At 71.7% G+C, this 55138-nt stretch carries 58 protein-coding genes and 1 riboswitch (2 of these 59 only partly in view); of the genes, 26 read left to right on the top strand and 32 right to left on the bottom strand.

The features are described from left to right. The 7 genes from galT to ELY19_RS13130 all read right to left on the bottom strand — a co-directional run. On the bottom strand, window positions 1-34 hold the 5' portion of the coding sequence (gene galT / locus ELY19_RS13160) for a galactose-1-phosphate uridylyltransferase (RefSeq protein ID WP_126196600.1). Its footprint begins 1067 nt before the window's first position; 34 of the gene's 1101 nt are visible here — the first part of the coding sequence; it begins with the start codon at window positions 32-34; its stop codon lies off the left edge, out of view. Next, window positions 31-831 carry a DeoR/GlpR family DNA-binding transcription regulator gene (locus ELY19_RS13155; protein ID WP_126196599.1) on the bottom strand — a complete coding sequence of 267 codons (801 nt, stop codon included), beginning with the start codon at window positions 829-831 and terminating at the stop codon, window positions 31-33. The genes galT and ELY19_RS13155 overlap by 4 nt, the downstream gene beginning before the upstream one ends. Next, window positions 818-1117 carry a hypothetical protein gene (locus ELY19_RS13150; protein ID WP_126196598.1) on the bottom strand — a complete coding sequence of 100 codons (300 nt, stop codon included), beginning with the start codon at window positions 1115-1117 and terminating at the stop codon, window positions 818-820. The genes ELY19_RS13155 and ELY19_RS13150 overlap by 14 nt, the downstream gene beginning before the upstream one ends. 12 nt (window positions 1118-1129) lie before the next feature. Continuing rightward, the gene (locus ELY19_RS13145) at window positions 1130-2830 is read right to left on the bottom strand and encodes a sodium:solute symporter family protein (RefSeq protein ID WP_126196597.1); all 1701 of its coding nucleotides are present in this window, start codon (window positions 2828-2830) and stop codon (window positions 1130-1132) included. A 118-nt stretch (window positions 2831-2948) separates the two neighbouring features. Continuing rightward, window positions 2949-3680 (bottom strand): SDR family oxidoreductase, encoded by a 732-nt coding sequence (locus tag ELY19_RS13140; RefSeq protein ID WP_126196596.1) that lies wholly within the window; start codon window positions 3678-3680, stop codon window positions 2949-2951. Window positions 3681-3756: 76 nt separating this feature from the next. Then, entirely contained in the window at window positions 3757-4611 is an 855-nt protein-coding gene (sigJ, locus tag ELY19_RS13135) for an RNA polymerase sigma factor SigJ (RefSeq protein ID WP_126196595.1), read from the bottom strand. A 12-nt stretch (window positions 4612-4623) separates the two neighbouring features. Further along, window positions 4624-6027 carry an NAD(P)H-quinone dehydrogenase gene (locus tag ELY19_RS13130; RefSeq protein ID WP_126196594.1) on the bottom strand — a complete coding sequence of 468 codons (1404 nt, stop codon included), beginning with the start codon at window positions 6025-6027 and terminating at the stop codon, window positions 4624-4626. Between the two features lie 88 nt (window positions 6028-6115). Here ELY19_RS13130 and ELY19_RS13125 point away from each other — a divergent pair, with 88 nt between their 5' ends. Further along, the gene (locus ELY19_RS13125; protein ID WP_126196593.1) at window positions 6116-6610 is read left to right on the top strand and encodes a gamma-glutamylcyclotransferase family protein; all 495 of its coding nucleotides are present in this window, start codon (window positions 6116-6118) and stop codon (window positions 6608-6610) included. A 79-nt stretch (window positions 6611-6689) separates the two neighbouring features. Here the strand turns inward: ELY19_RS13125 and ELY19_RS13120 are convergent, their stop codons facing one another. Continuing rightward, window positions 6690-6926, bottom strand: coding sequence for a hypothetical protein (locus ELY19_RS13120; RefSeq protein ID WP_126196592.1), 237 nt, complete (start codon window positions 6924-6926; stop codon window positions 6690-6692). A 55-nt stretch (window positions 6927-6981) separates the two neighbouring features. On the opposite strand from ELY19_RS13120, the gene ELY19_RS13115 reads away from it, so the two are divergent. After that, window positions 6982-7992 (top strand): ArsR family transcriptional regulator, encoded by a 1011-nt coding sequence (locus ELY19_RS13115; RefSeq protein WP_126196591.1) that lies wholly within the window; start codon window positions 6982-6984, stop codon window positions 7990-7992. Beyond that, a complete protein-coding gene (locus tag ELY19_RS13110; protein WP_126196590.1) occupies window positions 7982-8761 on the top strand; it encodes an SDR family oxidoreductase in 780 nt (259 codons plus the stop codon). The genes ELY19_RS13115 and ELY19_RS13110 overlap by 11 nt, the downstream gene beginning before the upstream one ends. Window positions 8762-8968: 207 nt before the next feature. Here ELY19_RS13110 and ELY19_RS13105 read toward each other — a convergent pair whose 3' ends face one another. The 3 genes from ELY19_RS13105 to ELY19_RS13095 are packed head-to-tail and all read right to left on the bottom strand — an operon-like array spanning window position 8969 to window position 12086. Next, window positions 8969-10174: an amidohydrolase gene (locus ELY19_RS13105; protein ID WP_126196589.1), complete on the bottom strand. Its 1206-nt coding sequence runs from the start codon at window positions 10172-10174 to the stop codon at window positions 8969-8971. Further along, window positions 10171-11379 (bottom strand): amidohydrolase, encoded by a 1209-nt coding sequence (locus tag ELY19_RS13100; RefSeq protein ID WP_197716056.1) that lies wholly within the window; start codon window positions 11377-11379, stop codon window positions 10171-10173. The genes ELY19_RS13105 and ELY19_RS13100 overlap by 4 nt, the downstream gene beginning before the upstream one ends. Continuing rightward, window positions 11376-12086 carry an enoyl-CoA hydratase/isomerase family protein gene (locus tag ELY19_RS13095; protein WP_126196588.1) on the bottom strand — a complete coding sequence of 237 codons (711 nt, stop codon included), beginning with the start codon at window positions 12084-12086 and terminating at the stop codon, window positions 11376-11378. Before ELY19_RS13095 ends, ELY19_RS13100 begins: the two co-directional genes overlap by 4 nt. A gap of 32 nt (window positions 12087-12118) precedes the next feature. Here ELY19_RS13095 and ELY19_RS13090 point away from each other — a divergent pair, with 32 nt between their 5' ends. The 3 genes from ELY19_RS13090 to ELY19_RS13080 are packed head-to-tail and all read left to right on the top strand — an operon-like array spanning window position 12119 to window position 15126. Then, entirely contained in the window at window positions 12119-12949 is an 831-nt protein-coding gene (locus ELY19_RS13090; RefSeq protein WP_197715897.1) for a purine-nucleoside phosphorylase, read from the top strand. Next, window positions 12950-14584 (top strand): phospho-sugar mutase, encoded by a 1635-nt coding sequence (locus ELY19_RS13085; RefSeq protein ID WP_126196587.1) that lies wholly within the window; start codon window positions 12950-12952, stop codon window positions 14582-14584. Between the two features lie 47 nt (window positions 14585-14631). Next, window positions 14632-15126 (top strand): hypothetical protein, encoded by a 495-nt coding sequence (locus ELY19_RS13080; protein ID WP_126196586.1) that lies wholly within the window; start codon window positions 14632-14634, stop codon window positions 15124-15126. Window positions 15127-15144: 18 nt separating this feature from the next. Here the strand turns inward: ELY19_RS13080 and upp are convergent, their stop codons facing one another. Next, window positions 15145-15774 carry a uracil phosphoribosyltransferase gene (gene upp / locus ELY19_RS13075; RefSeq protein ID WP_126196585.1) on the bottom strand — a complete coding sequence of 210 codons (630 nt, stop codon included), beginning with the start codon at window positions 15772-15774 and terminating at the stop codon, window positions 15145-15147. A 63-nt stretch (window positions 15775-15837) separates the two neighbouring features. On the opposite strand from upp, the gene ELY19_RS13070 reads away from it, so the two are divergent. From ELY19_RS13070 to ELY19_RS13060, 3 genes are all read left to right on the top strand, one after another. Further along, window positions 15838-16152, top strand: a complete 315-nt coding sequence (locus ELY19_RS13070; RefSeq protein WP_126196584.1) for a hypothetical protein — start codon at window positions 15838-15840, stop codon at window positions 16150-16152. Continuing rightward, entirely contained in the window at window positions 16149-17330 is a 1182-nt protein-coding gene (locus tag ELY19_RS23995; protein ID WP_126196583.1) for a C40 family peptidase, read from the top strand. The genes ELY19_RS13070 and ELY19_RS23995 overlap by 4 nt, the downstream gene beginning before the upstream one ends. Before the next feature lie 62 nt (window positions 17331-17392). After that, window positions 17393-18703: a SatS C-terminal domain-containing protein gene (locus tag ELY19_RS13060; protein WP_126196582.1), complete on the top strand. Its 1311-nt coding sequence runs from the start codon at window positions 17393-17395 to the stop codon at window positions 18701-18703. 36 nt (window positions 18704-18739) lie between these two features. Here the strand turns inward: ELY19_RS13060 and ELY19_RS13055 are convergent, their stop codons facing one another. The 3 genes from ELY19_RS13055 to ELY19_RS13045 are packed head-to-tail and all read right to left on the bottom strand — an operon-like array spanning window position 18740 to window position 21784. Then, window positions 18740-19858 carry an adenosine deaminase gene (locus ELY19_RS13055; protein ID WP_126196581.1) on the bottom strand — a complete coding sequence of 373 codons (1119 nt, stop codon included), beginning with the start codon at window positions 19856-19858 and terminating at the stop codon, window positions 18740-18742. Window positions 19859-19901: 43 nt separating this feature from the next. Continuing rightward, window positions 19902-20528: a response regulator gene (locus ELY19_RS13050; protein ID WP_126196580.1), complete on the bottom strand. Its 627-nt coding sequence runs from the start codon at window positions 20526-20528 to the stop codon at window positions 19902-19904. Further along, entirely contained in the window at window positions 20528-21784 is a 1257-nt protein-coding gene (locus ELY19_RS13045) for a sensor histidine kinase (RefSeq protein WP_126196579.1), read from the bottom strand. Before ELY19_RS13045 ends, ELY19_RS13050 begins: the two co-directional genes overlap by 1 nt. 98 nt (window positions 21785-21882) lie before the next feature. Between ELY19_RS13045 and ELY19_RS13040 the strand changes: the two genes are divergently transcribed. Continuing rightward, a complete protein-coding gene (locus ELY19_RS13040) occupies window positions 21883-22809 on the top strand; it encodes a D-2-hydroxyacid dehydrogenase family protein (RefSeq protein ID WP_126196578.1) in 927 nt (308 codons plus the stop codon). Here ELY19_RS13040 and ELY19_RS13035 read toward each other — a convergent pair. Together ELY19_RS13035 and ELY19_RS13030 are read right to left on the bottom strand one after the other, a co-directional pair. Beyond that, a complete protein-coding gene (locus ELY19_RS13035) occupies window positions 22806-24104 on the bottom strand; it encodes a thymidine phosphorylase (RefSeq protein WP_126196577.1) in 1299 nt (432 codons plus the stop codon). The two genes, ELY19_RS13040 and ELY19_RS13035, sit on opposite strands and share 4 nt — an antisense overlap. Further along, window positions 24101-24502, bottom strand: a complete 402-nt coding sequence (locus ELY19_RS13030) for a cytidine deaminase (protein WP_126196576.1) — start codon at window positions 24500-24502, stop codon at window positions 24101-24103. The genes ELY19_RS13035 and ELY19_RS13030 overlap by 4 nt, the downstream gene beginning before the upstream one ends. 241 nt (window positions 24503-24743) lie before the next feature. Here ELY19_RS13030 and sdhC point away from each other — a divergent pair, with 241 nt between their 5' ends. The 8 genes from sdhC to ELY19_RS12990 all read left to right on the top strand — a co-directional run bounded on the left by sdhC (window position 24744) and on the right by ELY19_RS12990 (window position 31397). Next, window positions 24744-25154: a succinate dehydrogenase, cytochrome b556 subunit gene (gene sdhC / locus ELY19_RS13025; RefSeq protein ID WP_126196575.1), complete on the top strand. Its 411-nt coding sequence runs from the start codon at window positions 24744-24746 to the stop codon at window positions 25152-25154. Between the two features lie 14 nt (window positions 25155-25168). Then, on the top strand, window positions 25169-25636 hold the full coding sequence (locus ELY19_RS13020) for a succinate dehydrogenase hydrophobic membrane anchor subunit (RefSeq protein WP_126196574.1): 468 nt from the start codon (window positions 25169-25171) through the stop codon (window positions 25634-25636). A gap of 25 nt (window positions 25637-25661) precedes the next feature. Continuing rightward, window positions 25662-27413 carry a succinate dehydrogenase flavoprotein subunit gene (gene sdhA, locus ELY19_RS13015; protein WP_126196573.1) on the top strand — a complete coding sequence of 584 codons (1752 nt, stop codon included), beginning with the start codon at window positions 25662-25664 and terminating at the stop codon, window positions 27411-27413. Further along, the gene (locus ELY19_RS13010) at window positions 27413-28180 is read left to right on the top strand and encodes a succinate dehydrogenase iron-sulfur subunit (protein ID WP_068528814.1); all 768 of its coding nucleotides are present in this window, start codon (window positions 27413-27415) and stop codon (window positions 28178-28180) included. The genes sdhA and ELY19_RS13010 overlap by 1 nt, the downstream gene beginning before the upstream one ends. Window positions 28181-28358: 178 nt before the next feature. Next, complete coding sequence (locus ELY19_RS13005; protein ID WP_126196572.1) at window positions 28359-28871, top strand: toxin-antitoxin system HicB family antitoxin; 513 nt, start codon at window positions 28359-28361, stop codon at window positions 28869-28871. Window positions 28872-28956: 85 nt separating this feature from the next. After that, the gene (locus ELY19_RS13000; protein WP_126196571.1) at window positions 28957-29811 is read left to right on the top strand and encodes a DUF4097 family beta strand repeat-containing protein; all 855 of its coding nucleotides are present in this window, start codon (window positions 28957-28959) and stop codon (window positions 29809-29811) included. A 27-nt stretch (window positions 29812-29838) separates the two neighbouring features. Next, a complete protein-coding gene (locus tag ELY19_RS12995) occupies window positions 29839-30630 on the top strand; it encodes an ABC transporter ATP-binding protein (protein ID WP_126196570.1) in 792 nt (263 codons plus the stop codon). Beyond that, complete coding sequence (locus ELY19_RS12990) at window positions 30627-31397, top strand: ABC transporter permease (protein WP_126196569.1); 771 nt, start codon at window positions 30627-30629, stop codon at window positions 31395-31397. The genes ELY19_RS12995 and ELY19_RS12990 overlap by 4 nt, the downstream gene beginning before the upstream one ends. 52 nt (window positions 31398-31449) lie before the next feature. On the opposite strand, the gene ELY19_RS12985 is transcribed toward ELY19_RS12990, so the two are convergent. The 4 genes from ELY19_RS12985 to ELY19_RS12970 all read right to left on the bottom strand — a co-directional run bounded on the left by ELY19_RS12985 (window position 31450) and on the right by ELY19_RS12970 (window position 35017). Then, complete coding sequence (locus ELY19_RS12985) at window positions 31450-32967, bottom strand: DHA2 family efflux MFS transporter permease subunit (protein ID WP_126196568.1); 1518 nt, start codon at window positions 32965-32967, stop codon at window positions 31450-31452. Beyond that, window positions 32957-33538, bottom strand: a complete 582-nt coding sequence (locus ELY19_RS12980; protein ID WP_126196567.1) for a PadR family transcriptional regulator — start codon at window positions 33536-33538, stop codon at window positions 32957-32959. Before ELY19_RS12980 ends, ELY19_RS12985 begins: the two co-directional genes overlap by 11 nt. Window positions 33539-33656: 118 nt before the next feature. After that, window positions 33657-34130: a nitroreductase/quinone reductase family protein gene (locus ELY19_RS12975; protein ID WP_126196566.1), complete on the bottom strand. Its 474-nt coding sequence runs from the start codon at window positions 34128-34130 to the stop codon at window positions 33657-33659. A gap of 26 nt (window positions 34131-34156) precedes the next feature. Then, window positions 34157-35017, bottom strand: a complete 861-nt coding sequence (locus ELY19_RS12970; protein ID WP_126196565.1) for a ferredoxin family protein — start codon at window positions 35015-35017, stop codon at window positions 34157-34159. Window positions 35018-35048: 31 nt separating this feature from the next. On the opposite strand from ELY19_RS12970, the gene ELY19_RS12965 reads away from it, so the two are divergent. Then, a complete protein-coding gene (locus ELY19_RS12965) occupies window positions 35049-36359 on the top strand; it encodes a D-alanyl-D-alanine carboxypeptidase family protein (RefSeq protein WP_126196564.1) in 1311 nt (436 codons plus the stop codon). After that, window positions 36360-37856 carry an APC family permease gene (locus ELY19_RS12960; protein ID WP_126196563.1) on the top strand — a complete coding sequence of 499 codons (1497 nt, stop codon included), beginning with the start codon at window positions 36360-36362 and terminating at the stop codon, window positions 37854-37856. Between the two features lie 9 nt (window positions 37857-37865). Here the strand turns inward: ELY19_RS12960 and yhjD are convergent, their stop codons facing one another. The 6 genes from yhjD to ELY19_RS12930 form a co-directional block, all read right to left on the bottom strand. Further along, entirely contained in the window at window positions 37866-38864 is a 999-nt protein-coding gene (gene yhjD, locus ELY19_RS12955; RefSeq protein ID WP_126196562.1) for an inner membrane protein YhjD, read from the bottom strand. Between the two features lie 32 nt (window positions 38865-38896). Then, window positions 38897-39922, bottom strand: coding sequence for a tryptophan--tRNA ligase (gene trpS / locus ELY19_RS12950; protein WP_126196561.1), 1026 nt, complete (start codon window positions 39920-39922; stop codon window positions 38897-38899). An 82-nt stretch (window positions 39923-40004) separates the two neighbouring features. Next, window positions 40005-40811 (bottom strand): exodeoxyribonuclease III, encoded by an 807-nt coding sequence (locus ELY19_RS12945; protein WP_126196560.1) that lies wholly within the window; start codon window positions 40809-40811, stop codon window positions 40005-40007. Next, window positions 40808-41239, bottom strand: coding sequence for a barstar family protein (locus ELY19_RS12940; RefSeq protein WP_197715896.1), 432 nt, complete (start codon window positions 41237-41239; stop codon window positions 40808-40810). Before ELY19_RS12940 ends, ELY19_RS12945 begins: the two co-directional genes overlap by 4 nt. Further along, complete coding sequence (locus tag ELY19_RS12935) at window positions 41236-41682, bottom strand: guanyl-specific ribonuclease (protein WP_126196559.1); 447 nt, start codon at window positions 41680-41682, stop codon at window positions 41236-41238. The genes ELY19_RS12940 and ELY19_RS12935 overlap by 4 nt, the downstream gene beginning before the upstream one ends. A gap of 11 nt (window positions 41683-41693) precedes the next feature. Next, entirely contained in the window at window positions 41694-42839 is a 1146-nt protein-coding gene (locus tag ELY19_RS12930) for an MFS transporter (protein WP_126198829.1), read from the bottom strand. A 131-nt stretch (window positions 42840-42970) separates the two neighbouring features. Then, window positions 42971-43088: riboswitch (SAM riboswitch) on the top strand. Window positions 43089-43102: 14 nt separating this feature from the next. On the opposite strand from ELY19_RS12930, the gene metX reads away from it, so the two are divergent. Beyond that, complete coding sequence (metX, locus tag ELY19_RS12925; RefSeq protein ID WP_126198828.1) at window positions 43103-44245, top strand: homoserine O-acetyltransferase MetX; 1143 nt, start codon at window positions 43103-43105, stop codon at window positions 44243-44245. A gap of 21 nt (window positions 44246-44266) precedes the next feature. Here metX and ELY19_RS12920 read toward each other — a convergent pair whose 3' ends face one another. The 3 genes from ELY19_RS12920 to ELY19_RS12910 all read right to left on the bottom strand — a co-directional run bounded on the left by ELY19_RS12920 (window position 44267) and on the right by ELY19_RS12910 (window position 46959). Then, on the bottom strand, window positions 44267-45673 hold the full coding sequence (locus ELY19_RS12920) for a hypothetical protein (RefSeq protein ID WP_126196558.1): 1407 nt from the start codon (window positions 45671-45673) through the stop codon (window positions 44267-44269). Window positions 45674-45778: 105 nt separating this feature from the next. After that, the gene (locus tag ELY19_RS12915) at window positions 45779-46093 is read right to left on the bottom strand and encodes a DUF3017 domain-containing protein (protein WP_227966802.1); all 315 of its coding nucleotides are present in this window, start codon (window positions 46091-46093) and stop codon (window positions 45779-45781) included. Next, the gene (locus tag ELY19_RS12910; protein ID WP_197715895.1) at window positions 46093-46959 is read right to left on the bottom strand and encodes a bifunctional methylenetetrahydrofolate dehydrogenase/methenyltetrahydrofolate cyclohydrolase; all 867 of its coding nucleotides are present in this window, start codon (window positions 46957-46959) and stop codon (window positions 46093-46095) included. Before ELY19_RS12910 ends, ELY19_RS12915 begins: the two co-directional genes overlap by 1 nt. An 87-nt stretch (window positions 46960-47046) precedes the next feature. On the opposite strand from ELY19_RS12910, the gene ELY19_RS12905 reads away from it, so the two are divergent. Beyond that, on the top strand, window positions 47047-47658 hold the full coding sequence (locus tag ELY19_RS12905) for an HdeD family acid-resistance protein (RefSeq protein ID WP_126196556.1): 612 nt from the start codon (window positions 47047-47049) through the stop codon (window positions 47656-47658). Between the two features lie 49 nt (window positions 47659-47707). Further along, a complete protein-coding gene (locus ELY19_RS12900; RefSeq protein WP_126196555.1) occupies window positions 47708-48172 on the top strand; it encodes a tRNA (cytidine(34)-2'-O)-methyltransferase in 465 nt (154 codons plus the stop codon). A gap of 40 nt (window positions 48173-48212) precedes the next feature. Here ELY19_RS12900 and ELY19_RS12895 read toward each other — a convergent pair whose 3' ends face one another. Next, window positions 48213-49895 carry an alpha/beta hydrolase gene (locus ELY19_RS12895; protein WP_227967323.1) on the bottom strand — a complete coding sequence of 561 codons (1683 nt, stop codon included), beginning with the start codon at window positions 49893-49895 and terminating at the stop codon, window positions 48213-48215. Between the two features lie 253 nt (window positions 49896-50148). Here ELY19_RS12895 and ELY19_RS12890 point away from each other — a divergent pair, with 253 nt between their 5' ends. After that, a complete protein-coding gene (locus tag ELY19_RS12890) occupies window positions 50149-53535 on the top strand; it encodes a pyruvate carboxylase (protein WP_126196553.1) in 3387 nt (1128 codons plus the stop codon). Window positions 53536-53558: 23 nt separating this feature from the next. Here ELY19_RS12890 and ELY19_RS12885 read toward each other — a convergent pair whose 3' ends face one another. Next, complete coding sequence (locus ELY19_RS12885) at window positions 53559-53792, bottom strand: DUF167 domain-containing protein (RefSeq protein ID WP_126196552.1); 234 nt, start codon at window positions 53790-53792, stop codon at window positions 53559-53561. A gap of 41 nt (window positions 53793-53833) precedes the next feature. On the opposite strand from ELY19_RS12885, the gene ELY19_RS12880 reads away from it, so the two are divergent. Beyond that, window positions 53834-54436 (top strand): CHAP domain-containing protein, encoded by a 603-nt coding sequence (locus ELY19_RS12880; RefSeq protein ID WP_126196551.1) that lies wholly within the window; start codon window positions 53834-53836, stop codon window positions 54434-54436. Beyond that, window positions 54433-55138: the 5' portion of a patatin-like phospholipase family protein gene (locus ELY19_RS12875; protein ID WP_126196550.1), read on the top strand. The gene runs 170 nt beyond the window's last position; 706 of the gene's 876 nt are visible here — the first part of the coding sequence; it begins with the start codon at window positions 54433-54435; its stop codon lies beyond the right edge, outside the window. Before ELY19_RS12880 ends, ELY19_RS12875 begins: the two co-directional genes overlap by 4 nt.

The raw sequence follows: 55138 nt of genomic DNA, 5'->3' as shown, positions 1-55138 counted from the left end.
GCGATGCGGTGGGGGCGGCGATGTCTCGTGTCACCGCGCGACTCCCTCCGCGATCGTCAGCGGAACCGCCGAGGCCAGCGAATCCCGGGCGGTGCGGCCCAGCCCGTCGTCCACGATCAGGGCGTCCACATCGGCGAAGCGGGCGAACAGGTGCGCGCCGATCTCGCCGTACTTGGTGTGATCCGCGAGCAGCACGGTCGAGCGGGCGCTGCCGATGAGCCTGCGGTTCGTCTCGGCCTCACCGATGTTGGGCGAGGTGAAGCCGGCGCCCGGGTCGATGCCGTGGCAGCCCAGGAGGGCGACGTCGCAGCGCACGCGCTCGAGCATCGCGTTCGCCACGGGCCCCACGAGGGCGTCCGACGGGGTCCGCTGTCCGCCCGTGAGTTGGACGGCGGACGCGCTCGTCGGATCAGCGGCGGCCTCGTCGGGGTCCGTGAGGACGTGGAAGATCGAGATGGAGTTCGTCACGACCGAGACGCGCCGTCCGCGCAGCAGGCGGGCGAGTTCGAGCGTGGTGGTGCCGGCGCCGACCGCCACCGTCATCCCCTCGTCGACCAGTCCCGCGGCGACGGCGGCGATGGCACGCTTCTCCGCCGTGTCGCGGACGGCCTTCTGCGCGGACAGGGGCTCCACACCCCGACCGGCCCCGCTGTTGGAGAGGACCGCCCCGCCGTGGACCTTGGCGAGCTCCCCAGCATCGGCGAGCCGGTCCAGGTCACGGCGAATGGTCATCTCGGAGACGCCGAGATCGGCCGCCAGGTCGATCACCCGGACGGAGCCGCGGGCCGTCACCTCCTCGAGGATGATCCGACGTCGGTCAGCTGCCAGCACGCTTGACCCCCACCACGGCCCACGCCTCGAAGGCGATGGCCACGAGGACGAGCGCGCCGCCCACCCAGAGGTTCCCGGCACTGCCCGCGGCCAGCTCGACGCGGTCCGGGGTGTGCTCGAACTCGCGGGCGCCGAACTCCGCGAACGACGGCACGAGCCCCGCGATCAGGAGCAGGACGCCGTAGATGCCGAGGAGGGCCGCGATGACGGTGCGGATGTCCGACAGGAGCGCCAGTGTCACGGACTTCGGTGCCGGGGCGGACGCGGTGACGTTGTCGTTGGTCATGGTTCAGACTCCTCAGTGGAAGATCACGCCGAGTACGACGGTCGTGGTGAGTACCGCGGCGCCGAGGGGCACCGGGCGCGAGTACCAGGGTGCGGCGCTGTCGTCCTCGCCGCGCAGAGTGGCCTTGTCGGTGAGCGAGTAGACGTACCCCGCCAACTCGGACTCGGGCTTGGGTTCGGTCACCGCGGAGACGAGGACCGACACCAGGATGTCGACCACGAAGGCCGCGGAGGCGGCCACGAACGCCATGCCCTGACCGGGCAGGTCGATGACACCGGTCTGCTGCATCACGAAGACGACGATCGCGGCGAGTGTGCCGGACACCAGGCCCGCCCAACCGGCGGTGGGCGTCATCCGCTTCCAGAACATGCCGAGCAGGAAGGTGGCGAACAGCGGCGCGTTGAAGAAGCCGAACAGCGTCTGGAGGTAGTCCATCAGGTTGGAGTAGCCGGCGGCGATCGTCGCGGTGCCGATCGCGAGGATCACGGCGGCGACGGTCGCGATCTGGCCCACGCGGATGTAGTACGAGTCCTCGCGGTCCTTGACCACGTACTGCTGCCAGAGGTCGTAGCTGAAGACCGTGTTGAAGGCCGAGACGTTGGCCGCCATCCCCGCCATGAACGAGGCGATGAGGCCCGCGACGGCCACGCCCAGCAGACCGTTCGGCAGGATGTCGCGCATCATGAGCAGCAGGGCGTCGTTGTACGTGATCCCCTCCGGCGCACCGTTGTTCTTGAGATTGATCATGTCGCCGACCGCCGCCGCGCAGATCATGCCGGGCACGACCACGACGAAGGGGATGAACATCTTCGGAATCGCACCGATGATCGGGGCGCGCCGCGCCGCGGACATCGAATCGGAGGCCATGGCCCGCTGCACCTCGACGAAGTTCGTGGTCCAGTAGCCGAAGGACAGGACGAAGCCGAGCCCGAAGACGATGCCCACGACCGACCAGACCGGCGACTCGAAGCCGCTCAGCGCCTGTCCGGGCCAGGTGTGCAGTTGGTCCGCGACGGTGGCGGTGACGCCCTTGTCGGAGCGGGTCTCGATCACCTTCTCCTTGAGGCCGCTCCAGCCGCCGACCTTGATCAGGCCGATGACCGTGAGCGGGACCAGCGCGGCGAGGATCACGAAGAACTGCAGGACCTCGTTGTAGATCGCGGCGGAGAGACCGCCCAGCACGGTGTAGGTGAGCACCACCGCCGCGGCGACCAGCAACGAGACCCAGTGCGGCCAACCGAGGACCACGTTGATCACCGTGCCGAGCAGGAACAGGTTGACACCCGCGATGAGCACCTGGGCCACCGCGAAGCTCAGCGAGTTCACCAGGTGCGCACCGGTACCGAAGCGCTTGCGCATGAACTCGGGGACGCTGCGCACCTTCGAGCCGTAGTAGAACGGCATCATCACGATGCCGAGGAAGACCATCGCCGGGACGGCGCCGATCCAGTAGTAGTGGAACGTCGACATGCCGATCTGGGCGCCGTTGGCGGACATGCCCATGATCTCGACGGCACCGAGGTTCGCGGACACGAAGGCCACGCCGGTCACCCAGGCGGGGAGCCGCCTACCGGAGAGGAAGAAGTCGAGGCTGGACGCGACCTGAGTACGAGCGAGGTACCCGATGCCCAGGACGAACACGAAGTAGATCGCGACCAGCGTGTAGTCGAGCAGTCCGACGTTGAGTCGGAGTGCATTGTCGGCGAGGAGCATCGCGCCTCCAGGATCGCAGGAACCAAACCTCACGAAAGGTAACAGACATGAACATCATCTCTGATCGTTTCTGTGACATGTCGTGAGATTCCGAGGCGCGATGGTCCCGCGCCGGCGATCAGCCGAAGAACCTCGTCGCCGCGATCTCCGCGTCCGGACCCGGCAGCAGCGTGTCCTCGCGCAGGCGCGCTCCGAAGTACGTCGCCTCCGGATCGCGCACGACGGGACGCCCGTCCCCGGCACCGGCGAGCGCCCTCCGGACCAGGTCATCGAGGGCGAAGACGTCCGGTCCCGCGACCTCGATGCGATCGTCGACCGGGGCCCCGAGCGCGGCGCGCACGACCGCCGCGGCCGCGTCGTCGGAGGAGATGGGCTGGATGCTCGCGCCCGGCAGCCGCACCGCCCCGTCGACCTCCGACGCGGCGGCGATGCCGGGGACGAACTCGAAGAACTGCGTCGCACGGACGATCGTGTAGGGCACGCCGCCGTCCTCGATCAGGCCCTCCTGGGCGATCTTGCCGCGGAAGTAGCCGCTCGCCGCGAGCCGGTCGGTGCCCACCACGGACAACGCGATGTAGCGCGCGACCCCGGCGGATCGGGCCGCGGTGAGGAGGTTGGTGGTGGCCGAGGTGAAGAACTCCAGCACCGCCGCGTCCTCGAACGACGGCGAGTTGGCGACGTCCACCACGCCGTCGGCGCCCGCGAGAGCTTCCGCCAGTCCCTCGCCGGTCACCGCGTTCACGCCGGTGCTGGGGGCGCCCGCGAGGGCGTCGTGCCCCGACGCGGAGAGCCCCGCCACCACCTTCGATCCGATCAGCCCGGTGCCGCCGATCACCACGAACCTCGCCATGTTCCGTCCTCTCGATCCGGCCCGAACGGTTCGGGCCTCCACATCGAGGACCGGACGGCACGCCGATCCGTGACCGTCAGGCGAAACCGGCCAGCTTCGCGGGGTTCATGACCCACATCAACCGGGTGATCCCCGCTTCGGACGCCGTCGGGCACAGCAGGGCGACGGGCGCACCGTCCACGAGGAAGACCGCCCCCGGCAACCCGTTGACCTCGACGGTCCGTGCGGACGCGTCGGCCATGAAACGCACCGAGAAGCCTGCGACGAACCGCGCCACCGCGTTCGCCCCCACCACCGGGCGGCGTCCCGCACGCCGGGCACCACCACCGTCCGTCTCGCTGACCACGTCGGCCACCAGCACCGCCTCGAGCCCCGCGACGTCGCCGTCCCGCGCCGCGGCCAGGAAGGCGTCGAGCAACGTGCGCACCCGCTCGCGGCTGACCGTCGTACGGCGCTCCCCGGCCACCCGGGTCCGGGCCCGGCTGACGAGCTTCCGCGCGGTGGCCTCCCGCACCTGCAGGATCTCCGCGATCCGGTCGTAGGGATGGTCGAACGCCTCGCGGAGCACGTACGCGGCCCGCGCCTCGGGCGACAGCCGCTGCAGTACGTGCACCACGGCCAGTTCGAGCGCCGCGGACCGTTCGGCACCGAGCGCGGGATCCGCGGCGGTGTCGACGGGCGTCGGGAACCACTCCCCCACGTACTGCTCACGGCGCACCCGCGCCGACTGCGCCAGGTTCAGCGCCAGCCGGGTCACCGTCACTACCAGGAACGCCTCGGGGTCGCGGACGGTGGCGTGATCGACGCCGCGCCACCGCAGCCACGCGTCCTGCACGACGTCCTCCGCGTCGGGCGCCGAGCCCAGGACCCGGTACGCCACGCCGAACAGCCGCGGCCGCAGCGTCTCGAAGACGCCGTCGTGATCGCTCACGGGCGGGGCGGGCTACGCCAGGTCGTCCTGGCGCATCAACTGCCGGGCCGCTTCGGTGACGGATCCGGCGAGCGACGGGTAGACGGAGAACGTCTGCGCCACGTCGTCGACGGAGAGACCGTTCTGCACCGCGATGGTCAGCGGGAGGATCAGCTCGGAGGCGTTCGGCGCCACCACCACACCGCCGATGACGAGACCCGTGTTGGGCCGGCAGAAGACCTTGACGAAACCGCGCCGCAGGCCGGACATCTTGGCCCGCGGGTTCGTGGCGAGCGGCAGCATGACGGTGCGCGCCTGGTACGTGCCGTCGTCGATCGCGGCCTGGGAGACGCCGACGGTGGCGATCTCCGGGCGGGTGAAGATCGCCGACGAGACGGTCTTGAGCTTCACGGGCGAGACGCCCTCGCCGAGGGCGTGGTACATCGCGACGCGGCCCTGCATCGCGGCCACGGAGGCCAGCGGCAGCACCCCCGTGCAGTCGCCGGCCGCGTAGATGCCGGGCACCTTGGTCCGCGAGACCCGGTCGACGGGGATGTAGCCGCCCTTGTCCAGCTCGATGCCCACGTCTTCGAGACCGATCCCGGCGGTGTTGGGAATGGATCCGACGGTCATGAGGCAGTGCGAGCCCTCCACGGTGCGACCGTCGGTGAGCCGGACGACGATGCCGTCCTCGGTGCGCTCCACCTTGTCGGCGTAGGCGCGCTTGACCAGCGAGACACCGCGGTCGACCAGCGCGTCCTCGAGGACCAGCGCGGCGTCCTCGTCCTCGTGCGGCAGCACACGGTCGCGGGAGCTGACGAGCGTCACCTTGATGCCGAGCTCGGTGTAGGCGTGCACGAACTCCGCCCCCGTGACGCCGGAGCCGACGACCACCAGGTGCGTCGGGAGCTCCTCGAGGTCGTACAGCTGGCGCCAGGTGACGATCCGCTCGCCGTCGGGCTGCGCGGACTCCAGGACGCGGGGCGAGGCGCCCGTCGCGACCAGCACCACGTCGGCCTCGAGGGTCTGCTCGCCGCCGGTCGGGGTGACCACGTTCACCACGTGCTGCGCCATGCCGGGGTTGCTCGGCGCGAGCGAGGCACTGCCGCGGATGATGCGCACGCCCTCGCCGACGAGGCGCGCGCGGATGTCGGCCGACTGCGCCGCGGCGAGGTCCTTGACGCGCGTGTTGATCCGCTCGACGTCGATCTCGACGCGCTCGAAGTGCAGCTCGATACCCAGGTCGACGGCGCGCCGGGTCTCCGTGCGAATGCCGGTCGAGGCGATGAAGGTCTTCGACGGTACGCAGTCGTAGAGAACGCAGGCGCCGCCGATCCCGTCGGACTCGACCACCGTGACGTCGCCGCCGTGCGCCACCGCCACCAGTGCTGCTTCGTACCCCGCCGGACCGCCGCCGATGATCACGATGTTCGTCATGGCTGCAACGCTAGCGCCCGCCGCGCCGCCGCGTGCGGGCACCGTCGGGCGAGCCGTGCGGGTGGCCGGGCGCGCTAGAGTTCAGTCTGTGCCGATCTACGCCGCCTACGGCTCCAACATGCACCCCGACCAGATGGCCGAGCGCGCCCCGCACTCGCCGATGGCAGGTACGGGGTGGCTGCACGGGTGGCGCCTGACCTTCTCCGGCGAGGACATCGGCTGGGAGGGCGCCCTCGCGACCGTGACCGAGGATCCGTCCGATCCGGACGCGAAGGTCTTCGTGGTGCTGTACGACGTGACGCCCGACGACGAGGCCTCCCTCGACCGGTGGGAGGGCTCCGAGCTGGGCATCCACGTCAAACTCAAGGTCCGCGTCGACCTCATCGGCGGCGGGTCCACCCTGGCCTGGCTGTACGTCGTCGACGCCTTCGAGGGCGGCCTGCCGTCCGCCCGCTACCTCGGCGTCATGGCCGACGCCGCGTACATCGCCGGTGCGCCCGAGGAGTACGTCCTCGACATCCGCACCCGCGAGTCCCGCAACGTCGGACCCGGGCCGGGCGCATCCGCCGACGGCGCGGAGTAGTCCCCGAAACTTCACTCCGGATGGCCGGGACGGCCGATACCGCCGCCCCGCGCTGCTGGAGTCGACTTTCGGTCCGGGCTCACACCGCTTCAGGACCGCAGTTCGCCGGTGCGGGCTCGACGGCCGCCGCCAGCCGGCGCAGCGCGCGGGCCAGTCCGGGACGCACGCCCCGTCGCCCGGGTGCGACGGTGCGGCCCGCTCGGTTCCGGCGCACCCGGTCCCGCTCCGATCGGTCGTGCGCGTCCGCGAGGCGGGCGTAGACTGCTGCCGTCGGAGGATCCGCCGCCAGGTTCCAGTGCTCTCGATGTTCGCTCATGCTCCGAGCACACACGAACCCCGCCGCGGGTTCCAATGAATTAGGTGGCGCCTACATGTTGACCTACCTACTGGACGTCGGCGATCTGGCCGACGCCCGCTTCGTGGTGTCACCGCTCAACGAGACCGTGCTGAGTCTGTTCCACCTGAATCGGGTGTACGACACGGCGCACCACCTCGCGGGGTGGCGGTGCGAGGCGAACGCCCGCCGCGGAGAGTACGACGGCGCACTGATCGACGCGCTGGTCTCACCGTCCGGGAAGCAGATCCCCGACTTCCTCACACCGGTGACGGCGCAGGCCGGCGTCCGGCCGACGTTCGAGGCGCACCTCGACGTCGTCCGCGGCACCGACGCGGCCACCGCGCGCACGGAATTGACCGAGCTCGCGGAGGGCGGCGCACCGTCTGCGGCGCTGGCGGACCTGATCGCGCGGGACGACCCCGCGGCGGAGATCGCCGACGCCCTCGCCGCCTACCACGCGGCGGCGGTCGCACCCGTCTGGCCGGCGGTGCAACGGATCCTGGAATCCGACGTCGTCTTCCGGGGCCGCGAGCTCGCCGTCGGCGGCCCCAGCCGGCTCTTCGAATCGCTGAGCCCGCGCGTCGAGTGGCGCCGCAGCGGCGAGCTGAGTGTGGACATGTCGTGCTCCGTCGTCTCCGGCGAGGTCCGCTCGCCCGGCCTCGGCCTCACGCTGATGCCGAGCGTCTTCACGACCCGCATCACCACCGCCCACGACCCGACGCGCACCGCACCGCACATCGGGTACCCGGCCCGCGGTGCGGCGACGCTCGCAGAGTCGAATCCGCCGGTCGCCGACGACACGCTCCGCAAGCTCATCGGCACGGCGAAGGCCGACCTGCTCGCGGCGCTCGCGGAGCCGGCGGCCGTCGTGGATCTGGCGACCGCGCTGGGGATCTCGCCGTCCGCGGTGTCCCAGAGCCTGAAGGTGTTGGCCGCCTGCGGGATCGTGGAGAGTTCACGGTACGGCCGCCGGGTCCTCTACCGCCGCACCGCACTCGGCGATGCGCTCGTCGACGGGAGGAAGGAAGGCCCCCATGGAGCTTGACCTGCGCGACCGCGCGTTCGTCGTGTCCGGCGCGGGCAGCGGCATCGGGCTCGCCACGGCGCTCCGGCTGCTGCGCGAAGGGGCGCGGGTCTGCGGCTTCGCCCGCGACCACGATCGCCTCACGGCGGCGTTCGCCGATGTTCACGCCGCGCCGGATCGGCTGCTCCTGATGAGGGGTGATGCCCGCCTCCCCGAGGACGTCGAGGCCGTCGTCGACGCCGCAGTGCGCGCTTTCGGCGGCGTTCACGGCGTGGTCGCGAACGCGGGTACCGGTGTGGCCGCCGGCGTCGACGCCGCACCCGGGGTATGGGCGGAGCAGTTCACCACGAAGGTCGGCGCCGCGATGGCGCTCGTCCATGCCGCCCGCCCGCACCTCATCGCCGCACGCGGAGCGATCGTACTGGTGAACGGTGTGAGCGCCCACCACCCGGCGTCCGAGCTGGCGCCGGTCGGTGCCGCCCGGGCCGCCCTCGCGAACTACGCGGCGACCCTCGGCACCGATCTGGCGCCCGACGGCGTGCGCGTCGTCGTGGTCAACGTCGGCGTCATCGAGACCGCCCGGCAGCGGGAGAGGTACGAGCGGTCCGGCACCACGAGCACCTACGCCGACTGGTGCCACGAGGAGGCCCGACGGCGGTCGATTCCGCTGCAGCGCATGGGCCGCCCGGACGAGGTCGGCGACACCATCGCCTTCCTCCTCTCCGACCGCTCCTCGTACACGACCGGCACCTCCATCGATGTCTCCGGCGGCCTGGACGGGCGCACCTGACACCGTGGTCGGAGGCCGACCGTCCGCATCCCGGGCAGGACCGGGATCAGGGCATCGCCATCATTGACCGGGCACATCCGCCCATCCACGATGACCGTCGGAGGGACCCACTCCGGGTGAGGGGCGAGCCGTGCCGGATCAGACGAATGGCGGTCATGGCACCACCTTCGGCTCCGACGCTGAACTCGCGCTTATCGGGCGCAGCCGCTAGATGGAGGCGAAGACCACGTTCGTGAAGACCTTCACACCCATCTCCAGCGCGCGCTCATCGAGGACGAAGTCGGGCTGGTGCAGGTCGTACTGGCGCCCCTCGCCGGACCACACGCCGAGACGAGCCATGGCGCCGGGCGACTCCTCGAGGTACCAGGAGAAGTCCTCACCGCCACCGGACTGCGGGGTGTCGACCACCCCGTCGAGCGAGACGGCGCGCGCGGCGTCGGCGAGGCGGGTGGCCGCCAGGTGGTCGTTGATGACCGGCGGCACGCCGCGGGTGTAGTTGACCTCGTGCTTGATCCGCAGCGGCGAGAGCAACTCGGCGATGATCTCGCGCACGAGCGGCTCCAGCGACTCCCAGATGTGATGCTCGCCGGTGCGGACGGTGCCGTGCAGAGCGCCGATCTGCGGGATCGCGTTCGGCGCGGAGCCGGCATTGGCGGCGCCCCAGACCATGATCGTTCCGGAGCGCGGGTCCACGCGGCGCGAGAGGACGCCGGGCAACCCGGTGATGACGGTGCCCATGGCGTAGATGAGGTCACTGGTCAGGTGCGGCCGCGACGTGTGCCCGCCCGGCGAGTGCAGGATGACCTCGACGTGATCGGCCGCGGAGGTGATGGCACCGGAGCGGACGCCGATCCTCCCCACCTCGACGCGCGGGTCGCAGTGCAGCGCGTAGATGCGGGAGACGCCCTGCATCACCTCGTCGCGCACCGCCGACAGCGCGCCGCCGGGCATGACCTCCTCGGCGGGCTGGAACACCAGCCGCACGCCGACCGGCAGGCGGCCGGCGCGGTCCAGCTCGGCCAGCGCGAGGCCGGTGCCCAGGAGGATGGACGTATGCGCGTCGTGGCCGCACGCGTGCGAGACGCCCGGCGTGGTCGACTGGTACTCGAGACCGGTGGCCTCGTGGATCGGCAGTGCGTCCATATCGGCGCGGAGCGCGACGCGCTCGGCCGTGGCCGGCCCGAGGTCGCACACCAGGCCGGTGGTCGACAGCTTGCGCGGGTGCAGCCCCGCGGCGGCCAGTGCCTCGAACACGGCGTTCGTCGTGCGCTGCTCACGCCACGACAGCTCGGGGTGGGCGTGCAGGTCGCGGCGGAATTCGCGGAGCCAGTCGCCCTTGCGCTGCAGCCACTGGTCGACGTACGCGGCCCTCGAAAGGCCCTCGCCCGCAGTCCCGCTCGCCGTGCCCGTCACCGTCCGCCTCCCTCTCGCCCGCGGCGCCCGGCCCCGGTCAGCAGCCGCGCGCGCTCGTCCTCGTCCTCCGCGACCGCAGCGAAGGCTGCGGCCAGGGCCAGCGCGCCGTCGCGCACGGCCCGATCGGCGGACTGACCACCGGCGGCTGCCGTGAACTCCGGCTGATGGGTCACGGCCCCGTCGGTCTCCAGGCCGATCAGCGGATGGATCGACGGTACAGCGTGGCTCACATTGCCCATGTCGGTACTCCCCAGCGGCACCAACCTCTCGTACTCCGGCGCCACCGGATCACGGCCGATCGCGACCGCCGCGGCGCGGTACGCGGCGGCGAGCCCGTCGTCGCTGCGCAGCTCGGTGTACGCGGGCGCGAGCTCCGTGACCTCGTGGCTGCACCCGGCCGCCACCGCGCCCGCGGCGAAGCAGTCGCCGGCGCGAGCGGTGAGCCGCTCCAGCGACTCGGCGTCGTCGGCGCGCAGGTAGTACAGCAGTTCCGCGGCGGCCGGGACGACGTTGGGCGCAGCCCCACCCTCGCTGACGATGCCGTGGAGTTGCTGCCCCGGCTCGAGGTGCTGCCGCAGCAGGCCGAGCGCGACCTGCGCGACGGTGGCGGCGTCGCCCGCGTTCCGGCCGGCCCACGGGGCGGCGGAGGCGTGCGCCTCGCGACCGGTGTACCGGATCGCGAGGTCGGCGAGGGCCAGGGTGCGGGTGCGCACCACGTCGAACGGGGCCGGGTGCACCATGCCCGCGCACGCGACACCGTCGAACGCACCGCGCTGCAGCATGAGCACCTTGCCGCCCCCGGACTCCTCCGCGGGGGTCCCGAACACCTCGACGGTCAGCCCCAGCTCGTCGGCGACGGCCGCGAGCGCGATGCCCGCGCCGAGGCCCGCCGCGGCGATGATGTTGTGCCCGCAGGCGTGCCCGATCCCGGGCAGGGCGTCGTACTCGGCGAAGACGGCGACGCGCAGCGGGCCCGAACCGGCCCGCCCGACGAAGGCGGTCTCGAGGCCGGCGATGCCGCGCTCGACCGCGAATCCGTGCCCCGCCAGGGCGTCGGCGACCAGGCCAGAGGCGAACCGCTCCTCGAAGGCCAGCTCGGGACGGGCGTGGATGTCGTGGCTGACCGCGACCAGGTCGTCCCGCGCGCGGTCGACGGTGCCGGTGAGCGCCTCCAGGACGGAGGTGACGCGGCCGGTCACCGTCAGCCGAACTTGACTTCGGTCGTCGGGACGGCGAGGTCCGCGATGAGCGGCGCGTGCAGATCGTTCTTGATCTTGTTCAACGTGGGGCCGTCGGCGGCCGCGTTCGCCGCGGCGAGGGCGGTCGCGGCGGGGAGCAGTCCGGTCTCGGACGCGGTGGACTGCACGATGCCCGCGGCCACCGCGTCGGCGCCGCCGTAGCGACGTCCGGTGGTCATGGCCTCGATGGCGGTCTGGTACGGCAGCCGCGAGCGCAGCAGAGTGGCCATGCCCACGGTGAAGCCCATCTTGAGGCTGACCTCGGGCAGGCAGAAGAAGCCGCGGTCCTCACGCATCACCGCGAAGTCGCACGACAGTGCCAGCATGGCGCCGGCGCCGAAGGCGTGCCCGTTGATCGCGGCCACCGTGGTCATCGGGAAGGTCAGCAGGCGGCTGAAGACCGTGTGCACGCGATCCAGGTAGGTCGGCAGCTCGCCGGTGTTCGCGAGGATGTACATCACGTCGAGGCCGTTCGAGAAGAACTTGCCGGTCGCGGTGACCACCAGCGCGGCGGGCGATCCGGCGGCCTGCGCCTCGATCTCGTCGAGGCGGGCGTGCACCGCGTCGACCCAGTCCGGCGAGAAGCGGTTCTCCGGGTTGGTCTCCGAGAGCTCGACGCCCTCATCGCCCAGGAAGAGAGTGAAGACGTCGTCGGTGCGCGTGACGTAAGGCATGGCGATCACGATAGCCGCTAGCATCGGAGCACATGGCGCAGACTGCACGCGACACCGGCATCGACGATCCCACCACGGCGGCCCGGGAGGCGGCCGACGCGCTCATCGCGGCGACCGGCCGTGAACGCTTCGACGTGGCGGTCGTGCTCGGCTCCGGCTGGGCGCCCGCCGCCGAGGCGCTCACGGCGCGCGGCAGCGCCGTCGGATCGATCCCGATGGCGGACCTGCCCCACTTCGCACCTCCGAGCGCGGCGGGCCACAAGGGCACCGCGTCCGCGGTCGTCGTCGGCGGCAAGCGGGTGCTGGTACTGCTGGGGCGCACCCACGCGTACGAGGGCCACGACCTCTCGCGCGTCGTCCATCCGGTGCGCACCGCGTGCGCCGCGGGCGCATCGACCGTGATCCTCACGAACGCCGCGGGCGGCCTGCGTGAGGGCATGTTCGTCGGCGAGCCGGTGCTGATCGCCGACCACCTCAACCTCACCGCGCGCTCCCCACTGGTGGGCGCGCAGTTCGTCAACCTGGTCGACGCCTACTCCCCCGCACTGCGGGCCCTGGCGCAGCAGGTGGACCCGTCCCTGAACGAGGGCGTCTACGCCGGCCTGCCCGGCCCGCACTACGAGACTCCCGCCGAGATCCGCATGCTGCGCACGCTGGGCGCGGACCTGGTGGGCATGTCGACGGTGCACGAGACCATCGCCGCCCGCGCCGAGGATGCCGCGGTGCTGGGGATCTCGCTGGTCACGAACCTGGCCGCCGGCATCACCGGCGAACCGCTCAACCACGAGGAGGTCCTCGAGGCCGGGCGCGAGGCGGCCGCGCGGATGGGCGGCCTGCTCGCCGACGTGATCGAGGCGATGTAGATGGGCGCCGAACTCGCAGCCGAGGTCCTGGCCTGGATCGAGGGCGACCCCGATCCCGCGACGCGCGCCGAGCTCGAGGCGCTCGACGGCGACCAGTTGGCCGAACGCTTCGCGGCACCGCTGTCCTTCGGTACCGCGGGCCTGCGGGGCCCGGTGCGCGGCGGACCGTCGGGCATGAACGTGGCCGTCGTGACCCGCGCGACCTGGGCGCTCGGCGAGTGGCTCAAGGCCACGTGCCTGGGCGGCGGCACCGTCGTCGTCGGACGGGATGCGCGGCGCGGGTCCGAGGCCTTCTTCGCCGCCGCGACCGAGGTGCTCGCCGCGCAGGGCTTCGCCGTGGTCGCGCTCCCCGAGCCCGGCCCCACGCCGTGGGTGTCGTTCGCGACCAGGGCGCTCGGCGCCGTCGCCGGCGTGCAGATCACCGCGTCGCACAACCCGCCCGCCGACAACGGCTACAAGGTCTACCTCAGCGGCGGCGCCCAATTGGTCTCCCCCGCGGACGCCGAGATCGAGAAGCTCATCGCCGCGGCGCCCGCCGCCGTCGCGATCGACCGGACGCCGGTGCCCGCCGATCCCCGCGCGACGGAGGTCGTCGCGGCGTACCTGGATCGCGTCTCCTCCCTGCGCGCGGCGCCCGCCGTGCCCCTGCGGATCGCGCTCACGCCGATGCACGGCGTCGGCGGGAAGGTCGCGGTGGAGGCCCTGCGGCGCAGCGGCTTCGACGATGTCCACGTCGTGGAACAGCAGTTCGCCCCCGACGGCGAGTTCCCGACGGTGACGTTCCCCAATCCCGAGGAGCCGGGCGCCTCCGACCTGCTACTCGCCCTCGCCGAGCGCGTCGACGCCGACCTCGCGATCGCGCTCGACCCCGACGCAGACCGGTGCGCCCTCGGGGCCCGGTTCCCCGACGGCTGGCGGATGCTCACCGGCGACGAAGCCGGCTCGCTCCTCGGCGCGCACCTGCTCGACGACCCGCTGGCCGGCGCGCCGTCGGCCGGGGCCAGCCCCTTGGTCGCGACGACCATCGTGAGCTCGGAGCTGCTCGGCGCCATCGCGGAGAGCCGCGGCGCGCGCTACGCACGCACCCTCACCGGGTTCAAGAACCTCGTCCGCGCGGGCGACGGCCTCGTGTTCGCCTACGAGGAGGCACTCGGCCTCTGCGTCGACCCCGCGACGGTGCGCGACAAGGACGGGATCTCCGCCGCGGTCGTCGCCGCGGGCTACGCCGCGGCACTGAAGGCGCAGGGCAGCGGCCTGCCGGACGCGCTCGACGCCCTGTACCGGCGGCACGGCGTGTACCTCTCGGGCCAGTACGCGCTGCGCGTGGACGACGTCGCGCGGATCGCGGCGATCATGGCCGCCCTCCGCGCCTCCCCGCCTGTTGAAGTTGCAAACACCGCCGTCGGCTGTGAGGATCTTCTGACGGCCCGTCCCGCGACGGACGCGCTGGTGTTCCGCGGCGATGGCGTGCGGGTCACCGTGCGGCCCTCCGGAACGGAGCCGAAGGCGAAGTTCTACCTGGAGGTGATCGAGCCCGTGACGGCCGACAGCGACACGAACGGCGCCGAGGCGCGCGCCCGACAGCGGCTCGCCGCGGTGACCGACACGGTGCGTAAGTGGGCGGCCTTCGGGTGACCCGCCCAGCCCGTCCGGCCGGCCCTGCGCGCGGCCGGGTGATCGCCGTGTCCGTACTCGTGGGGGTACTCATCGTGGTCGCCGCCGCGGCGGGGGCCACGGCGTACGTCAGCGGTAAGCGCTCCACCGAGCCCGCGACGGCCGCGGCACCGCCGTCGGGAACGTCGAGCCCCTCCTCTTCGACGGCGCCGCCGCCCGAGCGACACGACGGTCCCGCGCCCGCACCGTCGATCCCCGGCACCGATGCGCTCGGCTTCCTCGGGACGCAGGCGCGCTGCACGGACGGCGACGCCGCGAAGATGATGGTCCTCACGGCCACCTCGCAGGCCGTGGTCTGCGACCGCGCGGGCTCCCTGTACTACGCGGGCTGGCGCACCGACACCGGATCCGGCACCCGCATCGAGGGCGTCCTGCCGGCGGGTCCCGGGTGGGTCGCCCGCGCCCCGGACGCGACGATCAACATCACTCCCAGCGGCCTGGTGATCAGTACGGCGTCCGGCGACTTCACCGAGCCCGCGACCGGATTCTGGGCGGCGCCGTAGCGCCCCGGGGTCGGCGGATCAGGTCCAGCGCGGGCCGAACTGGCGGTCGCCGGCGTCGCCGAGACCGGGCACGATGTAGGCGTTCTCGTTCAGCCCCCGGTCGACGGTGGCCGTGACCAGCCGCACGGGATGGCCGCAGTCGGCGAGCGCCTGCACGCCCTCGGGCGCGGCGACGACGCACACGGCCGTGACGTCGGTCGCACCGCGCTGCGCGAGCAGGCCCAGCGTCTCGACCATCGAGCCGCCGGTCGCGAGCATCGGGTCGAGCACGAACACCGGGCGGCCCGCGAGATCGGCGGGCAGCGACTGGAAGTAGGGCTCGGGGACGTGGGTCTCCTCGTTGCGGCCCATGCCGACGAAGCCCACCTGGGATTCCGGGAGCATCGCGTGCGCCTGGTCGACCATCCCCAGGCCGGCGCGGAGCACGGGCACCAGGAGCGGCGGGGAGGCGAGCGCGGCACCGTCGGTGTCCTCGAGCGGCGTGGTGACCGTCACCGGCGCGACGGCGGCCTCGCGCATGGCCTCGTAGACCAGCATCTGGGTGAGCTCCTTGAGCGCCGCGCGGAAGGAGGCGTTGTCGGTGGCCTCGGCGCGCAGCGCGGTGAGACGGACGGCGGCCAGGGGGTGGTCGACCACGGTGATCTGCATGCGGTCAGCGTATCGGGAACCGCGCGGCGCCCTGAGGCGTCCAATCAATGAGGGGGTATTGCGATGGAACCGTTTCTGATGGCGACGGGCGCGGTCACCGCGGCGGGGAGCGAGCTGGGGTCGCTGGCGACCGCCGTGGCGGGGGCCGCGGGGGCGGGTGCGGTCTCGGCGTCGGCGCTGACACCGGTGTTCGGTCTGGTCGGCGGCGACTACCTGGCCGAACTCCTGGGCGCGGTGACCGCCGCCGACGCCGAGGTGGCCCGCCTCGCCGCGTTCTACACCTCCGCGTCCGCGGGCGCGGCGCGGACGGTGGCCTCCGCGGTCGCCGCGGATGCGGGCGGCGCGGGCGCGCTGCTCGGGCTCCTGGGCGCGCCGTGAACGGCATCGTCGCGGCGCTGGCCGCGCCGCTGCGCGCCCTGCTGGACACGTTCGGCACCGGCGACCTCTCCGTCGCCGGCGTCGACGGCGCCATCCGGGCGATCGAGGCCGAGCTCGCACGCGTCAGCGCCCGGACGGACACCACCCGGGTCACGGTGGGGCGGGCGTGGACGGGAGTCGACGCGACGTCGGCACAGCGCAGTATCGGCGACGGCGGCTCCGCCGCGGGCGCCCTCTCGCAGCACGCCGGCGCGATCCGCACATCCGTGACCACGGCCGCAGAGGTCGTCGGCACGGGCCGCGCCCGGCTGCAGGCGATCCTCGACTCCTTCGTCGCCAAGGCCGAGGCCGCGAACCCGACACTGCTCAATCCCACCGGCCTGATCGCCGTGCTGACCCTGGCGGCCGAGCACCTGCAGCAGGCGCTGGACGTGCTGCGCTCGATCCGCGAGCGACTCGACGGCGAGACCGGGACCGTCGCCGGACTGGCCGAGTCCACCCCGACGGCGCCCGGCACCGTCGACGGAGGCGCCGCGACGACGCCCGCCTCGACCACCGCCACGTCGGCTCCCGCCGCCGCCTCGCCCGCCGGCACCGGTTCCGGCTCCGGCTCCGGCGGCGGTACGGGCGGGGGCGGGGCGTCGCCCGTGAGCGGTCTGGGATCCGCTCTCACGTCCGCGACCCGGGGCGGTTCCGGCCGCGGTTCCGGCCGCGGTTCCGGCGCGCAGACGGTGTCCGCGTCCCGCGGGTCGGGCCGGACGACGGTGACCGCCGACGGCAAGGGCGGCTACGACGTGCGGCTGCCCGACGGCACAGTGGTCAAGGCACCGAACGCGAAGGCCGCCGCCGCGGTGCAGGCCGCGCTCACCCAGCTGGGCGTGCCCTACGCGTGGGGCGGCACGACCCCCGGTGTGGGCCTCGACTGCAGCGGATTCACGCAGTGGGCGTACCGGCAGGCGGGCATCGAACTGCCCCGCCTGGCGGACCAGCAGGCCGTCGGCGCGTCCGTGAGTTCCGGGGACCTGCAGCCCGGCGACCTGGCCGTGTGGAGCGGACACGTCGCGATGGTCCTCGGCGACGGCCGCATGATCGAAGCGGGCGATCCCGTGCAGATCTCGGCCGTCCGCACGGACAACATCGGGCAGCAGTTCTACGGCTTCTTCCGCCCGACGGGCTGAGGCCGGGGCTGTCCGATCCTCCAGCCGACGCCGACCCGGTCCGGTGCACTACGCTGGGCGCCATGGCGTCTGACATCGTCCCGATCGAACTCGGCCTCACCGACGGCCCGGTGTACACCCTGTGGGCACCGCGGTGGCGTGACGGGGAGGACGAATGGGAGGCCTTCCTGGGCCTCGACGAGGATCTGTACGGCTTCTCATCGGTCGCCGAGCTCGTCGCCTTCGCCCGGAGCGGCAAGCCGAACGACCTGGACGACCACCCCGCCTGGGAGGCGCTGACCACCCTGCCCGCCGAGGCCTTCGTCCCGCGCGACGACCGCAGCTTCGACCTGATCTCGGTGCCCGAGCTGGCCGCCGAGGACCCCACGCCCGAGGTGATCGCCGAGCTCGAGGACACCCTCGAGATCGTCGGCCTCATCGGCGAGGTCTGCGAGCTGATCGACGTCACCAAGTTCTTCAACGGCAACCCCGTGCTCGGCACCGTGCGCATCGGCACCCGCAACTTCGAGGGCCGCGAGGGCGCGGACATGTGGCACAAGGTGGGCCAGATCATCAGCCGCAAGTGGGACGACGTGATCGACGCGATCGAGGGCGTCGTCAGCACCCCGAAGGTCGCCGCCGCCGCCACCGCGACCGCGGAGGAGGAGCTGGCCGCCGCGGCGGAGCGGGCCGCGGCGCTCGCGGCGGACGAGGACGACGAGGACGAGCTCGACACCGACCTTGACGACCTCGACGACGATCTGGACGCGGACGCCGAGGACACCGACGACGAGGCCGACGACGCCCCCGCGGCGGAGGACGACGAGGACGAGTACGAGGAGGACGACTCCTTCTGGGGCCAGGTCGGCATCGACCCGATCAAGATCATCACCTCGACGGGCGAGTACTACACGCTGCGCTGCTACCTGGACGACAACCCGATCTTCCTGGGGCGCAAGGGCAAGATCTTCGTCTTCGATTCCGAGGGCGCGCTGGCGCGCTACCTCGCGGACGACGACGACACCGACCTCTCCGCCGTCTCCACGTACGACGAGGTGCGGGTCGCCGCCACCGACGGTTCGCTGGACATCGAGGTCTACGACGACAACGTGTACGTGCTGCCCGGGATCGGCGAGGACATCGCCGACGGCCCGCGCCGCATCGACCGCGACCAGCTCGACCTCGCCGTGGAGCTGCTGCTCGACTCGGCCGACTTCGCGGACGACTCGTCGGTGCGGGAGGCCCTGCGCCCCACCACCCCGCTCGGCTTCTTCGTCTCCTACGCGCTCGACCCGCAGCCGCGCCGGCTGGCCCCGTCGGGCCCGTTCGACAACGAGGCCGAGGCCTGGCGGGCGCTCGAGCACGACTTCGAGGACCGGCTGACCTCCAAGTGACGACCCCGCGGCGGACCGCCGCGGGGCGCGCCGGGATCAGCCGATCAGCACCGCGAATCCGGGCTTGATCACGTCGTCGATGATCGCGAGCCGCTCGTCGAAGGGCAGGAACGCCGACTTCATCGCGTTGATGGTGAAGCGCTGCAGGTCCGTCCAGCCGTAGCCGAAGGTCTCCACCAGCTTGAGCATCTCCGCGCTCATCGTCGTGTCGCTCATCAGCCGGTTGTCCGTGTTCACCGTGACGCGGAAACGGAGCTGCGCCAGCAGGTTGAACGGGTGCTCCTGCAACGACGCGACCGCACCGGTCTGGACGTTGGAGCTGGGGCACAGCTCCAACGGGATGCGCGCGTCCCGCACCCGCGCCGCGACCCGGCCCAGGACCGCGCCGGAGACGTCGGTGGCGCCGGGCTCGACGCCGGAGATGTCGTCGACGATCCGCACACCGTGCCCCAGCCGGTCGCAGCCGCAGAAGGCCAGCGCCTCGTGGATCGACGGCAGACCGAAGGCCTCGCCCGCGTGAATGGTGAAGGGCGCGGAGTGATCCCGCATGTACTCGAAGGCGTCGAGGTGGCGGCTGGGCGGGAATCCGGCCTCCGCGCCGGCGATGTCGAATCCGACGGCACCCCGGTCGCGCCAGCGCACCGTCAGCTCCGCGATCTCCCGGGAGCGGGCGGCGTGCCGCATCGCGGTCACCAGGCAGCGCACCACGATCGGGCGGCCGGCGGTCCGTGCCGCGGACTCACCCGACGCGAAGCCGGCGAGCACCGCCTCCATCACCTCGTCGAGCGACAGGCCGCCCTGCAGGTGCTGTTCGGGCGCGAACCGCACCTCGGCGTAGACCACCCCGTCCGCCGCGAGGTCCTCGGCGCACTCGCGCGCCACCCGGGCCAGCGCCTCGGGCGTCTGCATCACGCCGACGGTGTGCTCGAACGTCTCGAGGTACTGCACGAGCGACCCCGAGTCCGCGGCGTCACGGAACCACGCGGCGAGCTCCGGCTCAGTGGCGGCGGGCAGCGCGTCGTAGCCCGTCTCGGCGGCGAGCTCGAGGACCGTGGCGGGCCGGAGCCCGCCGTCCAGGTGGTCGTGGAGCAGGACCTTGGGCGCGCGGCGCAGGGCGTGCAGGTCGATGGGGGTGGGGCCAACGGGATTCGCCATAGGGTCAACGTACCGGCTACCGGTGCGTAACGCCGCCGGCACGCTATCGGTCCGTGAGGTAGGTGAGGATCGCACGGACCCGCCGATTCCCCTCCTCCGGGGGAAGGTCCAGCTTCGCGAAGATGTTCGCGACGTGCTTGGCCACCGCCGCGTCCGAGACGACCAGCGCCGCAGCGATGTCCGCGTTGCTGCGGCCGTCCGCCATGAGCGCGAGGACCTCGCCCTCGCGGGGCGTGAGCCGGTCGAGCACCGTCGGGGTGAACATCTTGGACACCACCTCGGGGTCTACCACCACACCGCCGCCGGCCACGGTCTCGAGCGCGCGGAGGAAGTCGCCCACGCGACCCACCCGCTCCTTGAGCAGGTACCCCACGCCGCCGCCCGAATCCAACAGCCGCCGGGCGTACGCCGCGGCGACGTACTGGGACAGGACGAGCACCGGCAGGCCCGAGCGTCCGGCGCGCAGGTCGAGGGCGGCGCGCAGGCCGTCGTCGCCGTGGCCCGGGGGCATCCGCACGTCGGTCACCACGAGGTCGACGGTGCCGGGGTCGAGCGCTCGGAGCGCATCGGCGTCGCCGAGCAGGCCGACCACGTCGTGGCCGGCCCGTTCGACGATCCGCTGCAGGCCCTCGGCCAGCAGGACGGAGTCCTCCGCGATCGCGATCCGCACTACACCGCCTTGGCCCAGTAGAGGGTGGTCGGCCCGCCGGGCGGGCTGAGCACCGTCAGTGTCGCGCCGATCGACTCCGCGCGCTCGATCAGCCCGGCGAGGCCGGTGCCGCCGGCGGGGTCGGCACCGCCCGTGCCGTCGTCCATCACCGTCATCGACACCCCGAGCGCGCCCGCGGCGAACGTGATCCGCACGGTGCTCGCGCCGCCGTGCTTGATCGCGTTGGTCACCGCCTCGCTGGCGGTGTAGTACATGGCCTGCTCGATCTCGGCGGGCAGGCGGCGGCCCGGCGTCCAACCGTCGCCGGCGCTCACGTCCACGCGGATCGCCCCGCCGAGCTCGGCGCACGCGGCCTCGACCCCGGCGTCGTCGAGCACCTGCGGGTGCACGCCGCGCACGGTGTCCCGCAGGCCCGCCATGGCCCGCTCCAGCCGCGCCTGGGCGTCGGCGACCTGACCGCGCAGCGATTCGTCGGCGGTCTCGGGCAGGCTCTGCTGCAGCTCGCCGAGTTGCAGCGACAGGCTCGCGAGATCCTGCTGCGGGCCGTCGTGCAGATTGCGCTCGATCCGGCGCCGCTCGCCCTCGAAGGAGTGCACCAGCACGCCGCGGGACGCCTCGAGCGTGGTGACCCGGCGGCGGAGCTCCTCCTCGGTCGGGCCGAGCAGCAGGCGCGCGGTGGCGGCCTGCGCCACCGCCACCGCGTAGGTGATGTACAGGCCCACCGCGCAGATCACGGCGCCGATCGCGCCCCAGACCGCCCGGCTCACGACACCGTCGACCGCCGTGCCCATGACGTTGACCTCGTCGGAGACGATCGGGCCCAGCACGAGCCCCAGGCCGACGGTCCACCCGACCACCGCCCCGAGGAACAGCACCGGGGTGAGTACGGCCAGCAGCAGCGAGTAGGCGACCTCTCGCCACGTCGCGCGTTCGCCGAGCCGGGCCCCGGCGCGGGTGGACAGGTCGCCGGACACCGGCGGATGCGGGTCGCCGATCGCCGGTGCTCCGAGCCACGTGACGCGGACCCGCTCGAGCTTCGCGAGCGCGAACGACCACGCCGGCGCGAAGGGCAGGAGCACGACCACGACGTAGAGGAAGAAGAGCACCCAGCCGACGATCATCGATCCGGCGAAGTAGGCCAGGCCGCGCCACGGCGCGGGTGTGGTGAGGAAGCGCAGGGGCTCGCGGAGCGGCGCGGCGAGCGCGCCGCGCTCGGGCTCGCGCAGCACCGGGGACGGGGTCACGTAGTCGATCATGCCGTAGACGCTAGGGCCGTGGCCCGGGCGAGTCCCTGGCCCCAGCGGGAGAATCCGGGGTGGTGCCAGCACTACCGCCGGCGGCTAGCGTGGATGCCATGCGCATCGCGATCCTCGACGACTTCCAGGACGTCTCCCGCACGTACGGCGACTTCTCCGGGCTCGACGTCACCGTTTTCACCGAGCCGCTCACCGACGTCGCCGCCCAGCTGGCGGAGTTCGACGGGGTGGTGGCGATGCGTGAGCGCACGCGATTCCCCGCGGACGTCCTCCGCTCGCTCCCCCGGCTGCGGCTGCTCGTCACGACGGGCCGCCGCAACGCCGCGATCGATCTGGCCGCGGCATCGGAGCTGGGGATCACGGTGTGCCACACCGGGTACCGACCCGCAGCCGCCGCCGAACACACCTGGGCGCTGATCCTGGCCGCGCTGCGCCACGTCCCCACCGAGGACGCGAACATCCGGGCCGGACGGTGGCAGAGCACCGTCGGGACCGAGCTCGAGGGCTCCGTGCTCGGCCTGGTGGGGCTCGGGAACCTCGGCCGCCGGGTCGCGCGGGTCGGCGCGGCGTTCGGCATGGACGTGATCGCCTGGTCGTCGAACCTCGACGCCGAGCGCGCCGCCGAGGCGGGCGTGACCGCGGTGTCGAAGCAGGAGCTGTTCGAGCGGGCCGACGTGGTCACCATCCACTACGTGCTGTCCGCGCGCTCGCGCGGCATCGTGGGCGCCGCCGACATCGCCCGGATGAAGCCCGGTGCACTCCTGGTCAACACCTCCCGTGCGGGCGTGCTGGACACGCCGGCCGCCGCCGACGCGGCCCGCCGCGGCGACATCCGGCTCGCACTCGACGTCTTCGACGCCGAGCCGTTGCCCGCGGACGACCCGATCCGCGCGGTGCCGAACTCGGTCCTCACGGGGCACGTCGGCTACGTCACCGAGCAGCAGTACCGCACCTTCTACGCCGACGCGGCCGAGGACGTCCGCGCGTATCTCGCGGGCGCCCCCGTCCGCGTCATGAATCCCTAGACGGTCACCCGGTCCAGCACCAGAGAACCGCGCGGCGCCGCGGATTCGCCGATCGTCACCGCGCCGTCGAGCGCGGCGACGGCACCGTCGAACTTCTCCGGGGTATCGGTGTGCAGCGTGAACAGCGGCTCCCCCGCGGTCACCCGATCGCCGACGGTCGCGTGCCAGGTGACGCCCGCGCCCGCCTGCACGGGCTCGCCCTGCCGCTCCCGGCCGGCGCCCAGGCGCCAGGCGGCGACGCCGACACCCATCGCGTCGAGCTCGGTGACGACACCCGAGGCGGGCGCGGCGACGGTGCGCGTGTGCCGCGCGACGGGCAGCGGGGCGTCGGGGTCTCCGCCCTGGGCCGCGATCATCGCCCGCCAGCTGTCCATCGCCCTGCCGTTGGCGAGGTGCTCGGCCGGATCGGCGTCGACGCCCGCGAGGGCGAGCATCTCCCGTGCGAGCGCGAGCGTCAGCTCCACCACGTCCGACGGTCCGCCGCCGGCGAGAACCTCGAGGGATTCGGCGACCTCGAGGCCGTTGCCCGCAGTGCGGCCCAGCGGGGTGGACATGTCGGTGAGCAGCGCGACGGTGTTCACGCCGGAGTCGTGGCCGAGCGCGACCATGGTCTCGGCGAGCTCGCGGGCCTGCGCCGCGGTCTTCATGAAGGCGCCCTTGCCGACCTTGACGTCGAGCACGAGCGAGTCGGTGCCCTCGGCGATCTTCTTACTCATGATCGAGCTGGCGATGAGCGGGATGGCCTCGACGGTGCTGGTGACGTCGCGGAGCGCGTAGAGCTTCTTATCGGCCGGGGCGAGGCCGGAGCCGGCGGCGCAGATCACGCCGCCCACCTTCTCCAGCTGGTCGAACATCTCCTCGTTGGTCAGCTCGGCGCGCCAGCCCGGGACGGCCTCGAGCTTGTCGAGGGTGCCGCCGGTGTGGCCGAGCCCGCGACCCGAGAGTTGCGGTACGGCCACGCCGTAGGACGCGACGAGCGGGGTCAGCGGCAGGGTGATCTTGTCCCCCACACCGCCCGTCGAGTGCTTATCGGTGGTGGCGAGGGGACGGCCGTCGCGGCGCAGTCCCGAGAAGTCCATCCGCTCACCGCTGGCGATCATCGCGGCGGTCCAGCGCGCGATCTCGCGGCGGTCCATGCCGTTGAGGAAGATCGCCATCGCCAGCGCGGACATCTGGTAGTCCGCCACCTCTCCGGCGGTGAACCGGTCGATCACCCAATCGATCTGGCCGTCGGTGAGGGCCTTGCCGTCGCGCTTGGCGGCGATCACGGAGACGGCGTCGAACACTTCGGTCATCGGATTACCTCATCCATGTCGTCGGGCCCGAAGGCGTCGGGCAGGAGCCGGCTCAGCGGCATCGGTCCGGAGCGGTGGTCGATCAGGAGGTCCCCTCCGCCGTGCTCGTAGAGCAGTTGCCGGCACCGGCCGCAGGGCAACAGGACGTCCCCGTTGGCGTTCGTGCACGTGAATGCGAGCAGTCGCCCGCCTCCCGTGGAATGGAGCGCGCTCACGAGCCCGCATTCCGCGCACAGGGTCAGTCCGTATGAGACATTCTCCACATTGCAACCCGACACGACGCGGCCGTCGCCGGTCACGGCGGCCGCCCCCACGGGGTAGTTCGAATAGGGGGCGTAGGCGCGCCCCATGGCGTCGACGGCGGTGCGCCGCAATGCCTCCCAGTCGATATCGGACACAGCCGATCACTCCCTTCCGGAGGCTTGTTGATTCCGGGTCAATTTCGGTCAGGCATACCTAACTAAATCTGTTCGGCCCCAATGGATCGGGACCGTGGTTTCGATTCCACATTCCGGTGGGTTTAAGGTCAAGGCGTGGGTTCAGGTATACGTCGCGATCGACGCCGGCGCGAGGGCTCAGAGTCCCTCCGTCGACCGATGTCCGGCCGTATCCAAGAAACGATGTCGAAGGCAGGACTCGATGACCAGTAGTACCGAGGTGGCGGCCGCCGAGGAGCCGCGCCGCGTCTCCCTCTACAAGGGCGATCCGGGCATGTTGAACTGGGTGCTGCACCGCATCAGCGGCGTCACCATCTTCTTCTTCCTGTTCGTCCACGTTCTCGACACCGCGGTCATCCGCATCGACCCCGAGGCGTACGACGCGATCATCAAGACGTACAAGACGCCGATCATCGGCCTGCTCGAGATCGGCCTCGTCATGGCCATCCTGTTCCACGCCCTCAACGGCGTCCGCGTCATCCTCGTGGACTTCTGGAGCAAGGGCGTGCAGTACCAGAAGGCGATGTCCATCGCCGTGTGGACCGTCTTCCTCATCACCGGCGCCGGGATGGCCGCGCGCCTGCTCTACATCATGATCTCGCACGCAGGCTGAGGGGGACGAAGAACATGACCACCGCGAACGAACCCAAGCTCGCCAAGACGCTGCTCAAGCAGTACGACCGCCCCGCCTCGCTCGACAACCCGCGCTCGCCGCACCGCCCGGCGGCCGGCAACTTCGAGAAGTACGCCTGGCTGTTCATGCGCTTCTCGGGCATCGCCCTGCTCGTGCTCGTGTTCGGGCACGTCTTCATCATGCTCGCGCTGGACAGCCAGGGCGTGCACCGGATCAGCGCCGCCTTCGTCGCGCAGCGCTGGGCCAGCCCGTTCTGGCAGATCTGGGACATCACGATGCTGTGGCTCGCCCAGCTGCACGGCGGCAACGGCCTGCGCGTGATCATCGACGACTACGCCCGCAAGGACCGCACGCGGTTCTGGCTCAAGACCCTGCTCGTGCTGTCGATGATCCTCGTGGTCGGCCTCGGCTCGTACGCGCTCCTCTCGTTCGATCCGGCCTCCGTGCCCACCGCCCAGTAACGGCCAGGAAGGACTCACCCGCATCATGCAGGAACATCGTTACGACGTGGTGATCATCGGCGCCGGCGGCGCCGGTATGCGCGCGGCCATCGAGGCCGGGCCGCGCGCCCGCACCGCGGTGCTCACCAAGCTCTACCCCACCCGCTCCCACACCGGCGCGGCGCAGGGCGGCATGTGCGCCTCCCTCGCCAACGTCGAGGAGGACAACTGGGAGTGGCACACCTTCGACACGGTCAAGGGCGGCGACTACATCGTCGACCAGGACGCCGCGGAGATCATGGCCAAGGAGGCCATCGACGCGGTGCTCGACCTGGAGAAGATGGGCCTGCCCTTCAACCGCACGCCGGAGGGCAAGATCGACCAGCGCCGCTTCGGCGGCCACACCCGCGATCACGGCAAGGCCCCGGTTCGCCGCGCATGTTACGCCGCGGACCGCACCGGCCACATGATCCTGCAGACGCTGTACCAGAACTGCGTCAAGCACGACGTGGAGTTCTTCAACGAGTTCTACGTCCTCGACATCGCGCTCACGGAGACCGAGGAGGGCCCCGTCGCGACGGGTGCCGTCGCCTACGAGCTCGCGACCGGTGAGATCCACGTCTTCCACGCGAAGGCGATCATCTTCGCCACCGGCGGCTCGGGCCGGATGTACAAGACCACGTCCAACGCCCACACCCTCACCGGTGACGGCATGGGCATCGTCTTCCGCAAGGGCCTGCCCCTGGAGGACATGGAGTTCCACCAGTTCCACCCGACGGGCCTCGCGGGCCTTGGCATCCTCATCACCGAGGGCGTCCGCGGCGAGGGCGGCATCCTCCGCAACGTCGACGGCGAGCGCTTCATGGAGCGCTACGCCCCCACCATCAAGGACCTCGCGCCGCGCGACATCGTCGCCCGCTCGATGGTGCTCGAGGTGCTCGAGGGCCGCGGCGCGGGCCCGAACAAGGACTACGTGCTCCTGGATGTCACGCACATCCCCGAGGAGACCCTGATGGCCAAGCTGCCGGACATCATGGAGTTCTCGCGCACCTACCTCGGCGTCGACCCCGTCACCGAGCTGGTGCCCGTGTACCCGACCTGTCACTACGTCATGGGCGGCATCCCCACCAACGTCCACGGCGAGGTCCTGCGCGACAACGACCACATCGTCCCCGGGCTGTACGCCGCGGGCGAATGCGCCTGCGTGTCGGTGCACGGCGCCAACCGCCTCGGCACCAACTCGCTGCTCGACATCAACGTCTTCGGCCGCCGCTCCGGCATCGCCGCGGCGGAGTACGCCAAGACGCACGACTTCGTGCCACTGCCCGAGAACCCGGCCGAGATGGTCGAGAACTGGGTCGCCGCGATGCTCAGCGACCACGGCAACGAGAACGTCATGGCGATCCGCACCGAGCTGCAGCAGACGATGGACAACAACGCCGCCGTCTTCCGCACCGAGAAGACGCTCACGCAGGCCCTCGAGGACGTCCGCGCCCTCAAGAAGCGTTACGAGCACGTCACCGTCACCGACAAGGGCAAGCGCTTCAACAGCGACCTGCTCGAGGCCATCGAGCTCGGCTTCCTGCTCGAGCTGGCCGAGGTCACCGTCGTCGGCGCCCTCAACCGCAAGGAGACCCGCGGCGGCCACGCCCGCGAGGACTACCCGAACCGCGACGACGAGAACTACATGGTGCACACCATGGCGTACAAGGAGGGCGAGGGCCTGGAGTCCGGGATCCGTCTCGACACCAAGCCCGTCGTGCAGACCCGCTACGAGCCGATGGAGCGTAAGTACTGATGACCGCCGCAGTTGACACCCCCGCGTCCGTGCAGCCGCCGGTCCCGCCCGGCTCCACGATGGTCACGATCAAGGTCTACCGGTTCAACCCGGAGGACCCCGACGCGGCCGGCTGGCAGAGCTACCGGGTCCCCGCGCTCCCCTCGGACCGCTTCCTGAACCTGCTCCTGTACATCAAGGGCTACCTCGACGGAACGCTGACGTTCCGCCGCTCGTGCGCCCACGGCGTGTGCGGCAGCGATGCCATGCGCATCAACGGCGTGAACCGCCTGGCGTGCAAGATGCTGATGAAGGACTTCCTGCAGGAGGGCAAGGACATCACCATCACGGTGGAGCCGATCCGCGGCCTGCCGGTGGAGAAGGACCTCGTCGTCGACATGGAGCCGTTCTTCGACGCGTTCCGCGCCGTGAAGCCCTTCCTGATGACCTCGGGCAACGAGCCGACCCGCGAGCGCATCCAGTCCCCCACGGACCGTGAGCGTTTCGACGACACCACCAAGTGCATCCTCTGCGCGTGCTGCACCACCAGCTGCCCGGTGTACTGGATGGACGGCTCGTACTTCGGCCCCGCGGCCATCGTGAACGCGCACCGCTTCATCTTCGACAGCCGCGACGAGGGCGCCGCCGAGCGCCTGGAGATCCTCAACGGCGTCGACGGCGTGTGGCGCTGCCGCACCACCTTCAACTGCACCGACGCGTGCCCCCGCGGCATCCAGGTGACCAAGGCCATCCAGGAGGTCAAGCGCGCCCTCCTGTTCAGCCGCTAGAACTCGACTGCAGCCCGGAAACGCCCCGGACCTCACCCGAGGTCCGGGGCGTTCTCCTATCCGCATGAGGTTCACCACCCTCGATGCACCACCGTGACACCACTGCTGACCTGCACTTTCGAGTCGATTCCCGCGAACGGTCTTGACGCGACACCATAGTGGTGTCATAGTTGACGCCATGGACATCACGCCCTTCGTCAGCGACCTCCAGCGCCAGCTCATCGCCGCCGCCGAGCGGGACTTCGTCGACGCCGGCGACAACGGCGTCGACGACGCCCGCGCCTCCGCGGAACGCCTCGCGTCCAGCCTCGACGCCGCCACCCGGCTGGTCCTGCTCGACGCCCTGTCGGCCGCGACCGGCGAGATCACCCGCGACCTGGTGCCCGGCTCCGTCGACCTGCGCCTGCGTGGCCGGGACGTGGAGTTCGTCGTCGCGGCCGCACGCACCGAGCACGAGGACGACGAGGCGACCGCGGCCGGCGTCGACTTCGACGACACCAGCACGTCGCGGACCACGCTCCGGCTTCCGGATGCGCTCAAGGCACAGGTCGACGAGGCCGCCGCTGCCGAGGGCGTCTCGGTGAACACCTGGCTGGTACGAGCGGTCGCGGCCGCGCTCGCGCCCCGCAAGCGACGATCCGCGCAGCGCGCCCTCCGGACCGGCGACGACTTCGCCGGCTGGGCGCGCTGAACCTCCCCCCGCCGACAACCGAACAGACCGGAACAACCCCGCGACTCGCGGGGTCGGCCGAACACACCCTCCGAAAGGTCCCACCATGCCTGTCTTCCCCACCCCCGAACCCATCGACCTCGCGATCAACCTGCAGGTCGGCGACATCGACGTGATCGCGACCGACCGCACCGACACCGTCGTCACCGTGACGCCGAGCTCGGCGAGCAAGGCCGCCGACCGGCGCGGGGCGGAGGCCACACGGGTCGAGTTCGACGGCGGCCGGCTCACGATCGTCGGCCCCAAGCCGAAACTCGGCCTCATGAGCTTCATCGGCGCCACCGAGTCCGTCGACGTCACCGTCGAACTGCCCGCAGGCTCCCGGTTCACGGCGGAGAGCGCGGTCGGGAGCGTCCGCACCGAGGGGCGCCTCGCCGCGACCCGGATCAAGGCGAGCACGGGCACCGTCGAACTGGATTCGACGGGGGACCTGTGGCTGCGCGCCGGGCACGGCAACGCCACCGCCGGAGCGGTGGGCGGCTCCGCCGAGATCACCGCCGACCACGGCCAGATCCGCCTCGGATCCGTCGCCGGGGACGCGCTGCTCAAGGCCTCGCACGGCAGCATCCGCATCGGCGAGACGAACGGCGCCGTCGAGGCGAACCTGTCCTACGGCGACCTCGACATCGACCGGGCCACCTCGTCCGTGGCCGCGAAGACCGCCTACGGCGCGATCACGGTGAACGGCGTCCGCGACGGCGTCATCGACCTCGAGAGCAGCTACGGCAAGCTCACCGTCGGTGTGGCGGAGGGCGTTCCGGCCTGGCTCGACGTGTCCTCCAAGGAGGGGCGCGTCCGCAACCACCTCGACGAGAATCCCCTCCCCGACTTCACCGGCGACCACGTCACCGTCCGCGCCCGGGCCAAGTTCGGCGACATCGATATCCGGCGCGCCCGCTGAGCGCGCACCCCTCACCAGGAGAACATCATGACCATGACCACCACCGCGGCCATCGAGGTCCGCGGTATCGAGAAGTCCTACGGCGATCTGCCGGTGCTCCGCGGCGTCGACTTCGAGGTCGCGCCGGGCAGCATCTTCGCCCTGCTCGGCGCGAACGGCGCGGGCAAGACCACGCTCGTCCGCATCCTGTCCACCCTGCTCCGCCCGGACGCCGGCACCGCCGCGGTCCACGGCTACGACGTGACCGCCGATGCCCAGCAGGTACGCGAATCCATCAGCCTCACGGGGCAGTTCGCGGCCGTCGACGAGATCCTCACCGGGCGCGAGAACCTCGTGCTGGTGGCGCGGCTGCGGCACCAGAGCGATCCGGGTGCCGTCGCCGACGACCTCCTGACCCGCTTCCGCCTCACCGACGCGGGCGGCCGGAAGGTCGCCACCTACTCGGGCGGTATGCGCCGCCGGCTCGACATCGCCATGAGCCTGATCGGCGACCCCGCCGTCATCTTCCTCGACGAGCCCACCACCGGACTCGACCCGGAGGCCCGGATCGACGTCTGGGAGATCGTCCAGGAGCTCGCCCAGCGCGGCACCACCGTCCTGCTCACCACGCAGTACCTGGAGGAGGCCGAGCAGCTCGCCGATCGCATCGCCATCCTGCGCGACGGCGGGATCATCGCGAACGGTACCCTCGCCGAACTCAAGCGGATGCTGCCCGCGGCCAAGGTCGAGTACGTCGAGAAGCAGCCCACACTCGAGGAGATCTTCCTCGCCCTCACCGGCTCCCGCGCCGATTCCACCACTTCGGAGGACCGATCATGACCACCTACGCCGTCTCCGACACCAGCGCGCTGCTGGGCCGCTCGCTCAAGCACATCACCCGCAGCGCCGACACGATCATCACCACGGCGATCACGCCGATCGCCATGATGCTGCTGTTCGTCTACGTCTTCGGCGGGGCGATCAAGGGCAGCACGGGCGGCACGAACTACGTGAACTACCTGCTCCCCGGAATCCTGCTGATGGCCATCGCCTCCGGCATCGCGTACACCGCGCTGCGCCTTTTCAACGACATGCAGGGCGGCATCTTCGAGCGCTTCCAGTCGATGCCGATCGCGCGCTCCTCCGTGCTGTGGGCCCACGTGCTCACGTCGATGGTGGCGAACGCGATCACCGTGGTGATCATCATCGGCGTGGGGCTCGTCATGGGCTTCCGCTCGTCCGCCGGCCCGCTCGCCTGGCTCGGTGTCGCCGGGATCCTGGCTTTGTTCACCCTGGCGCTCACGTGGATCGCCGTGGCCGTCGGCCTCACCGCGAAGTCGGTGGACGGCGCGACCGGCTTCTCCTACCCGCTGATCTTCCTGCCGTTCATCAGCTCCGCCTTCGTGCCCACCGACACCATGCCGGGGCCGGTGCGCGCGTTCGCGGAGAACCAGCCGGTCACGTCGATCGTGAACACGATCTCCGCGCTGCTGGCCGAGCGCCCCGTGGACACCGGGGATCTCGTCTCCGCGCTCGCCTGGTGCGGCGGCATCCTGGTCGTCGCCTACGGCGCCGCGATGCTCGCCTACCGCCGTCGGATCAGCTGAGCCGCACGGCCTCCGTCACCGCCGGCCCTTCGGGGGCCGGCGGTGCACGGCGTCAGGCGTCGACGGCCGCGGGCGCCTTCTGGTGCGTCGGCGTCGCGAAGAACTGCACCACGACGAACGCGACCACGAGCGCGGCGGCGGGCAACAGGATCGTGGATCCCATGGCGTCGGCGAACGGGCCGCGCAGGAATTGCGGCAGGGCGCCGGTGGCCATCGCGCCGCCACCCTGCGCATGGCCGGTGGCGGCGCCGAACTTCTGCTCGATCTCGTGCTGCATGAGCACGCCGACGGCGGCGCTGCCGAGCACGGCGCCCACCTGCCGGGTCATGTTGTAGACGCCCGATCCGGCACCCGCCAGCGGCAGCGGCAGGTTCCGGTTCGCGGTGGCGGCGAGCGGGCCCCAGATGAACGCGTTGCCCACGCCCATCAGGCCGATCGGGGCGAGGACCCCGATCACCGGGGTCGTGTCGTGCGCGACGAAGGCCAGCCAGAACAGCGCCGCCGCGTTCGCGGCGAAGCCGAAGCCGGTGAGGTACTTCGGGTGCACCTTGTCGGCGAGCTTGCCCGACGGTGCCGCCAGCGCACCCGAGATCACAGCCAACGGGATGAGCAGCAGCGCCGAGCGAGTGGGCGTGAGCCCCATGGACTTCTGCGCGAACAGCATCAGCGGGATCGACATGCCGGTCACGGAGAAGCCCATGCACGCGATCGCGGCGTTGGCGAGCGAGAAGTTCCTGTCCTTGAACAGCGTCAGCGACATCAGCGGCTCGGCGGCCCTCGACTGCCACCACACGAAGACGACGAGCAGCGCGACGCCGCCCGCGATCATCGTCCAGATCCCGGCCGACCAATCCTCCTTCTGCCCCTCCTGCAGGCCGAAGGTCAGCAGGAACAGCCCGAGCGCGCTGAGCACGATGCCGGGGATGTCGAGCTTGTGCTTGTGGGTGGGCAGGTTCGGCACGAGGATCACGGCGGCGATGAAGGCCGCGACACCGACGGGCACGTTGACGAAGAAGACCCACTCCCAGCCGAGCCGGTCGACGAGCACGCCGCCGGCCAGCGGGCCGACGAGGATCGCGACGCCGGCCACCGAACCCCACAGGGCCATCGCGGTGCCGCGCTTGTTCGGCGGGAAGGTGCGGGTGATGACGGCCATCGTCTGCGGGGTCATGAGGGCGGCGCCCAGGCCCTGCACCACGCGGGCCGCGATGAGCATGCCGATGGTGCCGGAGAGGCCGCACCAGGCGGAGGCCAGCGTGAAGACGGTCAATCCCACCAGGTAGAGCCGCTTGGGTCCGTACATGTCGCCGAGCCGGCCGGCGAGCAGCAGCGGCACGACGTAGGCGAGAAGGTAGCCGCTCGTCACCCAGATGACGCCGTTGAGGTCGGTGCCGTTCGTGAGATCGATCCAGATCGCGTCGGTCGCGACGGAGACGATCGTCGAGTCCACGAGGATCATGAAGAAGCCCACGACCAGCGCCCAGAGCGCCGGCCAGGGCCGGTAGCCGGACGGCAGGCCGGGCAGGGCACCGGGGTCGTACTGCTTCGCCGTGGTGGCGTCATTCGTCATGGCAGGTCGCCTTCCATTCCAGAGTCTCGTCGTCGAGTCGTTCGACGGTGCGCCGGAGCCAGTCGGCCTCGGCGGTGCGCATGGCGATCAGGTAGTCCAGGTCGAGCAGGTACACCTCTGCGGCGTGGCCCAGCGCCCGGGCGTGGCCCGCGCGCATCGCCGTCACGTCGGCGTCGAGGCGGCGGAGCCGCGCGGCCAGGAGCTCGCGCACCCGGTCGCGGTCGAGGTTGTGCGCCTCGGAGACCGCGAGCGGGAAGCTCGGGTACTCCTCGGCGGGCTCGGCGAGCAGGTCCGCGACCGTGTCCTGCAACCGTTCCCGGCCCGTCGCGGTGATGGCGTAGGTGGTCCGCTCGGGGCGATTGCCGTCGCGGCCCGTGCCCCGCTCGACGACGAGTCCGTCGTCGGCGAGCCGCTTGACCGTGTGATACAGCGAGCCGGCGCGGAGCTTGACCACGATGTCGGCGCGCCGCTCCGTCATCGTCGTGAACATCTCGTAGGGGTGCATGTCCCGCTCGGTGAGCAGGGCCAGCGCCGCGATCGCCAGCGGGGTCAACGCCCGTTCCACGGCCATGCCCACCTCCGATCGTCGTGCCCGGCGGTCACGCTACTCCCCGATTACTCCATGCGGAATATTCGGATCGGGGGAATCCGCCCGAACCCGGACGAACCGCCCTGTGATGCCACCCACATCACCGGGGCGTGAGGGTCACCAACGGGATCGGCCGGTCGACGGTGGCTTGGAAGGCCGCGAGGTCGGGGTTGTCCGCGAGCGCCCGGGCGGCGAACTCCGCGTACTCGTCGCCCTCGAGCGCCCGCGCGATCGCCGCGACGGTCCGCGCACCGATCTCGATCGTGACGGCCGGGTTCTTCCGGACGTTGTGCCACCACGCCGGATAGGCCTTCTCGATGAACGAGCTGACGTACATCTGCTCGCCGCGGTACAGCGGGCCCAGCGGGACCGTGTGCGGTCGGCCGGAGCGCGCCCCGGTCGTGGTGAGCAGGATCATCGCGCCGCCCTCGTAGGCGCCGCCGACGACCCCGTCGTTCGCCCGGAACTCGGCGATCACGTTCCGGTTCCAGTCGCCGATGGTCTCCTCGGTCAGCGTGTTCCAGGGCATCTCCGGGTCGCCGTAGGAGCCCGGTTCCGGTGTCGTCTCAGTCATACCCACGAGTCTCGTGGGTATTGGTGTCAGTTTCCGTCCGCTTGGAGACCCGACACGCGCCAGGCGCGCGCCGGGGAGGGCTTCTTGCCGCACGACATGATCCGCGGCGGCAGGTCCTCCGCGCTCACGGCCATGGTCCACGCACGTCCGTCCTCGTGCCGGACGGTGACGGTGCCGGCACCGTCGGACGCGGTGCGCAGGACGTCGGGCCCGACGGGGCCGAGGAGTTCCCGGACCGCGACCTCCGCGGCCTGCTCGGCGGGCGGGATCGACGACCGGCCGCGGAGCCCCGTGGTGGCGACGACGCCGGCGCGCGCGGCGTCGAGCGCCTCCTTCGCCTGCGCACCCGTGACCCGCCCGTACGTGTGGCCCGTGGGCAACACGATGAGCACGGGCGCGAACCGGTGGCCGCCCGTATGCGAGCACTCCCACACGACCGGGTCGGAGTAGCAGCCGGCGAGGGACGCAGCGATCGGCCGCCCGAGGACGGCGCAGCAGACGTCCCGCTTGCCGTTGGTGCACACCAGGGCGATCGGTCCCGCCGACTCCCCCGCGGACGGATCGTCGAGGGGAAGATCCGGGATCTCGGCGTAGTCGGCGACGGTGAACGCCCGCAGCGCCGTCTCCCCCGGCACGGAGTCGGCGACGAACACCCGCATCCTGTCACGGAAGCCCCCGGCGCGGCCCGGCCGCCGGATCAGCAGCACGCGCAGGCCCCGGGATTCGGCGAAGCGCTCCACCGCCGCACCCACCTCCGGCGCGAAGGTCTCCCCCGAGAACGGGTCGCGGCCCCAGCCGGACTCGTTCTCGATGCACAGCCAGCCGGTCTCGGTGGTCGCGGTACCGGGGAGCGGCTCATCGGTGAAACTCGAACAACGCTCCGTCATTCCGCCACCGTAGCCGACTACGATGAGCGCGATGATCGCGCGCACCCCCACCATCGCGGGCCGGGTCCTCGCCACCGTCGGCCTGCTGGGCGCCCTCGCCGCCCCGGCCGCCGCGACGCCGGGCCCCGCACCGTCGCCGACACCCGGCCCCGCGGTGAAGACCCTCGTGACCGACGGCTGCCCGCACAAGCAGGTCCCGCCACCCGCCGTCGACGAGTCCGAGGTACCCAAGCCCGGGCAGCCCGCTCCGGCGCCGCTCCCGGTGCCGAACCCTCCCGTCGGCGGGGAGAAGCTGGGCGGGTGCGGGCTCGTCGTGCCCGACGGTGCGCCGCCGGCCCCGCCCGGCATCGACTCCGCCGGCTGGCTCATCGCCGACATCACGGCCGGCACCGACCCCGTCGTGCTCGCCGCGAAGGACCCGCACGGGCGGTACCGGCCGGCGAGCACCATCAAGGTGCTGCTGGCGCAGGTCGTGCTGCGCGACCTCGACCTGAACACCGTCGTCGAGGGCACGGCGGAGGACGCCGCGCAGGAGGGCAACGGCGCGGGCGTCAACGTGGGCGGCCGCTACACCGTCGAGCAGTTGCTCGAGGGGCTCCTGCTCGCCTCCGGCAACGACGCCGCGCACGCGCTCGCCCGGCAACTCGGCGGGGTGGACGCCGCGGTGACGAAGATGAACGAGCTCGCCGCATCGCTGGGCGCACGCGATACGCGGACCGCATCGCCGTCCGGCCTCGACGGGCCCGGCATGAGCTCGAGCCCGTACGACATGGCACTCATCCTGCGCGCCGCCCTGCGCGACGATCGGTTCGTACGCATCGCCGCGACGCCGCAGGTCACCTTCCCCGGGCATCCGCCCGTGCCGACCACCGCGCCGCCGACGCCGCCCCCGCCGGGGCAGAGCCCGCCGCCGGCACCGACCTCGGTGGCGCCGTATCCGATCGTCAACGAGAACCGCCTGCTCACCGACTTCCCCGGTGCGGTCGCCGGCAAGAACGGCTATACGGACGACGCGAAGAAGACATTCGTCGGTGCGGTCGACCGGGACGGCCGCCGCTACGTGATCGTGCAGATGTTCGGCCTCTCGCAGGCCGGCAACACGTACTGGGACCAGTACCGCCGGCTGCTCGACTACGGCGTGGCGCTGCGCGGGAAGTCCGTGGGCACGCTGGTCACCGCCGACGGCGCCGCGCCGGGCCCCGAGCGCGGCGAGAAGGACGTCGTCGTCGAGAGCGGACCGTCGGGCATGGGCAACGGCACCCGGCTCCTCATCGGCCTCGGCGGCCTCGCACTCATCGCCGTCCTGGTGGGTGCCGCGATGCGCACGAACCGGGGCCGCTGAATGGTCGCCGCACCCGTCGGCGCCACGTCCGTCCCGGACAAGGGGCTGCGCTCGAACTCCCTGGGCCTGCTGAGCAACATGGCGATCGGCCTGTCGTCCACCGCGCCGGCCTACAGCCTCGCGGCGACGCTCGGCGGCGTCGTCGGACACGTGCAGGGCAAGGCTCCGGCGATGTTCGTCGTCGCCTTCCTGCCCATGCTCATGGTCGCCTTCGCGTACAAGGAGCTGGCGGCCGACACCCCGGACGCCGGGACCACGTTCACCTGGGGTAGCCGGGCGTTCGGTCCGTGGATCGGCTGGATGGGCGGCTGGGGCCTCGCGGTCTCGGCGATCATCTGCCTGGCGAACGTCGCGGAGATCTCCGCGACGTACCTCCTGCGGTTCGTCGGGCTGAGCTCGCTCGCCGACGACCGCCTGGCGGTGGTCGGCTTCGGCTGCGCGCTCATCGTCGCGATGACCTGGGTGTCGTACCGCGGGATCGTCGTCTCGGAGCGGATGCAGAACGTGCTCATGTCGATCCAGTTCGCCGTGCTCGGCGTTGCCGCGGCGGCCGCCCTGTGGGCCGTGTACCGGGGCACCGCGGGTCCCCAGGCCGTGCGGCCGAGCTGGGACTGGCTCGACCCGACCGGGCTCAGCGCCTCGCAGGTCGCCGCCGCGGTGATCCTCTGCATCTTCCTGTACTGGGGCTGGGATGCCTGCCTCGCCGTCGGGGAGGAGACGAAGGACTCCTCGTCGACGCCCGGCCGGGCCGCGGTGCTCGCGACGGTCGTGCTCATGGGGACCTACGTGCTCGTCGCCGTTGCCGTGCAGTCCTATTCGGGATTCGGCGACACGGGTCTCGGGCTCGGCAACACCGACAACCACGACGACGTGCTCACCGTGCTCGGCCGCCCCGTCGGGGGCGCCGTCCTCGCCGGCCTGCTGGTGCTCACGGTCGCACTGTCGGCCCTCTCGTCGACCCAGTCGACGGTGCTGCCCACCGCGCGCGGCACCCTCGCCATGGCGATCTACCAGGCGGTCCCGGAGCGCTTCGCGCGGGTGCAGCCGAAGTACCTCACGCCGTCGTTCGGCACCCTCGTGATGGGCGGTTCCGCGTTGGCCTTCTACCTCACGCTCGCACTGCTCAGCCGCAACACACTCGAGGATTCGATCAGCTCCCTGGGGCTGGCGGTGGCCTTCTACTACGCGATCACGGCCTTCGCGTGCGCGTGGTACTTCCGCCGTACGCTGCGCCGGTCGGTGCGGAACCTGGTGCTGCGCTTGATCTTCCCGGTTCTCGGCGGGGTGGCGATGATCTGGGCGTTCGCCCAGAGCGCGATCGACATGATCGCACCGGACTACGGGCAGACCGTGATCGGCGGCATCGGCGGCGTCTTCGTGATCGGTGTCGGCATGCTGGTGCTCGGCGTCCCGCTCATGGTCGCGTGCGCGGTCACGCGCCCCGCCTTCTTCCGCGGCCGCACGCTGCCCCGGGCCACCGCCCCCGAGGACGCCTGAGCGGCCCGGTCAGCGCTTGCGCCGCAGCAGCGACCCGAGACCGAGGCCGGCCGCGAGTCCGGCGGCGCCCGCCAGCGCGGTCCGGCCGCCACCGGGTTCCGTGCGGACGACGGGCGAGATCACCACGGGCTCCGGGGCCGCCGGGATCACGTAGCGCTGATTGCGCGGGTCGGTCGCCGCCCAGGCGGTGGCGAACAGCACGATCCGCGCCGTGAAGTAGATGAACAGCATGATGCCGAGGATCGGGCCGAACGTCGCGCCGGCCGGGCCCTTCATCGCGTTGCCGATGAGCAGCGTCGCGAGCTGGGTGAGGATCATGAACGCGATCGCCGCCATGAGGCCCGCGCGGGTGGCGTTGCGCCACGGGAACTGGACTCGCGGCAGGCGCGCGATCACGAAGGTCCACAGCACCCAGAGCGCGAGCAGCGTGACCAGCAGGGTGGCGCCGGAGATGACGAAGTGCAGGCCGGGGGTGTCGCCCAGCCCCGCGGCGTCGAGGAGCTTGGCGGTGAGCGGGCTGCTGCCCGCCGCCATGAGCGCGATGCACGCGACGAGGGCGACGAACAGGCCGGCGAGCGCGCCGAGGTCGGCCAGCTTGGTCTTGACGAAGTTCTGCTCCGGCACCTCGCTGTCCCACATCTCCGTGAGCCCGGCGCGCACGTTGGACATCCAGCCGAGGCCGGCCCAGAGGCCTCCGGCGAGGCCGACGATGCCGACCGTGCCGCGGGAGGCGATCGCCTGGTCCACCAGGTCGCTCACCGAGGTCCGCAGGCTCGGATCGCTGATCACGGAGTTGATCTGGTCCTTGATCTCCGCGAGCAGGTCGGCGTCGTTGATGAGGATGTAGCCGCCGATGGCGAACGCCACCATGATCAGCGGGAACAACGCGAACACGCTGAAGTACGTGATGCCCGCGCCGAAGTAGTCGCCCTTCTTGTCCTGGTACCGCATGGCGGCCGCGACGATGTGGTCGAACCACGGCCATTTGTCACGGTACTTCTGGAGCATGGTTGGACGTCCTCCTGCAACTGCACAGTTGGCTAGGGCGCCAGGAACCCTACCCTGTCGTAGACGTCCGCGAGGGTGCGGGAGGCGATCTCCCGCGCCCGCTCACGACCCGACGTGAGAACTTTGTCCAGTTCGGCGCGGTCGTCGAGGTACCCCTGGACCCGGTCCCGCAGCGGCGTCGCGAAGTCGACGAGAACGTCCGCGACCTGTGCCTTCAGGTCGCCGTAGCCCTTGCCCTCGTACGCGCGCTCCAGCTCCGGGATCGGGGTGCCCGTGAACGCCGACTCGATGGTGAGCAGATTCGACACGCCGGGCTTGTTCTCCCGGTCGAAGCGGATCTCGCGCTCGGTGTCCGTGACCGCGGACCGCACCCGCTTCGCGATGACCTTGGGGTCGTCGAGGATGCTGATCAGCCCCGCGTCGGACTCGGCCGACTTGCTCATCTTGGCCGTCGGGTTCTGCAGGTCGTAGATCTTGGCGGTGTCGGAGACGATGTACGCCTCCGGCACCACGAAGGTCTTCTTGAACCGGGTGTTGAAGCGCTGCGCCAGGTTCCGGGTGAGTTCGAGGTGCTGCCGCTGGTCCTCGCCCACCGGAACGAGCTGCGGCCGGTAGAGCAGGATGTCGGCGGCCATGAGGATCGGGTAGGTGAACAGGCCCACCGAGGAGCTCTCGGTGCCGTTCTTCGCCGACTTGTCCTTGAACTGGGTCATGCGGCCGGCCTCGCCGAACCCGGTGATGCAGCTGAGCACCCACGTCAGCTCGGCGTGCTCGGGGATCTGCGACTGCACGAACATCGTCGAGCGGGCGGGGTCCACGCCGAGCGCGAGCAGCTGCGCCGCGGCGAAGACGGTGCGCTCCCGCAACGCCTTCGGGTCGTGCGGCGTCGTGATGCCGTGCATGTTCGGGATGAAGTAGAACGTCTCGAACTCGTCCTGCAGCTGCACCCATTGCCGCACCGCGCCCAGGTAGTTGCCGAGGTGGAACGAGTCCGAGGTCGGCTGGATGCCCGACAGCGCACGCTGCCGCTTCGCGGGGGTGGGGGCGGTTTCCGTCACGGGGAACGAGTCTATCGACCGCGCTCGGGCGCGTCTCCTCAGTATCGGGCCCGACGGCGCCGTCCCCGGCGCGACGCTCGGCTCAGGCGTACTCGACGGTGACGGGCGCGTGATCCGACCAGCGCAGGTTGTAGGCTGCGGCGCGCTCGACCCGGGCGGACACCGCCCGCTCGGCCAGCTTGTTGTTGGCGATCTGCAGGTCGATGCGCCAGCCGGAGTCGTTGTCGAAGGCCTTGCCCCGCCAGGACCACCAGGCGTACGGCCCCGGAACGCCGGGGTGCAGCTCGCGCACGACGTCCTTGAAGGCGCGCCCCTCGCCGATGTATTCACTCATCCAGGCGCGCTCCTCGGGGAGGAAGCCCGAGTTCTTGACGTTGCCCTTCCAGTTCTTGATGTCCAGCTCGGTGTGCCCGATGTTCCAGTCGCCGCACACCAGGACCTCGCGCCGCCGCCTGCCCAGCTTCGCCAGGTACGCGCCGAACTCCGCGCGGAAGCGGTCCTTCTCGTCCTGTCGCTCGGTGCCCACGTCCCCGGACGGCAGGTAGAGCGAACCGACGGTGAGGCCGTCGAAGTCGGCTTCGAGGTAGCGGCCGGCGTGGTCGAACTCCTCGCTGCCGAAGCCGATGCGCACGGCGTCGGCCTCGCGGCGCGACAGCACGGCGACGCCGTTGCGGCCCGCGGTCGAGGACTCCGCGGCCGCGAGGTGCCAGCCCTCCTCCAGGGCCGGCGCGAGCGCCGTGAGCGTCTGCTTGTGGGTGGCGCGCACCTCCTGGAGCAGCACCACGTCCGCCTTCGTCTCGCGGAGCCAGGGCAGCATGCCGAGGTTCTCCTCGGAGCGCTGCTTCACCGCGGCGCGGATGCCGTTGACGTTGATGGACGTGACGATCATGCGAGCGCCTCCACGGTCAGGCCCGCCGCGGCCCAGGCGGAGCGCACCCGGGGCCCGTCGGCGTCGTCGGACACGGACAGCAGTACCTGCACCTCCCGGTCCGCGAGCACCGCGACGAACGTCGCGAGCGCGCCGGCGTCGTCGGCGAGCACCTGCTCGGCCTCGGCGACCCCGAGTACGACGAGCGCGGGACCGCCGAGCCAGTCGAGATCGCCCAGGCAGTCGGCGAGGGCGTCCCAGTTGCCACCGAAGTCGAGCGGGAACTGCAGCGCGGCGGACACCTCGTCGAGCAGGGCGGCCTTCGTACGCATGCGGCTGCCGCGGGCGACGAGCACGCGCGGGCGCTCGCGCCGTTTGAGGGAGTCGAGATCGGCACGGGTCAGAGCTGCGCCGGCGCCGGACGTCAGGAACTGCGGGAGGGTGCTCATCGGATCCTCGTGAAGGTCTCGTAGTGGTCCAGGGTGTACCAGGCGCCGCCGTCGGCCCCGGTGATGATGCGCTCGGCGTCGCGGCCGCGGCCGGGCTTCTTGACGTTCACGTCCCACTCCGTGTACTTCGCGCGCCTGCCCTGCTTGTCGGTCTTCGGCAGGCGTCCCTCGAAGTTCCCGAAGTTGCGGCCGCCCTGCGTGCCCGAGCCGTCGTTCGGCGGCCAGGTGCCGGCGTCGATCCGGGCCAGGGTCGCACGGACGCGTTCCGGCACGGCGGAGTTCGACGGCGCGGTGGCCGACGCGGACGCTGCCGACGGGACGCCGGCCGAGGAGCCGACGGCCGGCTTCGCCGTGGCGGACGGCCCGGATGCCGACTTCCCGCACGCCACGAGGCCGACGACGGCGAGCAGGGCGATCGCGCACAGCGCGAGAATCCTTCGCATGGTCCACGACCCTACCGAGCGGCTCCGACAGGTTCCGCCGACCGCCGCGCGACCAGCATCCCCGTGCCGAACACCGCCAGCCCGGCGAGGGCCAGCGCGCTGCCGGCCAGGGCGGGAGCGGTGTACCCGCCACCCGCCGCGATGACGGCGCCGCCGAGCAGGGCGCCGAGCGCGTTGGCGATGTTGAGCGCCGAGTGATTCAGGGTCGCGGCCAGGGTCTGCGCCTCGCCCGCGACGTCCATCAGCCGGGTCTGCAGCGCGGGCACGAGCGCCGAGGCGGTGAGGCCGATCAGGAAGAACAGCGTCACGGCCGCGAAGGGCTGCGGCGCGCACAGCGAGAACAGCGCCTGCAGCACGACGAGCGCGAGCAGCGCGACCGCGATCGACCGGGTCACCGAGCCGTCGGCGGCGCGCCCGCCCACCGCGTTGCCGATCACCATGCCCACGCCGTACGCCGCCAGGACCGCCGGCACCGACGCCGCGCTGAGCCCCGACACGGAGGTCAGGGTCGTCGAGATGTAGGTGTACACGGCGAACATGCCGCCGAAGCCGACGACACCGGTGAGCAGCGCGAACCACACCTGGGGGCGGGCCAGCGCGCCGAGCTCGGTGAGCGGATTGGTCACCGGGATCTGCACCGACGGGAGGAAGGCGAGGAGCGCCCCGACGGTGACCGCGCCGATCAGGACCACGACGCCCATGGCGTACCGCCAGCTCAGCGCGGTCCCGAGCCAGGTCACCAGCGGCACTCCGATCACGTTCGCCACCGACAGCCCCATCAGCACCTGCCCCACCGCGCGCCCGCGCTCCGCGGGCCCGGCTAGGTGGGCCGCGACCAGCGCGGCCACGCCGAAGAAGGCGCCGTGCGGGAGGCCTGCGATGAACCGCGCCGCCATCAGCGTGCCGTAGGTCGGCGCGAAGACCGACAACGCGTTGCCGACCGTGAAGGCCACCATCAGCGCGATGAGGAGCGCCCGGCGCGGCACGCGCGCGAAGGCCGCCGCGATGAGCGGCGCCCCGACCACGACGCCCAGCGCGTAGGCCGAGATGACGTGGCCCGCCACCGGCTCGGTGACGCCGAGGTCGGTGGCGATGTCGGGCAGGAGGCCCATCGCCGCGAACTCGGTCGTGCCGATGCCGAAGCCGCCGAGCGCCATGGCGCCGACCGCGAGTCTGGTCCGGGCAGAAGATTCCACGCAACGGTGCAACACCGCCCCGCCTTCCGTGCTTCCCGCCCCTGCCTGTGACCTCGTTCACGGCCTTCCGCGTCGGTTATGCTGCGGGGAGTGGTCATGAGTGTCAGTGCGCAGCCCCGGCTTGCTGACCGGCAACCCTCCACCGCGGTGGGGTGCCCCGGGTGATGACCCGGTTTCCCGGCGGTCGCCGCCGGGTGGCAAGCGCGAGGAGAGGTTCGGTGACCATCAGCACCCGCACAGGCCGGCCGGTCGACAGCCCGCTGGGCGATTGGGCACGCGTCCCCGACGGCGCGGTGCAGACGGTGGCGCTGGGCCCGCTGGTGCTGGAGTCCGGTGCGGTCCTCGAGGACGTGACGATGTCGTTCCAGCGCTGGGGTACCCCCAACGCTGCCCGCGACAACGTCGTGGTGGCCTTGCACGCGCTCACGGGAGACTCCCACGTCACCGGGCCCGCGGACGCCGATCACCGCTCGGCCGGCTGGTGGGACGGGCTGATCGGCCCCGGCGCCGCCGTCGACACGGACGAGTGGTGCGTGGTCTCCGCGAACGTCCTGGGCGGCTGCTCGGGGTCGACGGGGCCCGGATCCATCGCCCCCGACGGACGTCCCTACGGTTCCCGCTTCCCCGTGATCACCGTGCGCGACCAGGTGGAGGCCGAAGCCGCTCTCCTGCGGGCCCTCGACGTGCACGACATCGCCTCGGTCGTCGGCGGGTCGATGGGCGGCGCGCGGGCCCTCGAGTGGGCCCTCATGTACGGGGACTTCGTCCGCTCGGCCCTGGTCCTCGCGGTGGGCGCCCGCGCCACCGCCGATCAGATCGGCACGCAGACCACGCAGATCGCCGCGATCCGGGCCGACCCGCACTGGCAGGGCGGCGACTACTACGGCACCGGACGCACCCCGGACGCCGGGCTCGGCGTCGCGCGGCGCATCGCGCACCTGACCTATCGCACGGAGATCGAGCTGGACAGCAGGTTCGAGAACCGCCCGCAGGGCCGCGAGGAACCGCGCGCGGGTGGCCGGTACGCGGTGACCTCGTACCTGGAACACCAGGCCGCGAAGCTGGTGAACCGGTTCGACGCCGGGAGCTACGTGGTTCTCACTGAGGTGCTCAATCATCACGACGTCGGCCGCGGCCGGGGCGGCGTGGACGCGGCCCTGCGCGCGTGCCGGGTCCCGGTCGTGGTGGGCGGCATCGACTCCGATCGTCTCTACCCGGTGCGGCTGCAGCGCGAGCTCGCCGAGCTGCTGCCCGGCAGTGGGGATCCGGTGATCGTGCACTCCCGCGACGGACACGACGGCTTCCTCACCGAGAAGGACGCCGTGGACTCCCTGCTCCGCCGGACCCTCGAGTTCGCGCGCCGCTGATCGGTCCGCGAGAGCGCCGCGTCAGGGCGCGGGTTCCGTCACCGTCGGCGCGGAGGACGGAGCCGGCGGCTCTCCCGTGACCACCTCCGCCGTCGCGTCCGACTGCGCCGCTCCGGTGTTCACCGGATTCGAACTGGAGCTCCCCGTCCCCTGCGCGGCGCCGGTCGCGGGGGCCACGAGGCCGTTGCCCGGCCTCGGCGCCGGTGATTCCGGTGTGGGCGTGCCGGTGCCCTCGGTGGGGGTGCTGGGCGCGGTGGTCCCGGACGGCGTCCCCGTCGGGCTTCCGGTGGGGATCGTCGGGAGGATCGTGGTCGGCAGCGTGCCCGTCGGCGATGTCGGCGGGACGGTCGGTGTCGACGGCACCGGCGGCCGCGTCGTGGTGGGGATCACGGGCGGCGGGGCGAAGGTCGTCATCGTGGGCGTGATCGGGTCGCCGTCGCCGTGCTCGGGCGGCACCGGCGTGGGCGCGACCGGCTTGGCGGGCGGCAGCGTCGACGTCACGCTGGTGATCCGCGGCTCCGTGGTGGTGCTGAGGTCCTCGGGGGTCACCGAATCGGAGGACGTGGGGACGACCTCCTCGGTGCTCCGCGCGGCCGGCCCGATGATCCCGGTGGCGTATCCCGTGGCGAGCACCGCGCCGGTCAACGCGGCGACCACCAGGAGCGGCAGGATGGCCGCGGTGAGCCGCACGCTGTGCCCGCCCAGGACGCCGATCCCGCTGTCCACCAGTGACGACGGTGCCGTCCCCGCGGCCCGGCGGTCCGCCGCGATGAGCGCGGCGCCGGAGGCGGTGATCGTCTCCGGCTCGTCGACGAGGACCGGCTCGATCCCGGCGTCGCGCGCGACCCCGGAAACCGCTTCCCGGACAACGGTGTTCAGAGCCCCGGCGCCGACGAGCGCCATCGCCTCGGGTGCGGCGGACGCCCCGGCGAGGGCCGAACGGACGAGCGCTGCGACGTGATCCGCGGCAGCGGAACCGGCACCGTCGGAGACGACGGCCCGCGTGCGCCGCTCGGCCGTGATCGCACCGTCGCGCACCGTGTAGAGGCGCGTCCCGTCGACACCGAGGTCGGCGACCAGCGCCGCGTCGTACCGGGCGATGGAGCCGCGCTCACCGAGGCCCCGCAGGACGGCGTCGGCGTCGCGCACGATCCCCGCGGCGCGGACCCCGCCGCGCGCACCCAGGCGGACGGAGAGCAGGTCGCGCCGCGAGCGGACCGTCACCGCGGAGGCGTCGACGTCGCCCTCCGCATGGCTCGCGAGCAGGTCGAAACCCGAGGACAGCAGGTTGCCGCGGCGCCCGAGCCGGTACGGCCCCGGATCGATGGTGCGCGCCTGGCGGCCGACGACGTGCCCGTCCTCGATGTCGAGGAGCACGCAGTGCACGGGACCGGAGCCCACGGACGCGCCGAAGGACGAGATCCTCATGGCACCTCCGATCGGGTCGCTCACCGAGCCGTTATCTGCCCACATCGTACCCGATGCCGAAACGTTACATACAGGAATAGAAATCTGCTGTTTCGAGTATGCGGGTTACTTGGTGCCGAGCGGGCTGATGCCGTAGGAGACGACGAGGATGGCGACGGCGGCCAACGCCAGCACCGTGGCGTCGAACCACCGGCTCCGCACGCGCAGCAGCCCCTGCCTGCGCTCGGGCAGCGTGGCGCGGAGCACGGCGCCGAGGCCGGTTCCCGCGCCGAAGACGTACAGGCCGCGCCGCCAGTACTCCAGGCCCACCAGGACCATCCCGGCCGCCAGGACACCCACGACCGCCACGTATCCCGCGTTCGCGATCACCGCACGCACCACCCGGGCGCGCCGGTACTGCTCGACCGCGGGTTCGGTCACTACGCCCCGCCCGAACGCGCGAGGTCGCGCTCCGCGGCGTCGATCACGTTGCCCAGCAGGAAGGCCCGGGTCAGGGGGCCGACGCCCCCGGGGTTGGGCGAGAGGTGGCCGGCGACCTCGGCGACGCCGGGATCCACGTCGCCCCGCAGGCCGTCGGCGGTGCGACTCACGCCCACGTCCAGCACCGCGGCGCCGGGCTTGACCATGTCCGCGGTGATGAGGCCGGGCACGCCGGCCGCGGCGATCACGATGTCGGCGCGCCGCACCTCGGCGGCCAGGTCGCGGGTACCGGTGTGGCACAGGGTGACCGTGGCGTTCTCGGACCGGCGGGTCAGCAGCAGGCCGATCGGGCGACCGACCGTGACGCCGCGCCCCACCACCACGACGTGCGCGCCGTCGAGCGGGACGTCGTAGCGGCGCAGCAGGTGGACGATGCCGTGCGGGGTGCACGGCAGCGGCCCGTCGGCGCCCAGCACCAGGCGGCCCAGGTTGGTCGGGTGCAGGCCGTCGGCGTCCTTGGCCGGATCGATCCGCTCGAGGATCGCGTTCTCGTCGATGTGCTTCGGCAGCGGCAGCTGCACGATGTAGCCGGTGCACGCGGGATCCGCGTTGAGCTCGTCGATCACGGCCTCGAGCTCGGGTTGCGTGATCTCCGCCGGGAGGTCACGGCGGATCGACTCGATGCCGACCTTCGCGCAGTCGGCGTGCTTGCCCTTGACGTAGGAGTGCGAGCCCGGATCGTCGCCCACGAGGACGGTGCCGAGCCCGGGGACGACCCCGCGCGCCCGCAGCGCGGTCACGCGCTCGCGGAAGCTCTCGAAGAGTTCGTCGCGGGTCTTCTTACCGTCCAATACGAGAGCCGTCACGGCGCACATCCTATCGCCCTCGGATCCGGCCGACGATTTCCACCGGTTCGAGTCGCTTTCGTTCGTATTCCAACCGATACTGAACCCATGACTGATCAGAATCCCCTCCAGCAGGGCATCCAGCAGGGCGTCCAGGGCATCCAGCAGGGCGTCAAGTCCACGTGGCAGGCCATCCTGGCGCTCGGCGTCCTGTCCATCGTCCTCGGCGTCATCATCGCGGTGTGGCCCGGGCCCACCACGCTGGTCGTCGGCATCCTCTTCGGTGTCTTCCTCCTACTGACGGGCGCCTTCCAGGTGATCGCGGGCCTGCTCGGCGAGACCCAGCACCGGGTGCTGACCGTGATCAGTGGCGCGCTCGCGCTGGTCCTGGGCGTCTCGTGCTTCCGTGACGACGTCGTCAACTCGGTGGCGATCCTCGGCATCTGGATCGGCGTCAGCTGGATCTTCTCCGGCGTCACCTCGATCGTGATCGGCATCTCCGACAAGCAGCTCCCCAACCGGGTGTGGGTCGTGATCCTGGGCATCCTCAGCCTCGCGGGCGGCGCGGTGCTCATCGCGTACCCGTTCTCCGTCGAGGTGCTCGTGCTGGTCGCGGGCATCTGGGCCGTCGCCATCGGCATCGTCCAGGTCATCTCCGCCTTCCAGCTGCGCAGCACCGCCAAGCAGGTGCAGCGGCGCGTGTCCGGCCTGGTCGGCTGACCGCCCCTCCTCCCCCGAATGCGGGACACGGGTGACAGGATCGTCACCCGTGTTCCGCATTCTGTTCTTCGAACCCCGGATCGCTCCCAACACGGGCAACGCGATCCGCATCGCCGCCGTCACCGGATGCGAGCTGCACCTGGTCGAACCGTTGGGCTTCGACCTGTCCGAGCCGAAGCTCCGCCGCGCCGGGCTCGACTATCACGACCTCGCGCACGTGAGCGTCCACGCCGACCTGGACGCCGCGTGGGCGGCGCTCCGACCGCGGACCGTCTACGCCTACACCGCGCACGCGACCCGGCACCACCACGAGGTGGCGTACGCACCGGGTGACGTCCTCCTGTTCGGCCCGGAGCCCACGGGACTCCCGCCGGAGGTGCTCGCGGACCCGCGCATCACCGAGGCGCTCCGCATCCCCATGCTCGCCGGCCGGCGTTCCCTCAATCTCGCCAACAGCGCCGCGATCGTCGCCTACGAGGCGTGGCGGCAGAACGGCTTCGACGGGGCCGTCTGACCGTGCCGGGGCCCGGCCCGCCTCGGCGGCCGACGCCCGGCTACCCGGTCGGCTCGTTGTAGCCGGTCTGGCTGTTGAGGATCGGTCGCAGCTTCGCGGTCTTCTCCGGCGTCCAGCCGGGCGGTTCCAGGATCGCGGCCCAGGCGTCCGCGGCGGCCTTGACGTAGCTGTGCCCGTGCCCGTCGGGCACGTTGACGGCCACCGCCATGTCGGCCGAGACCTGCAGGAAGGTGACGATCGGGACCCACGACACCGACGACAGCACGTCGACTCCGCGCTTCTCCCGCAGCCAGTCCGGCTTGCTGAAGGCGAGGTCCGGCGTCCACCGGCCGATCGGGTCCGAGGCGTGCTGGAGGTAGACGACGCGCGGACCGTTCCACGGACCGGGCGGGTTCGAGAGATCCTCGGCGCGGGCGGCGAACCGGACGTTGGCGCCCTGCTGGTACACGGGCAGCCACTCCGGCGATCCCGCGTCGCGCTGCTGCGTCAGCCGCACCCACATCTCGTTGTTGAACGTGGGGCCGGAGAAGAGGGCGCCGTCGGTGCGCGCGAGCAGGTTGTTGAGCGAGAGGAACGGGGCCTCACCGCCGAACGAGCCGAGGCTCTCACCGAAGACCACGAGCTTGGGCCGCTGCCCCTCGGGCAGTGCCTTGACCCGCTTGTCGACTGCCTCGAAGAGGGCCTGGCCGGCGTCCAGCGCGTTCTGCTTGTCGACGAGGAAGGACAGCCAGCTGGGGAGGTACGAGTACTGCATGCTGACGATCGCGGTGTCGCCGTTGTACATGTACTCGAGTGCGCCGGCCTCCGCCTCGTTGACCCAGCCGGTGCCGGTCGTCATCGCGACCGCGACCACCTTGCGCCGCAGGCCGCCGGTGCGCTCCAGCTCCTGCGCGGTCTTCTCCGCGATCGCCCGGTACCGGTTGGGATCGTCCGAATCCACCGAACCGAGCCCGGCGTAGGTGCGGATCGGCTCCACGGCGGGAGTGCCGTTGAAGGCGGTGAGGTGCTCGACGGTCTGCGCGTTGGAGACGAAGACGCGCCCCTGCTTGCCCAGCGACGACCACTCGACGAGCGAGCCCGGGCCGCCCGACCTGAAGGCGCTCGTGGGAGCCGGGCGGTCGGTGCCGCCCTCCCGATTGACCTTGGAGAAGGTGGTGTTCATCGCGTCCATCGCGCCCCGCACCACGACGCCGTTGATGACGCCGACCGACAGCAGGAGTACGAGGCCCACGGCGACCACCGCCGCGACGCGGGGCGGGCAGTAGCCGCCGAGCTTGCCCGCGATCCACCGCACCAGCGTGCGCACGCCCTTGCCGACCTCGACGAAGACGTACAGCAGCACGATCGACAGCACGCCGATCTCGAGATAGTCGATGAAGCGCAGGTACTCCACGTCCATGAGATCGCGGAGCCGCGTCTGCCAGGCGTCGAAGAACAGCACCATCCCGGTGGTTCCGAGGACGCCGATGCCGAGCAACCACCACCAGGCCGTGCGCGGCGCGGGCGGGGTCGAGTCCTGCGACCGCATGAATCGCACGAGCCACACCGCGAAGACCCCGAACATGTAACCGAGCGCGCCGGAACCGCCGCTGACCAGGCTCTGGAACAGCGGACCGCGAGGCAGCAGCGACGGGGTCAGCGACAGCCAGAGGAAGACCAGCCCGACCGCGGTCCCGGTGAAGGTGTACCGGTGCGACCACCATTCCCGGACCCGGTCGAGCATGTGCCCGGCCCCCTCGGTGGCGGCGTCGGCCGCGCCCTCGACTACCTCACTCATCCACGTCTCCCCTGTTGCAGAACGCCTGACGGCTCATCATGCCCGGTTCCCGCGGATTGCGCGCGCAAAGCGCGTCCGGATCCGGTGATGCGCCGCGCCCGGGTCGGACCGCCAATATCATCGACACGCGGCGGCTCCAGCACTCCCGGGCCGTGCCGCGCACGTCGTCCGTCCCACGAAGACCGGTGGTAATACCAACATGTTCAACAAAGTCCTGGTGGCCAACCGCGGCGAGATCGCGATCCGCGGGTTCCGCGCCGCGGTGGAGAGCGGCGCGCGCACCGTCGCCGTGTACCCGTACGAGGACCGCAACTCCCCGCACCGCCAGAAGGCCGACGAGGCCTACCAGATCGGTGTGGAGGGGCATCCGGTCCGCGCGTACCTGAGCGTGGACGAGATCCTGCGGATCGCGGTGAAGTCCGGTGCGGACGCCGTGTACCCCGGGTACGGGTTCCTGTCGGAGAACCCGGACCTCGCCGCGGCGTGCGCGGAGCGCGGGATCACGTTCGTGGGGCCGCCCACGGAGGTGCTGGAGCTGACCGGCAACAAGGCGCGGGCGATCGCGGCGGCCCGCGAGGCGGGGCTGCCGGTGCTCGCCAGCTCGGAGCCGTCGTCGGACGTGGACGCACTTCTGGCCGCGGCCGAGGACATGCACTTCCCGGTGTTCGTCAAGGCCGTGGCGGGTGGCGGCGGGCGCGGCATGCGGCGCGTGGCCGCGATCGAGGACCTGCGGGATGCGATCGAGATCGCTTCGCGCGAGGCGGAATCGGCGTTCGGTGATCCGACGGTGTTCCTGGAGGAGGCCGTGATCGACCCGCGGCACATCGAGGTGCAGATCCTCGCCGACACCGCGGGCAACGTGATCCACCTGTTCGAGCGGGACTGCTCGCTGCAGCGGCGCCACCAGAAGGTGATCGAGATGGCTCCCGCGCCGAACATCTCGGACGAGCTGCGGGAGCGGCTGTGCACCGACGCGGTGAAGTTCGCCACGGCGATCGGCTACAGCTGCGCCGGCACCGTCGAGTTCCTCGTCGACCCGCAGGGCCGGCACGTCTTCATCGAGATGAACCCGCGGATCCAGGTGGAGCACACGGTGACCGAGGAGGTCACCGACGTCGACCTGGTGGCGGCGCAGCTCAGGGTCGCCTCCGGTTCCACGCTGCCGGAACTGGGGCTCACGCAGGACGCGATCCGCCTCAACGGCGCTGCCCTGCAGTGCCGCATCACCACGGAGGACCCCACCGACGGCTTCCGGCCGGACACCGGGCGGGTCAGCGCCTACCGCACGCCGGGCGGCGCGGGCATCCGCCTCGACGGCGGCACCTCGGTGGGCGCCGAGATCAGCCCGCACTTCGACTCGATGCTGGTCAAACTCACCACCCGCGGCCGCGACCGGGAGACCGCGATCGTCCGCGCGCGGCGCGCCCTGGCGGAGTTCCGGATCCGCGGCGTCGCGACGAACATCCCGTACCTGCAGGCGGTCCTGGCGGATCCCGACTTCGTCGCCGGGAAGGTGACCACGTCCTTCATCGAGCAGCGCCCGGAGCTGCTCACCGCGCGCGGCTCGTCGGACACCGCCTCGAAGATCCTGCGCTACCTGGCGGACGTCACCGTCAACAAGCCGCACGGCACCCGCCCGACGAAGGTGTACGCCAACGACAAGTTGCCCGACATCGACCTGAGCGTCCCCGCTCCGGAGGGCTCGCAGCAGCGGCTCGAGCGCCTGGGGCCGGCCGGCTTCGCCGCGGACCTGCGCGCGCAGACGGCGCTCGCGGTCACCGATACCACGTTCCGCGACGCGCACCAGTCACTGCTGGCGACCCGCGTGCGGACATCGGCGCTCGCCACCATCGCGCCGTACGAGGCGCGGCTGACACCGCAGTTGTTCTCGGTGGAGGCGTGGGGCGGCGCGACGTACGACGTGGCGCTGCGATTCCTGCACGAGGACCCGTGGGAGCGGCTCGCCACGCTGCACGAGGCGATGCCGAACATCTGCCTGCAGATGCTGCTGCGCGGCCGGAACACCGTCGGCTACACCCCGTACCCGCAGCAGGTCACGGACTCCTTCGTCGCCGAGGCGGCCGCCACCGGTGTGGGGATCTTCCGGATCTTCGACGCGCTCAACGACGTCGAGCAGATGCGTCCCGCCATCGAGGCGGTGCTCGCCACGAACACCGCCGTCGCCGAGGGCGCACTCTCCTATACCGGCGACCTCGCGAATCCGGGCGAGAGCCTGTACACGCTGGACTACTACCTGGGCGTCGCGGAGCGGATCGTCAAGGCGGGCGCGCACATCCTGGCGATCAAGGACATGGCCGGGCTGCTCCGGCCGGCCGCGGCGACGAAGCTGGTCACCGCCCTCCGGAAGGAGTTCGACCTGCCGGTGCACGTGCACACCCACGACACTCCCGGCGGGCAGCTCGCCACCTACCTCGCGGCGTGGACCGCCGGCGCGGACGCCGTTGACGGGGCCGCCGCGCCCCTGTCCGGCACCACGAGCCAGCCCTCCCTGTCGTCGATCGTGGCGGCCACCGCGCACACCGACCGGGACACCGGGATCGACCTCGACGCGGTGTGCTCGCTGGAGCCGTACTGGGAGGCGGTCCGCGGGGCGTACGCACCGTTCGAGTCCGGCCTCAAGGCCCCGACGGGACGGGTGTACCACCACGAGATCCCCGGCGGGCAGCTGTCCAACCTGCGGCAGCAGGCGGGCGCACTGGGGCTGGCGGAACGGTTCGAGGACATCGAGAACGCCTACGCCGCAGCCGATCGCATGCTCGGTCGGCTGGTGAAGGTCACCCCCTCGTCGAAGGTGGTCGGCGACCTCGCGCTCGCGCTCGTCGGTTCCGGGGTCGCGCCGGAGGAGTTCGCCTCCGATCCCGGCCGCTACGACATCCCCGACTCGGTGATCGGCTTCCTCCGTGGCGAACTGGGAACGCCGCCCGGCGGCTGGCCGGAGCCGCTGCGCACCCGCGCCCTGGAGGGCCGCGCGGAGGCCACGCCGGTCAGCGACGTGCCCGCCGAGGAGGCCGCGGAACTCGCGGGCACCTCGGAGCAGCGACGGGCGGCACTGAGCCGCCTGCTGTTCCCTGGCCCGATGCGCGAATTCACCGAACACCTGGCGGAGTTCGGCGATGTCTCCAAGCTCTCGACCAATCAGTTCCTCTACGGCCTGCGCCAGGGCGAGGAGCACCGGGTCCAGCTCGCGACCGGCGTCGAACTGCTCATCAAGCTCGAGGGCGTCGGCGAACCCGACGAGCACGGCAACCGGACCCTGGTCTGCACGCTCAACGGGCAGCTGCGCACCGTCTCCGTGCGGGACCGCGCCGTGCAGGCCGAGATCCCCGCCGCCGAGCGCGCCGACCGGACGAACCCGGGCCACGTGGCCGCCCCGTTCGCGGGCGTCGTCACGCCGACGGTGCACACGGGCGAGACGGTGGCCGCCGGCGACCAGATCGCGACGATCGAGGCCATGAAGATGGAGGCCGCCATCACCGCGCCCGTCGCCGGGACGGTCACCCGGGTGGCGCTCGCCGGCGCCACCCAGGTCGACGGTGGCGACCTCGTCGCGGTCATCGAGGGCTGAGCCGGGCCACAGTGCCGCGCGGTTCAGTCGTCGACGGCGAACCGTTTGAGGCGACTGGTGTGTCCGGTGACCAGCCGCACGCGGGACTTGGGCACCCCGAGGTGGGAGGCGAGCAGTTCGGCCGCCGCCTTGTTCGCCTTCCCCTCGGTCGCCGGTTCGCGCACGAACAGGGTGAGCGCGCCGGCATCGTCGGCTTCGACGGCGGGACCCTTGCGACTCCCCGGCTTGATCGTGCAGGTCACCGTGCGCGGACTCATCGCCCCATGATGCCAGGTTCACCAGTGAGTACCATGGATTCATGGGGTTGAGGAAGGTCGGACTCGTCGTCGCCGCAGCGATCGCCGCACTCGTCGTGCTCGCGGGTGGTGTCGTGTGGTTCTCGAGCGCGTACGAGACGCCGTTGACACGGCACCTGCCTGCGGAGCTCAAGCCGCGCGTCTACCCCGCGGTCTCGACCGCGGGGCTCAGCCCGGCCCGTGTCCGCATCCTCGATAACGTGCGCCGCGAGTTCGACGCCAATCGCCCGGGGACGTACTTCTCCGAGGGCGTCCAGGAGCCGTGGTGCGCGGACTTCGTCTCGACGGTCCTCCGCGACTCCGGGCTTCCGCTGCGCAATCCGAATTCGGGCACGTGGCGCATCCCGGGCGTGTACACCCTCACCGAGTACTTCCAGCAGGCCGGAAAGCTGGAGTCCGCCACGACCTACCGGCCGCAGCCGGGCGATGTGGTGCTGTACACGCCCGAGCACCCGAAGATGCGACAGCACACCAACTTCGTGGTCGCGGTGTCGGGCGACACGGTCACCACCGTCGGCGGCAACCAGGAGGGCGGCATCAGCGCGTGGACCTACCGCCTGACCGACACCTTCGGGCTCGCCGGGTACGGGGTCCCGGCCCGATGACGGTGCTCGACGCGCTTCGGGCCCGGATCGCCGCGGGGAGCCGCCCCGGGGAACGCTCCGACGGGCTGCGGATCGCCGTGTGCATCGAGGGCGGCGGCTCCCGCTCGGCCTACTCCGCGGGCATGGCGCTGGCGGTCGACGAACTCGGACTCCTGCCGGCCGTCGACGCCGTGTACGGGACGTCGGGAGGCGGTCTGAACGCGGCGTGGCTGGTGTCCGGCGAGGGCCGGCGATGGCTGCCCTCGTGGGGTTGGGACGAGGTGCTGGCCGAGCGGGTGGTGCATCCGCGGCGCGTGCTGCGCGGCGGCGTCGTCGTGGACACGCGGCATCTCGTGGAGCGGGTCTACTCCGACGTCACGCCGATGAACTTCGCCGCGATCCTCGCCAGCCCGATCAGCCTGCACCCCTTGGCCGTCGACGCGCACACCCGGCGGGTCGCCGACCTCGCGCCGTACCTCACCGACGCCGCGTCGCTGCGCACCGCGCTGCGCGCGACCACCGCGCTCCCCCTGCTCGCCGGGCCGCCGGTCCGCCTGGCGGGACGGGAGTTCCTCGACGGCGGTCTCGCGGAGAAGGTGCCCCTGGCCACCCCGATCGACCAGGGCGCCACGCACCTGCTGGTGCTGCGCACAGTGGAGGCCGAGGCGGCGCCGCGGTCCTCACGCGCGGAGCAGTGGGTGCTCGACGCCTACTTCACCGCCC

The sequence above is a fragment of the Tsukamurella paurometabola genome, from assembly GCF_900631615.1.
Lineage (GTDB): Bacteria > Actinomycetota > Actinomycetes > Mycobacteriales > Mycobacteriaceae > Tsukamurella > Tsukamurella paurometabola_A.
Note: the sequence above shows the minus strand (reverse complement) of the source record. Positions and strands in the feature narration are given on the sequence as shown.

Bases quoted from the DNA above. Each gene is read 5' to 3' on its own strand.
- ELY19_RS13150 (WP_126196598.1), bottom strand. From the start codon at position 1,117: ATGACCAACGACAACGTCACCGCGTCCGCCCCGGCACCGAAGTCCGTG.
- ELY19_RS13145 (WP_126196597.1), bottom strand. From the start codon at position 2,830: ATGCTCCTCGCCGACAATGCACTCCGACTCAACGTCGGACTGCTCGAC.
- ELY19_RS13140 (WP_126196596.1), bottom strand. From the start codon at position 3,680: ATGGCGAGGTTCGTGGTGATCGGCGGCACCGGGCTGATCGGATCGAAG.
- ELY19_RS13130 (WP_126196594.1), bottom strand. From the start codon at position 6,027: ATGACGAACATCGTGATCATCGGCGGCGGTCCGGCGGGGTACGAAGCA.
- ELY19_RS13120 (WP_126196592.1), bottom strand. From the start codon at position 6,926: ATGAGCGAACATCGAGAGCACTGGAACCTGGCGGCGGATCCTCCGACG.
- ELY19_RS13115 (WP_126196591.1), top strand. From the start codon at position 6,982: ATGTTGACCTACCTACTGGACGTCGGCGATCTGGCCGACGCCCGCTTC.
- ELY19_RS13110 (WP_126196590.1), top strand. From the start codon at position 7,982: ATGGAGCTTGACCTGCGCGACCGCGCGTTCGTCGTGTCCGGCGCGGGC.
- ELY19_RS13095 (WP_126196588.1), bottom strand. From the start codon at position 12,086: ATGCCTTACGTCACGCGCACCGACGACGTCTTCACTCTCTTCCTGGGC.
- ELY19_RS13090 (WP_197715897.1), top strand. From the start codon at position 12,119: ATGGCGCAGACTGCACGCGACACCGGCATCGACGATCCCACCACGGCG.
- ELY19_RS13085 (WP_126196587.1), top strand. From the start codon at position 12,950: ATGGGCGCCGAACTCGCAGCCGAGGTCCTGGCCTGGATCGAGGGCGAC.
- upp (WP_126196585.1), bottom strand. From the start codon at position 15,774: ATGCAGATCACCGTGGTCGACCACCCCCTGGCCGCCGTCCGTCTCACC.
- ELY19_RS13070 (WP_126196584.1), top strand. From the start codon at position 15,838: ATGGAACCGTTTCTGATGGCGACGGGCGCGGTCACCGCGGCGGGGAGC.
- ELY19_RS13060 (WP_126196582.1), top strand. From the start codon at position 17,393: ATGGCGTCTGACATCGTCCCGATCGAACTCGGCCTCACCGACGGCCCG.
- ELY19_RS13055 (WP_126196581.1), bottom strand. From the start codon at position 19,858: ATGGCGAATCCCGTTGGCCCCACCCCCATCGACCTGCACGCCCTGCGC.
- ELY19_RS13045 (WP_126196579.1), bottom strand. From the start codon at position 21,784: ATGATCGACTACGTGACCCCGTCCCCGGTGCTGCGCGAGCCCGAGCGC.
- ELY19_RS13040 (WP_126196578.1), top strand. From the start codon at position 21,883: ATGCGCATCGCGATCCTCGACGACTTCCAGGACGTCTCCCGCACGTAC.
- ELY19_RS13035 (WP_126196577.1), bottom strand. From the start codon at position 24,104: ATGACCGAAGTGTTCGACGCCGTCTCCGTGATCGCCGCCAAGCGCGAC.
- sdhC (WP_126196575.1), top strand. From the start codon at position 24,744: ATGACCAGTAGTACCGAGGTGGCGGCCGCCGAGGAGCCGCGCCGCGTC.
- ELY19_RS13020 (WP_126196574.1), top strand. From the start codon at position 25,169: ATGACCACCGCGAACGAACCCAAGCTCGCCAAGACGCTGCTCAAGCAG.
- sdhA (WP_126196573.1), top strand. From the start codon at position 25,662: ATGCAGGAACATCGTTACGACGTGGTGATCATCGGCGCCGGCGGCGCC.
- ELY19_RS13010 (WP_068528814.1), top strand. From the start codon at position 27,413: ATGACCGCCGCAGTTGACACCCCCGCGTCCGTGCAGCCGCCGGTCCCG.
- ELY19_RS13005 (WP_126196572.1), top strand. From the start codon at position 28,359: ATGGACATCACGCCCTTCGTCAGCGACCTCCAGCGCCAGCTCATCGCC.
- ELY19_RS13000 (WP_126196571.1), top strand. From the start codon at position 28,957: ATGCCTGTCTTCCCCACCCCCGAACCCATCGACCTCGCGATCAACCTG.
- ELY19_RS12995 (WP_126196570.1), top strand. From the start codon at position 29,839: ATGACCATGACCACCACCGCGGCCATCGAGGTCCGCGGTATCGAGAAG.
- ELY19_RS12990 (WP_126196569.1), top strand. From the start codon at position 30,627: ATGACCACCTACGCCGTCTCCGACACCAGCGCGCTGCTGGGCCGCTCG.
- ELY19_RS12985 (WP_126196568.1), bottom strand. From the start codon at position 32,967: ATGACGAATGACGCCACCACGGCGAAGCAGTACGACCCCGGTGCCCTG.
- ELY19_RS12980 (WP_126196567.1), bottom strand. From the start codon at position 33,538: ATGGCCGTGGAACGGGCGTTGACCCCGCTGGCGATCGCGGCGCTGGCC.
- ELY19_RS12975 (WP_126196566.1), bottom strand. From the start codon at position 34,130: ATGACTGAGACGACACCGGAACCGGGCTCCTACGGCGACCCGGAGATG.
- ELY19_RS12970 (WP_126196565.1), bottom strand. From the start codon at position 35,017: ATGACGGAGCGTTGTTCGAGTTTCACCGATGAGCCGCTCCCCGGTACC.
- ELY19_RS12965 (WP_126196564.1), top strand. From the start codon at position 35,049: ATGATCGCGCGCACCCCCACCATCGCGGGCCGGGTCCTCGCCACCGTC.
- ELY19_RS12960 (WP_126196563.1), top strand. From the start codon at position 36,360: ATGGTCGCCGCACCCGTCGGCGCCACGTCCGTCCCGGACAAGGGGCTG.
- yhjD (WP_126196562.1), bottom strand. From the start codon at position 38,864: ATGCTCCAGAAGTACCGTGACAAATGGCCGTGGTTCGACCACATCGTC.
- ELY19_RS12945 (WP_126196560.1), bottom strand. From the start codon at position 40,811: ATGATCGTCACGTCCATCAACGTCAACGGCATCCGCGCCGCGGTGAAG.
- ELY19_RS12940 (WP_197715896.1), bottom strand. From the start codon at position 41,239: ATGAGCACCCTCCCGCAGTTCCTGACGTCCGGCGCCGGCGCAGCTCTG.
- ELY19_RS12935 (WP_126196559.1), bottom strand. From the start codon at position 41,682: ATGCGAAGGATTCTCGCGCTGTGCGCGATCGCCCTGCTCGCCGTCGTC.
- ELY19_RS12930 (WP_126198829.1), bottom strand. From the start codon at position 42,839: ATGGCGCTCGGCGGCTTCGGCATCGGCACGACCGAGTTCGCGGCGATG.
- ELY19_RS12920 (WP_126196558.1), bottom strand. From the start codon at position 45,673: ATGAGGATCTCGTCCTTCGGCGCGTCCGTGGGCTCCGGTCCCGTGCAC.
- ELY19_RS12905 (WP_126196556.1), top strand. From the start codon at position 47,047: ATGACTGATCAGAATCCCCTCCAGCAGGGCATCCAGCAGGGCGTCCAG.
- ELY19_RS12895 (WP_227967323.1), bottom strand. From the start codon at position 49,895: ATGCTCGACCGGGTCCGGGAATGGTGGTCGCACCGGTACACCTTCACC.
- ELY19_RS12890 (WP_126196553.1), top strand. From the start codon at position 50,149: ATGTTCAACAAAGTCCTGGTGGCCAACCGCGGCGAGATCGCGATCCGC.
- ELY19_RS12885 (WP_126196552.1), bottom strand. From the start codon at position 53,792: ATGAGTCCGCGCACGGTGACCTGCACGATCAAGCCGGGGAGTCGCAAG.
- ELY19_RS12880 (WP_126196551.1), top strand. From the start codon at position 53,834: ATGGGGTTGAGGAAGGTCGGACTCGTCGTCGCCGCAGCGATCGCCGCA.